Consider the following 57,671-nt stretch of genomic DNA (forward strand, 5'->3'; position numbering starts at 1 on the left):
TTCCGGGATGCAGCGCAGGCAACATGGCCTGAGTTTGCCGATACACCGGAAGCCAAAGCACTGGTCGAAAGCCACATGGCGTACCTGACCCAGCTTGGTCTCGTGTCCGGTAACTAACTAAGCCAAACGACGGGCGACCCTTCCGGGTCGCCTCTCTTCTTTTCACGAAAGTGCGGAGACTCTGATGGTCGAGCATGAGCGTACCGGCTGGGTGGATGCCTTCACCTGGCGGTTTTCCCGACTTGCCATGATCCTTCCGGCCGTGATCGTCGCGATCATGTTCTACGAAGTTCTCATGCGCTACGTGTTTGAGCGTCCGACCTTGTGGGTCAATGAGGCGTCGCTCTGGATGGGGGGCATGGTGTACCTGTTCTCCGGTCTCTACGCGATGCAGCAACGCAGCCACATCCGGATATTCATCCTCTACGATGTCGTGCCTTTGCCGCTGCGCCGTCTTTTCGACATTGTGTCGATGTTCTGCGTGATCATTTTTTGCTTCGCGGTCATCTGGGGCGGATTTGGCGAGGCCTGGGCCAAGATGATGCGGTGGGAGCGGTTCGGAACTGCATGGGATCCACCGATCCCGGCCACGATGAAGCCGCTGATCCTGTTCACCTTGTTCGTCGTGACCGTGCAGGCCGTGTCCAACCTGATCATGGACTGGAACCGACCGCCGGAACATCTCGACATCACGGATGAGGTCGACATCAACATCGAAGAGATCAAGCGCGCGCAGGCCGAGGCCGCAGCCGAAGCGGAAAACCCGCTGAAGAGAATAAAACACTAGACCGCACTGGTCCGGGGACACGGACAGCCGAGGTCATCGAGGGGGACATCATGGATATCGGGACAATCTCACTCGTCCTACTGCTTGGGATGCTGGCGCTGTTGGCGATCGGGATGCCTTTGGGGTTCGCCTCAGGCTTCCTGGCCGTACTGGTCATGGTGATGAAGTTTGAACCGCAGCTTCTCTGGGCGCCGTGGACCTTTGGCGACGGGCTTCTGACCGGCAATTTCGGGACTGGGCCACTGAATATTCTGGCCCAAAGGATGTATGGGCTAACAACAGATTACGTCCTGATCTCTGTTCCGCTTTTTATCCTGATGGCAACACTGCTGGAGCGTTCGGGGATCGCGCGGGACATGTATTCTTCGCTTTCCGTCTGGCTGAACCGCACCCGCGGCGGCATCGCGATTGTGACCTCCCTGATGGCTGTCGTCATGGCTGCCATGTCCGGTATCATCGGCGGCGAGGTCGTGCTGTTGGGCCTCATCGCATTGCCGCAAATGCTGCGACTTGGCTACGATCAGAACCTTGCCATCGGTACGATCTGTGCGTCCGGTTCGCTGGGCACGATGATCCCGCCCTCCATCGTTCTGATCTTCTATGGGCTGATCACGGAGACGTCGATCCACGCGCTCTTCAAGGGGGCATTCGTGCCGGGCTTCATTCTGGCCTCTTGCTACATCACATACATCATCATCCGCACGCAGATTAATCCATCGCTGGCCCCGCTGCCTGAACCGTCCGAAGATGATATGACCGGTTCGCAGAAGCTGACCTACGGCTCCGCTCTTTTGGCGATGATTGCTGTCGTTGTCCTCAGCGTTGGCATCGGACGTACGGTCTTTCTGATTGCGATGGAGCGGGTGACAGAACAGACGTCGATCCTCAGCAGCGGGCAACTGACCACGCGGGGTATTATTGTTGTGGCGCTGTTGGCCTTTCTTTTGCTCTACATCCGTCCGAAGCGGGCAATCGAGGCATGGCATGTGGGCAAAGGTCTTCTGGCGCCGATGCTGGTGGTGGGCGTTGTTCTGGGCTCCATCTATGGCGGGGTTACGGGGATCACCGAAGCCGCCGGGATGGGAACGATTGCCGTTCTGATCATGATCTTGCTGCGGGGCGAATTTTCTCTCACGTTGCTGCGCGAAGCCCTGATGCGCACGTTCAAATCCACCGGCACGATCATCTGGGTAACCTTCGGGGCCACGGCACTTGCGGGAGCGTACACGATTGCGGGTGGGCCGACTTACGTGGCCAATCTGATCGTAGGCTACGATCTCCCGACGCTGGGCGTCCTCTTTGTCATGATGATCATCTTCCTCTTTCTGGGTGCCTTCATGGACTGGGTTGGAATCGTGCTGCTTGTGATGCCTGTCTTCCTGCCCATTGTTCTGAAGCTGCCCATCGAAGAGATCGGGGTGTTCTCGCCACTGGTCGAAGATCCGCGCTTCCTCAGCGTCTGGTTCGGCATTCTGTTCTGTGTGAACATGCAGGTCAGCTTCCTGTCACCACCCTTCGGTCCGGCGGCGTTCTATCTGAAATCCGTAGCCCCGCCGCATATCAGCTTGCCGGATATCTTCCGGGGGTTCCTGCCCTTCATCGCCATCCAACTGTTTGTTCTGATGTTGATCCTCTTCTTCCCGGAACTGACGATGTTCTTCAGATAACCCACACCACATCGGCGATCCCCGGAGTTTTGCCATGAAGGATTCCATCCGCCTTGATCCCGACGACACCGTCGTCACCGCGACCCGCGCGCTGGAGGCGGGGACGTCGGTCGAAGGTGTTGTCACACGCATGTTGATCCCTTCGGGCCATAAGGTCGCGACAGTGGATATCCCGAAAGGCGCGCAGGTGCGCAAATATGCCCAGTTCATCGGGCTGGCATCCGAAGACATTCCGGCTGGTGCCCATGTCCACACCCACAACGTCGATTTTCAGAACACCGACATGGACTATGAATTCGCAACGGATATGCGTCCTGTTGCGCCTGCAACAGGTGACAGTTTCATGGGATACGGCCGCGACAATGGCAGCGTGGGCACGCGCAATTATATCGCCATCGTCACTTCTGTGAATTGCTCTGCCACCGCGGCGCGGCGCATTGCCGATGCCTTTGGGCCGGACGAGCTTGCCGCCTATCCCAATGTCGACGGTGTGGTGGCCTTCGTACATGGTACCGGCTGCGGTATGGCCGACAGCGGTGACGGATTCGAGGCGTTGCAACGTGTGATGTGGGGCTACGCGCGCCACCCCAACCATGCAGGCGTCCTGATGGTGGGGCTGGGTTGCGAGATGAACCAGATCGACTGGTTGCTTGAGGCCTACGGCCTGACGCAGAGCCCGCTCTTTCAGGTGATGAACATCCAGAACGTCGCGGGGCTGCAAAGGACGATAGATATGGGCATCGAAAAGGTTCGCGCGATGTTGCCCTTGGCCAATGAAGCGAAACGCAGCCCCTGTCCGGCCTCGGCCTTGAAGGTCGCGCTCCAATGTGGCGGCTCGGACGCGTGGTCGGGGATCACGGCGAACCCGGCTTTGGGCTATGCCTGTGATCTGCTGGCGGCACAGGGTGGAACAGGTGTCTTGGCCGAAACGCCCGAGATTTACGGCGCCGAGCATCTTCTGACCCGCCGCGCGGTCAGCGCTGACGTTGGCGAAAAGCTGGTCGGCCTGATCCGCTGGTGGGAGGATTACACCGCCCGCAACAAGGGGTCCATGGACAACAATCCTAGCCCCGGCAACAAGAAGGGCGGGCTAACAACGATCCTGGAGAAATCCCTGGGCGCTGCCGCAAAAGGCGGGACGTCGCCCCTGACCGGTGTCTACAAATACGCTGAACCTGTCACGGCTTCCGGGTTCACCTTTATGGACAGTCCCGGCTACGACCCAGCTTCGGTCACGGGGCAGATCGCGGGGGGCTGCAACGTGGTGGTGTTCACGACTGGGCGCGGCTCTGCCTTTGGGTCAAAACCTGCGCCCACGATCAAGGTGGCGACAAATACGGCAATGTACGAACGGATGACCGACGACATGGATGTCAACGCCGGCGACATGCTGTCTGCTGGCGTGTCGTTGGAAGAAAAGGGGCGCGAGATCTACGATATGATCTTGCGCGTGGCTTCGGGCGAGGTCACGAAATCCGAGGCGCAGGGTCTGGGCGATTACGAGTTCGTGCCGTGGCAGATTGGTGCGGTGATGTGATCCGGATCGCGATTGTCGGATATGGCATCATCGGCAAGCGCCACGCAGATATCGTGCGGGCGCATCCCGCTTGCAGCTTGGCGGCTGTGATTGATCCCGTCCCTGATCAGGTCGGTGACATCGCTGAGCCGGTCTTCGCTTCCATCCACACCGTTGATGTTCCGGTGGACGCCGCCATCGTTGCAACGCCGTCTGATCTGCATGCGGATCACGCGGTCGCCTGTGCTGCGCGCGGCTGGCACATGATCGTGGAAAAGCCGGTGGCCCACAGTCTTGAGGCCGGGGCCCAGATCGTGGCCGCCTTCAAGGCCGCGGGCGTTCATACGCTGGTGGGCCATCACCGGCGACACCATAAGAACATGGTTACCCTGAAGAACATTCTGGACAGTGGTGCGATTGGTGCGCCCGTCTCCGCCACGCTGATGTGGCTGATGAAAAAACCCGATCCTTACTTCGATGTGCCGTGGCGGTCTGGCGACGGCGGCTCGCCTGTAACGATGAACCTTGTCCACGACATCGATCTTCTGCGCTACCTTTTGGGAGATGTGATCGATGTCACCGCTCTGCACGGCAAAAGTCTGCGCGGGGCCGACCGTAACGAGAACGGCGTCGTGGCGCTTCGGTTTGACAGCGGCGCCACCGCAACGATTGCCTTTGCTGATGTGACGCCAAGTCCGTGGGGGTTTGAAACCGCAACATCAGAAAGCCCAGCAATCCCCGCGACACGGCAGGACATGCTGTTTATCGCAGGGACGGCGGGGGCGGTGTCTTACCCGTCCCTGACCGTCTGGACGGGGGCGGCCGATTGGACCGAGAAGCCGGACGCAGACCAGCACGGGACGGATGACACAATCCCGTTTCGCGCGCAGCTGGATCACTTTCTTGAACTGCTTGCAGGCAAGGTGCCCCCACGTGTCGATGTCGCCGAAGGCCTTGAAACTCTGCGCGTGACGTTGGAGGCCGAGGCGCTTCTGGCTCGGCACAGGCGCGCGCTATGACAACGCTGAGGGCAGGTCTGATCGGCGCGCATATCAGCAGAACCCGGCTTCCACGTGCGCTTGAACTGATGTGCGATGCCGCCAAGATTTCGCTGGAGTTCGAGTTGATCGACACCGCGAACCGTCCCGATTTCCAGTTTGATGCTTGCGTCGATGCAGTGAGAAATTCGGGCTGGACCGGTGTTACCGTGACCCATCCATTCAAACCACAGGCGGCGTTCTATGCTGGTGCAGGGATGGTGGATGATGTCGCACATCTGAGGTCCGCCAATACGCTGGTTTTTGGCAAGGACATTTGTGGCCATAACACCGACTACACCGGATTTCTGTCCATGTGGCGCGCGATCATGGGGGACGCTGCGCCGGGCAAAGTTGCAATGGCCGGGGCGGGCGGGGTGGCGCAGGCTTTGGGACCGGCGCTGCAAGCTTTGGGGTGCGCGCATCTTTCGATCTGGGATTCCCAACCGGACCGCGCCGCCCAGCTGTGCCAAACCCTGGGTCCCAACTGCAGCATAGCCGAACCTGCGCACGCCACATCCGCCGCAACGGGGCTTGTAAACGCAACGCCGCTTGGCATGGCAGAATATCCGGGCAATGCGTTTTCGTCAGACGGCTTGGGCAGCCAAACATGGGCCTTTGATGCCGTCTATACACCGCCAGAAACGCGGTTTCTCCGCGATGCGACCGCCGCAGGGCTGAAAACAATCAGCGGGTTCGAGCTGTTCAAGCACATGGCCGTGCGCAGTTTCGAGGCCTATACCGACCTGAAGCCGGACGAGGGCATGATCGATCAGCTTGACGCCCTCAGGCCTATGGAGGTCGGTGTATGAAGCCAGCGACGATGACTGTTGCCGTGATCGGGCGTGGGCTGATGGGCTCCGCCGCCGCACGGCATTTGGCCAAGGCGGGGCTTCAGGTGACCGTGCTTGGCCCCCCGGAACCCGAGAACAAGCAGAATCACAGCGGCGTTTTCGGCTCTCACTATGATGAAGGGCGGATCACCCGGAAAAACGCGCTTGACCCATGGTGGGTCAATGTCTCTACCGCCGCCATTGACCGCTACGCGGACATCGAGGCGGAAAGCGGGATCCGGTTTTTCGCGGAAGTTGGCGCGGTGATGGCAGGCAAACCCGACTGGCTGGCCCGCGTTGATGCGGGACGTCTGGCGCATGATGTGCCGTGCGATGTTCTGGATGCCGATGCCTTGCGTGCGCGGTTTCCGTATTTTGCCTTTTCGCCCGACATCCAAGGGTATCATGAGCCTGACCGGGCGGGTCACATCAGTCCCCGGCGCCTTGTTGCCGCTCAGACCGAGGCGGCCCGGCGCGCAGGTGCGCGGCATCTCGATTGCGTGGTCCACGGCGTCGAAATGCGAGGGGCGCAGATTCTCGTCAGCACCGACAAAGAATCTCACACATTCGATCATGTCCTGGTCGCGGGCGGCTATGCGACCGATCATATTCTGGATCGACCCAAGACGTTGGACATCTATGCCCGCACGGTCGCCTTGTTCGAGTTGAGCGATACAGAGGTCGTGCGTCTGCGGGACATGCCGACGCTGGTCTATGACACGCCCGAGGACCCCTACCTGCTGCCGCCGATCAGATACCCCGATGGGAAAAATTATCTGAAACTGGGCGGCGACCCGCACGATGTGCCGCTAAATGACATGGCGGCTGTCAGCGCATGGTTCAGAGCGGGCGGGAGTGCGGATGTGCGCGACCAGTTGGAGGTTATGATCCGGCGCTTGATGCCTGATCTTCAGATCGCATCCGTCAAGATGGATGCCTGCGTCACCTCGTGGACCCATGACAGGCGGCCCGAGATCGGGCATGTGTCGGACCGGATTGCGGTCTGCACCGGCGGGAACGGGGCAGGCGCGAAATGCAGTGATGAACTGGGGCGTCTGGGTGCGGCCCTGATCGCCAAACATGCGGGAGCAACGATATGAACAGAATTGGATTTATTGGCCTCGGACTTATGGGCGGCGCAATGGTGGGACGTCTGCAGGACAAGGACTACTCCCTGACCGTGATTGCCAACCGTGACCGCACTCATGTGGATGCGGCCATCGCGCGCGGCGCTACCGAGGTTGCGACGGCTCGTGAATTGACCGCCGCCAGCGATATCGTGATGCTGTGCATGGGCACGTCAGCGCAGGTGGAAAGCCGGATGCGGGGGCCAGACGGCGTGATCGCTGGCCTGCAGCCGGGTACAGTCGTGATCGATTTCGGAACGTCCCTGCCGGGGTCCACACGGGCCCTTGGGGCAGAGGTTGCGAGTGCGGGCGGGACCTATCTGGATGCACCTCTTGGGCGGACACCGAGCCATGCCAAGGACGGTCTGCTCAACATCATGTGCGCTGGCGACGTCTCGACATTTGAAGCGGTTCGTCCCGTTCTCGGTGATCTCGGCGAGAACATCTTCCACCTAGGCGAGTTGGGCACGGGCCATACGATCAAGCTGATCAACAATTTCTTCGCGATGACCACGGCCAACGCGATGGCCGAAGCCTTTGCCATGGCCGACAAGGTCAATGTCAGCCGCGAGAGCCTGTATGAGGTGATGGCCGCCGGGCCGCTCCATTCCGGCATGATGGATTTTGTCAAAGGCTACGCCATCGACGGCACGCCCGATATGCTGGCCTTTGCCGTCAAGAATGCGAGCAAGGACGTGGGCTACTACGCGCGCATGGCCGAGGAGGTGGGTGCAGAAAGCATCATGTCCGTCTGCGCACGCGCGGCACTAAGCCGGGCAGATCAAGAGGGATGGGGCGACAAAAACGTGCCCGAGATGGTCGATTTTTTCACGTCGAAGTTTCACTGATCCATGAGCCGGGTCGCGATCAAGGCTGTTGAAGATCGGGCCCAGCTTGGCATCGTGATGATGCTGGTCGCATATCTGAGTTTTTCGTTCATCGACACGTCTGTAAAGTGGCTCGTGATTGCGGGCTTGCCGGCATTGCAACTGGCTTTCGTGCGCTATGCAGGGCATTTCCTGATTTCCATCGGGACAATCGCGCGGGGCGGCATCGGCCCAGAGCGGTTCGCGACAGAACATCCGTGGACCGTTCTTCTGCGGGGCGCGCTTTTGGTCAGTTCGACTGCGTTCAACTTTATATCGCTCAACTATCTGCCGCTGACGGTGACCTCCGCCATCATGTTTTCGGCCCCGATCATCGTTTGTGCCCTTTCCATGCCTCTGTTGGGGGAGCGCGTGGGCCCTTGGCGTTGGCTTGCCATTGTCGTGGGGTTCGCGGGTGTTCTTGTCGTCATCCGGCCTGGCGGTGCGGCGTTTCACTGGGCGATGCTTCTGTCGATCTATAATGCGTTCGCGCTGGCGCTCTATTCTATCCTTACGCGCAAGCTTGCAGGCGTGGTCGCAACGGAAACGCTCCAACTGTATGGCTCTGCGCTTGGGACCATCACGCTTTTGCCATTCGCCTGGGCCGTCTGGCAAAATCCGGTCGGTGCGGTGGACTGGTTCATCATGTTTGCGCTCGGCCTGTGGGGCTGGGGTGGCCATGAACTGTTGACCCGCGCCCATGCCTTTGCACCCGCCAGCACGCTGATGCCCTACACCTATTCTTTCATGATTTACCTTACGATTAGCAGCTACCTGATCTTCGATCATGTACCGGATCAAGCCACGGTTCTGGGGGCGTTGATCATCATTGCATCTGGACTTCTGATCTGGGCGCGGGAGCGGCGCGCATGAGCGTCCTGTGCATCGGCGAAGCCATGGTTGAGCTTAGTCTTGAAGGCGACACGGCCAAGATCGGCATCGCGGGTGACACGCTGAACACGGCGATCTACGTGGCACGCGCCGGGCCGAAGGTTAGCTATCTGACGCGTGTGGGGTGTGATAGTTTCTCTGATCGGATGATCCAGTTCATGGCCGAAGAAGGTGCGCGCACCGACTTGATCGAGCGCGACCCGGCGCGCACGGTCGGCATCTATGCCATCGACGTTGATCCTGCAGGGGAACGGTCGTTCAGTTATTGGCGTGGTCAATCGGCGGCGCGGGCCATGTTCGCGCAGGACTTCGATCCCGCTCCGTTGATGAGCTTCGATCTCGTGTACCTGTCGGCCATCACGCTGGCCATCCTGCCGGAAGATGCACGGGAGCGTTTGTCGGCGTTTCTTGACACTTTTCCGGGCTGGGTTGCGTTCGACTCCAACTATCGCCCCGCATTGTGGGAAGATGCGGCAACGGCCAAGCGATGGGTGATGCGTCTGTGGTCGCAGACCGACATCGCTCTGCCCAGCGTCGATGACGAAATGGCGCTATTCGGGGAAGATGGCGCCGAAGCCGTGATCGAGCGGCTCCAAGGCGCAGGTGTTATAAACGGCGCGCTCAAACAAGGTGCCGCCGGACCGGTTTCCCTGGGTGAATCCTGCGAAATTTCATTCGAAGCGGCGCCTTGTGTGGTGGATACGACCGCTGCCGGGGACAGTTTCAACGGCGGGTATCTTGGCGCGTATTTGACCGGGGCGGATCAGGCCGCTGCGCTGCAGGCGGGGCATCGTCAGGCGTGCAAGGTGATCGGCTACAAGGGGGCGATCATTCCCAAGACAGCGTAAGCGCTTCGGGTCCACCAAACAGCGCAGGTGTCACGCCCAGCACGGCGCAAAGACCGCCGATAGGGTCCTCGCTTTCGCACGCCGCCGCAATGGTTCCCGCAGCAGGGTCGTCCAACGCGCGGCCGGCTTCCGTCTCGGATTTAGCAAATGCGATCCAGGCAGCGATCCCTTGCGTCGAGGCGGGCGCATGCCCGTCCAGCTCCTGCGTGGTGGCAACCAGCCGCATGGGCAGTTTCTGTGATCCGTCCATGGCGATCTGACGCAAGGCATGATCAAGCGCGGTGTTTTCCCACCGGGTCAAAAGGCTATCGGCATAGCTGTCCGGATCCATGCCGTCCGGCAGGGTCGTCGCCGCTTCGGCCATCACGCCGATCGCGAGGTCACGCAGGACAGGATCATCCACCGCCTGATGCACGTAGGTGTGGCCCCGCAAGATACCACCATAGGCCATCGCGGAATGGGCGCCGTTCAGCATCCTGAGCTTGCGTTTTTCGAACGGGGCGACGTCGTCCACGATCTGAACGCCGACGCGGTGCCAGTCCGGGCGCGGGCCGGCGAAACTGTCCTCGATCACCCATTCACTAAACGCCTCGGTCGCCACAGGGGCCGCGTCGTTCCAGCTTGTCTCCTGCGCGACGTCTTCGCGCAAGGCATCGGTCGTGGCGGGCGTGATGCGGTCGACCATCGCGTTAGGGAACGTCACTTTCGCGTCCCAGCCCATGTTTGCGGCATCGGCGAAAGCCGTGACCGCGCCACGGAGGCGGGTGCCGTTGTCGGTGAGGTTGTCGCAACACAAGACGGTCAGGGGCGTTGTCCTCTTGGATAGCCCATGGGCGAGAAGCCCGATTGCGGTTTTGGGTGCCGCGGTGCCTACAAGATCAGCCGCAATCGCTGCGGCGTCGACATCAAGACTGCCATCGCCTTTCAGGTGATAGCCCTTCTCGGTGATAGTCAGAGACACGATATGTGTCTCTGGATCCGCGATCAGATCCAGCGCCGCTTGCGCCTCGTCCGGGGCAAAGAGAACCCGGTCGATGCAGGTGATCCGAGCGTAATCCGTCCCGCCAGTGTCTTGCGTGACCAGTGTGTAGTCGCCGTTTTGCGGGTTCAAGGCATCCGGGACAGCGCGGCTGCGCATCGCAACGCCGGTAATGGTCCAACCGCCCGCGCGGTCCGTGTACCATGCCTGATGGGCGCGATGAAAATTCCCGCAACCTAGATGTAGAATACGCGGCATCACACGCCCCCCAGATTATAGGCGTCCCGCGCCAGATCAGTCGCCAACAGATCCGCCAACCGAAGCGCATCGTCGCGCCCGAAGAAGCCACGCTCGATTTGTGTGTTCAAGTGCAGCGCAACCGCGCGCCGCCAGATATCATGGCGGGCCGGGATCGACATGAACGCGCGTGTGTCATCGTTGAAACCGGCCAAATTGGCGTAGCCTGCGGTTTCTACAACTTGATCGAAATACCGCAGGATGCCGGCGACGCTGTCATGAAACCACCACGGTGGTCCCAGCCTAAGGCACGGCCAGTGCCCCGCCATGGGCCCAAGCTCCCGCGCATAGGTGCTTTCGTCGAGGGTGAAGGCGATCAGGCGGAAGGACGGCGCGTGACCAACGCGGTTGAGAAGCGGTTCCAGCCCGCGCACCCAGTCCGTCCGAACGGGGATATCCGCCCCCATATCACGTCCGAAATGTTCGTAAAGTGCCGTGTTCGTATTGCGCCGACTTCCCGCGTGGATCTGCATCACCAAGCCGTCCTCGGCGGACATTTGGGCCATCTCCGTCAGCATATGCGCGTAGAAGATCTGCGCCTCATCGCTGCTGATTGTGCCGGATCTGGCCTTTGCAAACAGCTCGTCCAACTTGGTCCTGTCCAGCCAAGCGGTCTGCAGGGTTTCGATGGCATGGTCCGTCGCGGTCGCACCCATAGCGGCGAACACGGCACGTTGTTTCCGCAGAGCACCGAGGAACGCCCCGAAGGATTGGATCGCGGTATCTGTGGCGCGTTCGAGCGAAGCGAGTTCGGCGTCAAACCGTGGATCAGAGGGGTCTAAAACCGCATCGGGGCGGAAGGTCGGGATCACGCGTCCGCCCCAGTCGCTGTCCTGGATGCGGGCGTGATGGCTCAACGGATCGGTTGCGGGATCAGTCGTTGCCAAGATCTCGATGTTGAACCGGTCAAACAGCGCGCGGGGTCGAAAGGCGGGATCGGACAGGCAGGCTTCAATCCGATCATAGATTGCCTCTGCCGTCTCGGGGGAGAGGGTCTCGCGGATATCGAAAACCGTGCGAAACGTATGATCCAGCCAAAGCCGAGACGGGGTGCCCAGAAACAGGTGCCACTGCGCGGCAAAAAGACGGAAGATCGCGCGGTTGTCATGCTGTTCCGCACTCTGGCCCAAGCCAATCTCGCTCAGACGAATGCCTTGCGAATGCAGCATTCGGAACAGATAGTGATCCGGCCGCAGGATCAGGTCGACCGGGTTCTGGAAAGGTGTATCTTCGGCAAACCAGCGCGGATCGCAGTGCCCGTGGGGGGAGACAATTGGCGCGTCGCGAACGGTCTCGTAGATCTCCGCCGCGCCGCTGGGCAAGGTGATTTCCGATTGCATGTGTGTCCCCTCCGTCCCTGACAGCGAAAACTAGGCAAGCTTTTGCGCGGTGGCCAGAAAATACTCTGTTCAACGGGGGCATAGCTTCTAAAGTGCGCGGGGCAGGGGGGCGATATGAAAGTAGCTTTGATCGGCGTCGGGATGGTGGCAGAAACCCACGCTGCCGCGCTGCGTGCCAGTGAGACCGTGACGCTGCATGGTGTTCTGGGTCGTGATTCCGCGCGCGCCAAAGCGTTCGCCAATGTTCAGGGCGCCAAACTCTACAGCAGCATTCAGGCCGTGGCCGACGATCCCTCGATTGACTTTGCCATTCTGGCAACCCCGCCCAACGCGCGGCTGGATCTCGTCCGCACCCTGATCGCAGGCCGCAAGCCTATTCTGATGGAGAAACCGTTGGAGCGTAGTTTGATAGCAGCGCGTCATGTGGTTGATGTCTGTGCCCGGGCGCATGTGCCCCTCGGCATCGTCTTTCAGCACCGGGTCCGCGACAGCGCGCAGCGGCTCAAGCAGATGGTTGATGCGGGCGCATTGGGCCAGATCGCGGCGGTAGATATTCACGTACCGTGGTGGCGCCCCCAAAGCTACTATGACGCGCCCGGACGGGGAACTTTGGATCAGGACGGTGGGGGCGTTCTGATCACACAGGCAATCCACACGCTCGATCTGGCGCTGCATCTTGCGGGACCGGTTACAAAGGTTCAGGCCTTTGCCCGCACGACATCCCTGCACAAGACCGAGGTCGAGGATTTCGTGAGCGCCGGGTTCGACTTTGCGTCCGGCGCTGTCGGTGCTTTGACCGCAACAACCGCAAATTATCCCGGCGGGACCGAGCGGATCGTCCTCCACGGCACGGAGGGGTCTGCGTGCCTCGAAGGGCCAAAGCTTAACGTTGATTGGCGCGACGGACGGCAAGACAGCTTTGGCGCCGATGAGGGGTCTGGCGGTGGCGCGGATCCGATGGCTTTCACCCATGAGTGGCACCAGAGCGTTATCGAGGACTTCGCAGCCAGCTTGAAAGATCAACGCGCCCCAATGGCCCCGGGGCGCGATGCGCTGAAAGTGCATACATTGATCGACGCGATGATCCGCTCGTCAGATCAGGGGCGGATGGTCGAAATCGCAGATGCCTGACGCCCCCTTGCGGATGGCCGCCGTTGGTCTGGACCACCGGCATATCTATGGACAGGCAGGGCATATGATCGCCGCCGGTGCGGAGCTTGTCTGCTATTGGACCGAAGGGCAGCCTGAAACACTTCCGGGCTTCAAGAAACGCTTCCCTGATGTCCCGTTCCAACCTTTGGACGACATCTTCGCGCGGGCTGACATTGACCTGATCCTGATTGCCGCAATTCCTGCGGACAGGGCGGCGCTCGCGATCCAAGCGATGGAGGCTGGAAAAGACGTGATGGTCGACAAGCCGGGCTGTACGGATATGGACCAATTGCACGCCATCAAAGACTGCGTTGCCCGCACGGGTCGGATCTGGTCTGTCAATTTTTCCGAACGGTTCGAGGTGCCCTCCGTCACGAAGGCCAGCGCCCTTGTCGCCGAAGGGGCCATCGGGCGGGTTGCTCAGACCGTGGGTCTTGGCCCGCACCGTCTGAATCGCGGGACGCGGCCCGACTGGTTTTTCGACCGCAAACAGTATGGGGGAATCCTCGCGGATATCGCGTCCCATCAGATCGACCAGTTTTTGCATTTCACCGGATCGACAGACGCTGAGATCACGCTGGCCCGCGCTGGAAATTATGCAAACCCGGATGACCCGGGGTTGCAGGACTTTGGTCAGATCGTCCTCCAGCACGGCGATTGCCACGGATTTATTCGCGTCGATTGGTACACGCCGGACGCCTTGCCTACATGGGGCGACGGGCGGCTGACCATTCTTGGCACCGAGGGCACGATCGAGTTGCGCAAATACGTCGACATCGCGGGACGCCCTGGCACGGATCATCTGTTTCTGGTGAATGGGACAAAGTGCGAGCACATGGCCTGCAGAGACGTTGGCTTGCCGTACTTCCCCGCCCTCATCGCAGATATCCGCGATCGGACCGAAACCGCGATGGCGCAGTCCCATGCATTCAAAGTGATGGAGTTGGCCCTGCTTGCACAGCGCCTTGCGGAGGACTAATCGCTAACGTGCGCTTCACTCTTTCATAGCGGCGCGGATGAACTTGGCAGCAGACCTGAAATGGCTCGCGCCGGCGGCTTCTGCCCATCGCCCGGCTGTCCAATCGTTCTTTGCACCGCGCATCGGGCCACCATAAAGGTCTTCGTTCGTTTTGCTTTCCAGAAACTCGGTCAGACGGACGGCGCGGTCATCAAGGAGCGTGTTGACCTGATTCCAACTGAGATCCGCCTGCTCTTTACGCAAATCTGCGTTGTAGCGGTTGAGTTCGTTCCACTTGTACCCTTCGGCCGGAAAGGCCACCTCACGCCCTGCTTGCCCGTCGTCGTACCACCCCAGAAAGAGATCGATCCAACGGGCGCGGTGTCCGATGATATCTTTGACCGACACCCCGTCGAGAGTGCGTTTCGCCTCCTCCGGGCCAAGCGGTGCGATCAGTTTCAGAAGCTTCGCATATTCCTTGGCCGTCACTTCAAGAAGTTCGGATTTCTTTTGTGCTGGCATCTCTGGTCTCAGGTATCAAGCGATCAGTGAGCCAGAAGAACCGGAAGGTCCGTCTGTTCCATCATCGTTTTTGTGGTCCCGCCGAAAACGGCTTCGATCATGCGTGCGTGGCCATAAGCCCCCATCACGACCAGACCGACACCAGCCTCCTTCGCACGGTCAATTATGCTGTCGCCAATCTCGCGTCCACCGCTCGGGTATTGAGACACCATGACCTTGCACCCGTGGTGGCTGAGCCACGCCGCCACGTCCGTACCGGGGTCAGCGCCGTCGTTACCGGGCGTCATGACCGGATCGAAACACCCTATGATGACGTCGTCGGCCTCCTTCAGGTATGGCATGGCCGCATGTATGGATCTTGACGCAGCTTTGCTGCTGTCCCAAGCGACAAAAACCCGTTTTGCAGGCGACGCTGGCGATCCGTTGAGCAACAAGCCCACCGGGGCGTTGAAGAGTATGCCATGGGCAGCTTCCCGAAGCATCTCTGGGGCGTCCCGAACATTCGACGCGATATGGGCGATGTCGCAAACGCGGGCCCGATGGGCGACCAACTGTTTTATGTCTCTGGTCGGGCACATTACGGATTGGACGTCGCCGGACACGCCGCTCGTTGATAGCAACCCTTCGATTTCTTGAACCCTGTCGCGCTGTGTCTGATGCGCCTGATCCACGAGATCCTGCCAGTTGTCAGGGATGTTCATGCCACCATAAGGCGGGACGCCGTAAGCGTAGGTCGGCAGTTCCGGCGCTGATCCCAGAAGAAAACAGGCCAGATGAATCTGACGTGCAGCGCAAGAGTGCGCCAGATCAGAAATCGCGTCATTGGATGTCTTCTGGTTGATCACAAAGAGAATGGTTGAATGGTCCATATCCGATCTCCGTCAGGGGCCGCCAGACTTCTGGCTGCAAGCAAAATGGCAGATGCGGACTTAAATCGGCTGATATGAATCAATCGCCACTGTCAAAATGTGATACCGTCAGGGGATCGTATGTCTTTGGAACCTCGGTACATGGAATACAAAGATTACTACAAGACACTGGGCGTCACCCGGGATGCGAGCCCGGAAGAGATAAAGCGCGCCTTCCGTAAGAACGCGCGCAAATACCATCCCGATGTCAACACCGGGCCGGAAGCGGACGCGAAGTTCAAGGACGTCAACGAGGCCTATGAAGTCCTGAAAGACCCGGAGCGTCGCGCGGCCTATGACCAACTGGGGCAAGCACCCCATTCAGATGGAGCGCAGTATCGGCCCCCACCGGATTGGGACAGCGGATTTCAATTCTCAGGTGGCGGTGCGGATAGCAGCGGCACGTTCAGTGATTTCTTCGAAACGCTGTTTCGACGCGGACAACATCCCATGGGTGGCAGGGCGTCGGGCGGAGGATCCGACAGCCATGCCAAGATCCATATCGAGATTGAAGATGCCTACGCCGGCACAACCCGCGTTCTGAGCCTGCGGACACCCGTGGTGGACCAGAACGGCTCGGTGAATTTGCAGGATCGAAACATATCGGTCCGGATCCCCAAAGGGGTGACCCAAGGCCAACACATCCGCTTGTCGGGGCAAGGCGCGCCGTCCTTCGATGCAGGTCCGTCGGGCGATCTTTTTCTCGAGGTCGCCTTTGCGCCGCATCCTGTATACCGCGCGGATGGAAAGGACCTTCATCTCGACCTGCCGATTGCCCCATGGGAGGCAGCGTTGGGCGGGCACGTTGTCATGCCCACACCGGGCGGCAAGGTGGATCTGCGGATCCCCAAGAACGCCCGCACCGGTCAGAAGTTGCGACTGAAGGGGAAGGGTCTGCCCGGCGCGATCGCAGGCGATATCTACGCCACGCTCAAGATCGTGAACCCGAAAGTCTCAACGGAGGAAGCGCGTAAACTGTTCGAGCAAATGGCAGAGGCGATGCCATTTGATCCTCGCGCGCATCTAGGAGGATAGCGATATGAAGAAAGCAAAACGACGCAGCGTCTTGGTGGACGCGCTCTCGCTGCAGGATCTTTGCCGGTTTTGCGAAGCGGATGAGGCGTGGGTTATTGAACTGGTTGAGCACGGTGTTCTCGAACCGAACGGAGCATCCTCCGAGACGTGGCGATTTCGCGGCGTGAACATCCTGCGCGCAAAAAAGGCGCGGCGCCTGAACCGCGATCTGGGCATCAATATTGCAGGCATTGCGATGGTGCTTGAATTGCTGGAGGAGCGCGACGCGATCTCCCGCAGATTGGCGCAGTACGAGGCGGTCTGAGGCGTAAAGAAGCATCAGCGCAGCGATGCATCGCTTTCGGAATTGATCCGCGTTCCTGCCCGGCCGTCGATCAACTCGGCCGCGTCAGACAGCCGACCAATGGCCGCAAATCCGCCGGTGTCCCTGACAAAGTCGCAGGCCGCCTCGATTTTTGGGCCCATGGAGCCCGCCGGAAAGGACATGTTGCTGAGATCGTCAGGTGACGTGTGTGTAATCAGCGATTGCTCGGCCGTTCCCCAGTTTGCAAAGACGCCCTTCACATCGGTCAGCATCAGAAATGCATCGGCAGCCAACGCCCGAGCCAGAAGGCTGCTGGCGTGATCCTTGTCGATCACCGCTTCAACCCCGATCAGTGTACCGTCATCCTTCTGAACAACCGGGATGCCGCCGCCGCCCGCGCAGATGACGACCACATTCTGCTCCAAGAGCAGCCGGATCACACCCAGCTCCAGAATACGCTTTGGTCGGGGTGAGGGTACCGTGCGGCGGGCGTGTGGTCCGTCCTGACCGATTGTCCATCCGCGCTCGGCGCTCAGTCGTGCGGCGTCCTCCGGGGTGTAAACCGGGCCGATGAACTTCGTCGGGTGGTGGAAGGCCGGATCACAGGGATCGACCTCGATCTGCGTCAGCAGCGTCGCGTACTGGATTTCGGGCGCGTAGGCGTTGTCGAGTTCCTGCTGCAGGACGTAGCCGATCATACCATCCGTTTCGGCCCCCAGCAAATCCAGGGGAAAGGCCGTTCCTTGCAGCGCGAGGTATCCTACCTGCGGCCCGTTCCCGTGGGTGATCACGACCTCATGCCCGGCCTCCAACACGCGGGCCAGTGCTGTAGCTGCGACGCGAATGCTGGCGCGCTGGCTGTTGGCGGTCAGGGGTGTGCCGCGCTTTGACAAGGCGTTTCCGCCCAGAGCAATCACAACGCGCATTCAGGGCCCCAATGTCGCGACAAGCACGGCCTTGATCGTGTGCATGCGGTTTTCAGCCTGATCGAACACCACCGACGCAGGGCTTTCGAACACGTCTTCAGTGACCTCCATCGCGTTGAGGCCGAAGGTCTTCTGGATCTTCGCGCCGATCTCGGTCTCGGTGTTGTGAAACGCAGGCAGGCAATGCATGAACTTGGTATGTGGATTACCGGTCATGGCCATGACCTTGGCATCGATCTGATAAGGCATCAGGCGCTTGATCCTTTCGGCCCAAACGCTTTCCGGTTCCCCCATCGACACCCAAACATCGGTGTAAAGCACATCGCATTCACTCACACCCTGTTGCAGGTCTTCAGTCAGCAAGATCCGCGCGCCACTTTCTGTTGCATCCTTCAATGCCGCATCGACGATCGCTTTGTCGGGCCAGAGCGTCTTCGGACCGCACAGACGCACATCCATGCCCAGCTTCGCGGCGCCCACAAGAAGGCTGTCGCCCATGTTGTTGCCGACATCTCCCAGAAAGCAGAAGGCGATCTGACCAAGCGGTTTGTCGACATGCTCGGTCATTGTCAGCACATCGGCCAGAATCTGGGTAGGGTGAAATTCGTCCGTCAATCCATTGTAGACCGGGACGCCCGACCACTCTGCGAGGGTTTCTACGATCGTTTGACCAAACCCCCGATACTCGATGGCATCGTAGACACGTCCCAGCACACGGGCCGTGTCCTTGATGCTTTCCTTTTTGCCGATGTGGCTTCCAGAGGGCCCCAGATAAGTGACATGGGCTCCCTGATCATGGGCCGCAACCTCGAAACCGATCCGCGTTCGGGTCGAGTTCTTCTCGAAAATCAACGCGATTTCCCGGCCCTTAAGCACCGGCCGCTCGGTGCCTGCGTATTTCGCGGCCTTCAGATCGGCGGCCAGTTTCAGGAGGTATTTAATCTCCGCACCCGTGAAGTCCTTGAGGCTGAGGAAAGATCGGTTTCTGAGATTGTAGGCCATATATTTACTCCACCGGATCGCGCGAGATTGGGCAGGTCATGCAATGGCCACCACCGCGCCCGCGCCCCAACTCGGCGCCGGGAATGGTGATGACCTCAACGCCCGCTTTGCGCAGCAATGTGTTGGTGCGCACGTTGCGGTCGTATGCCATCACCACGCCCGGCTCCAACGCCACGACGTTGTTGCCGTCGTCCCATTGCTCCCGCGCCTGTTCAAAGTGATCGCCGCCGGTCGCGATCACCCGCAAAGACGATAAGTCCAACGCCCGCGCGACCCGGTCAAAGAGGGTGCCCGGGTCTTCCCTGACGCTGAGCCCAGTCGTGGCGTCTGGTCGGAGCGTGTAGCATTTGATGGTGTCAGCGACCTGCGTGAAACTGGTCACGAGATCCCTGTCACAGAACGAAAAAACAGTGTCCAGATGCATCGCCGCACGCGACGGGGGCATCTGACAGGCGATGACGGTTTCGGCTGCGCCCTGTTCGAACAGGGCGATGGCCAGCTGACCCACGGCCTGTGGTGTCGTGCGTTCCCCCATACCGACAAGCACGCATCCATTTCCGATGGGCATGACGTCCCCGCCCTCAAGCGTGGCGGGGCCAGACCCCCGATCGGGGTTGCCCCACCACATTTCGGTCCTACCGGCAAAGTGGGGGTGAAACTCATAGATCGCAGCCGCAATCAGGGTTTCGCGCTGACGTGCTGGCCAGTGCATCGGGTTCAACGTCACGCCGCCATAGATCCAGCTGCTGGTGTCGCGGGTAAAGATCAGGTTAGGCAGCGGTGGCAGAACAAAACCGTCTGGCCCCAGAAACCGACCAAACATGCTGTTGGAGCTAAACGGCAGATCCTGCACGGTAATGCCGCCCATGAGAAAGCGCGTCAGGTCCGCTGCGGGGAGTTCATCGAGCCACCCGCGCAGGTCTGCAATCATGCCGACGCCGATATGGTCCTGCGTGATCATGCGATCCAACAGCCATTCGCGCGCATCCGGGCCTTTCAACACGTCCGTTAGAAGGTCGTTTTGATCCAGAACCTCAACGCCCCGGTCCCGCATCTTGTCACAAAAGGTGAAGTGATCCTTGCGCGCCTCATCGACCCAGAACACATCATCGAACAAAAGCGCGTCGCAATTGCCGGGCGTCAGCCGCTCGTGGGCCAATCCGGGACGGGAGACCATCACAGTGCGCAGCTTCCCCACTTCCGAATGAACGCCGAGCGGCGCCGTCACAGCATCACCGCAAGGCTGAGAAGACCCATGGACAAAAGCGACAGGATCAAAAGCAGCGGCCAGATAAACCGCAACCATCTGTTGTAAGGCACGCGGCCAATCGCCAGGCCGCCCACAACGACGGCGTAGGTCGGCGCAACCAGATTGGTGATGCCAATCGCGGTTTGAAATGCAGTGACGGCAAGATCGCGACTGACGCCCGCGAAATCTGAGAGGGGCGCCATGATCGGCATTGACAGTACGGCAAGGCCGGAGGTTGAGGGGACAAGAAAGCTCATCAATGCCTCGATCCCGAAGAGCGCGTTGATGAAGGCAACTTCCGACATCCCGCTGATCCAGCCTTCGAACGTATACAGAATGGTATCTGTGATCCGCCCCTGATCCATGATGATGACAATGCCGCGGGCCAACCCGATCACCAGCGCGACACCCAGAAGATCCCGGGCGCCATTTACAAATGCCGTGGTGAATGCCTTTTCGCCCAGCCAAGCAAGGGTCCCGATCAGGATCGAGGCCCCAAGAAACAGCGCCGACATCTCTGCCATCCACCAGCCTTGGGAAGACACGCCCCAGACCATCACGCCGAACGTCGCCGCGAACAGCAGCAGGATCACGATTTGCAGTCCGCTCAGATACTCCGATGTCAGGGCATCTCGGCCTTGCAGGAAATGGGCTTCGTTCGCCTCTTTCATATCCGCAACAAGCGAACGGGATGGATCGCGCCGAACCTGTTCCGCGTAGCGCATCACAAAAGCCACTGCCGCGATCCACGAGAGACCCAGAATGACAAACCGCAGGACCATGCCTTGCGTGAACGGGATTCCTGCTGCATCCGATGCAATGGCCGTCGAGAACGGATTGATGGTGGAACCGATCACGCCAACACCCGCGCCCAGCATGATGATCGCGACGCCGGTCAGCGCGTCATATCCCGCCGCTATCATGATAGGTATCAGCAGAACATAGAACGCCAGCGTTTCCTCTGCCATGCCGTAGGTTGTTCCGCCCGCAGCAAAAAGTGCCATCATGATGGGGATCATCCATTTCTCGCGCCCCTCAAGCCGCCGCATGGCCTGAGCGATGCCGGTGTTGATCGCACCGGTGGCGGTTACCACACCCAGAAAACCGCCGACGATCAGCACGAAGAGCGACACGTCGATGGCGTTGGCCTCGTAGGACGCCGGATCGTAGAAGCCTGCGATTGGGGCGATCAGAACGTCGATCAGTGTTTGCGGGGCCGCGTCCACCGGCTGATAGCTTCCGGGCACGGGGACATCTTTGCCCAGCGTCTCATTCGCGACGCGCTCGTATTCGCCCGCTGGGATAATCCAAGTGAGCACGGCCATGACCACAATCAGTCCAAAAAGGATCGTGTAGGCCGTTGGAAATCGACCCGGCGCCGATGCGCCAGAGGTCGAACTGCTGTCCGAGGCGACTGCCATATTGATCCCTCCCGCAAGGATTTTTTCCCTTGGGTCGGATCATGGCGCGGCACACAGTCCGGCGATTGAGATTGATCAATCGCGCCCGGCGCACAGCTCTACTTTTTCAGACGGTTCTTTGACTTCTGGTAGAGACGCCTGTTGAGATGGATGAATTCGCTCAGGCTCCGGCCGAGTAAACCGGCAGAATTCCGGATCAGATAGAGATATCCGGTGATGCTGGCGATCAGACCTCCGACGGCATTGATCATCAAATCCCCCATCGTGTCATAGAGGCCGGACTTTTGCATATTCAGGCCGAAGGTTTGGTCCATCAGAAACTCGAAGATCTCCCACACCGCGCCCATCATCATCGCCACGCAGAAGGTGATGAACGCCACGGCAGAAGGTGGAGCAGCGAACCGGTCACCTTCGAAGAGCATGAAGACAAAGAGAAACCCGGTCAGCCCGAACCCTATGGCTGAAAATCCATGCAGGGCCAGATCCCACCACCAGAGGCGCTCGTAGAAATCAAACGCTTCGCCCAGAAAGATCGACGCGAAGAAAAAGAGCGTGGTTGCGACAAGAAACGGAAGGGGCAGGGTCAGTGACCATCGAAAGGCCAGAAGCGGCGGCAACAGGGACAGAGCAAGTGTCGAGAGGCTGACGAAGGCTAAGGACCAGCGGGCCAGGCCAAGCGCCGCCAAACCTGCCAGCAAAAGCAAGGCCCAGATCGCAAGGATGAGGCTGTTGCGCTTCTTGATCAATTGCATGGCGTGGACGTGCCTACGTTAAATTCCCGCTGTTCAACCTTATATTAGAGCGATGGCAGCATCTTTGATACGCATCGCAAGCTACAACATCCGTAAGGCGCGGGGGCTGGATCAAAAACGGCAGCCCCGACGCACGCTGGAAGTTATTAACCGACTAAATGCTGATATTGTCGTTTTACAAGAAGCAGATAAACGGATCAGGCCGCGAAACCCGGCGATCCCGCGAAATCTGATCGAAACGGACACCGATTTTCATCTGGTGGAGGTTTCAAAGAACGGCGTCAGTCTGGGGTGGCACGGGAATGCAATTCTGATCCGTGATCCGGCGCATGTGACGCAGATCACATGTCTGGATCTACCGGGTTTGGAGCCTCGCGGTGCAATCCGCATGGACCTTGGGATCGGAGGTGGCCTTAGTATTGTGGCCGCGCATCTTGGACTGCGCCGCCGGGATCGGAGAGCCCAGCTGGCCGCGCTGTGTGATGCGACCGCTGACAGTCGTCATGCGGTCATCGCCGGCGATTTCAACGAATGGTCCCACCGCAAGGGGTTAGAGCCGCTGGCAGGGCGTTTTGAAACCCATGTGCCCGGCCGCAGCTATCACACCCGGCGTCCTCTGGCTGCATTGGACCGGTTCGCGCTGAGCCAAGGTCTGACCGTAAAGAATGCGGGTGTTGAGCAGGGTGATCTGGCACGCCGGGCCTCGGATCACCTGCCGGTCTGGTCCGACATCGCGATCCCCTCTGCCGCTACTTGCTGAACATTACAGGCAACTGCGCGTCCCGCAAAAGCGCGTATGTTGTGGCCCCGATTACAAAGTCATAAGCTTTGGAATGCCCGAACGCGCCGGTGACGATCAAATCCGCGCCCTTCTCAAAGGCGACCTTGTTCAGGACCTCCGCCACCCCTGCGGTGTCGGTTTCGCGATGCTCCAGCGTGGGCTTCACACCGTGTCGGGACAACATCTCTGCAAGATCGATCCCGTCGGAATCCTTCAGGGCATCTTTGACGGGTGACCCCACGCGCAACACCGTCAGCGCTGCGCCATCGTCGGCAACGCTCAGCAGATCATGGGCGGCGCGGGTGGCCTCTCTGGTATCGCTCCACCCGAGCAGAATGTTTTCACCTATCACAGGTCCGTCATAGCCAAGCGGCACAACAATCACCGGACGCCCGCTTTCTCGGATCATCTGAACCTGCGCCTGCCTCTGGTCATAGCGGTCCGCATTTTGGTCTTCATGCGCCATGATCACCAGATCCGCCGCCCGGGCGCTTTCAACCATCCGATCATTAGCGGACACGCCTTCGGCACGGACAAGACGAAACTCGCTCTGAAAATCCTCGGAGGATGTGTAGCGCTGGAAGATTGCTTTGATTTTTTCGGCCTCTTCCGTCTGACTTTCGTTGAACGCGGCAAAGGCAGGGGCCGGGATGTGCATGGCGATGCCGGGATAGACCAACAACGCCTCGACTGTGTGCAAGCCGGTCAGATGGGCACCGTGCTTGCGCGCCAAGGGCACCGCCAGTTTCATCAGAATTTCGGCATGGTCTGCCGTGGTGAGACAAACCAGAACTGTTTTGAGCCCCATCGTGTCGCTCCTTCGTATGCGGGCGGACAGGGGCGCGGCGATGCGCCCCGGGCCGGTCAGCTTTTTGTGATGTCGATCTTCTGGACCTCTGCTTTCGCTTCGGCGGGTTTTGCAATGCGCAGCTTCAGTATGCCGTCCGCAAAGGCGCTCTCCACGGCCCCCGCATCAGGTGAAAAGCCAAGCGGGATCTGGCGACGGAAATTACCATAGCGGCGTTCCGTAAGATGATAGTTGTCATCCCGCTCCTCCCGGTCCGAGCTTTTCTCACCTTTGAGTGTCAGGAGGTTTCCGGTGATCGAAGCGTGAAGGTCTTCGGCCTTCACCCCGGGCACCTCGGCGGTGATTTCTATGGCATCGTCCGTTTCAACGACGTCAATGGCTGGAAAGATTGAACCCGCGACCATGGCGCGCGCTGACATATCGGGCAAGGGCACACCGGATCGGAACTGGTCCAGAAGACGGTTCATTTCTTTTTGAAAGGACGGGAAAAACGCGGGTCCGTCCGCATCGGTGTTCAGGTCAGGCAGGGTATGACGTGACATCTGTAGATCTCCTTTCTGCAGGGGGACACGGGTGGCGTGTCGCTCCATGGACTAGCAAACCTGTCGCCAATCCGATTGATCCCGATCAATCCATTTCGACGCTGCTGGGGTAGCTCAAGGACAACCGATCCAGGTGCTAAAGGAGCGTTTCATATGTTTTTCCGGCAGAGTATTTTCACCATCTTGGCCTGTCTTGGGGTCAGTACCGGGGCTTTTGCGGACAGCACATCCGTTCGGATCGGGGGGGACACGTTCTTCGCCGGGTCCGCCGTCAGTGAAACGGTTAACACCGGGGGCGATACGTTTATTGCGGCGCGTTCCGCCGTCGCGCGCGGATCTACCCAAGGGGATATGCACGTTGCCGGGTTCGACATCTCGGTGGATGCGGATACCGCGCAGGACCTTTATGCAGCGGGGGCCACCGTTGTTGTGCGGGGCAGCACGGCGCAGGATTTGACCGTTGCCGGTTTTTCCGTGCGGACGGAAGAGACCGCCGAAACTGGCGGCAACGCGCGTCTGTTCGGCAATACGCTCACCATAGACGGTCCCATCAATGGTGCGCTGCTCGCGACGGCCAGTGACGTCATCTTGAACGCACCAATCGGGGGCGACGTCCGGATTGTTGCGCGGACCATCAGCTTCGGGCCGGATGCGGTCGTCGATGGGCTTCTGACTTACAGCACCGAGGACCGCATATCGGTGCCTGACCGCGTTGCCCCTCAAGGGCGCGTCGTCTTTCAGCAGTACAGCGGATCGGAGGCGTGGGACGATTGGGATGAATTTCGCGAGGACATGCCAGTACTGCCGACGCTTGCGTCGATGATGTTCGGGTTCGTGATCTCACTGCTGTTCTTCCTGGTGCTTGGTGCGCTGATGCTGGGCTTCATGCCCAGACGTCTCAGAGCGCTCCGTCGAAGCATCGCCGCGGCGCCCGGGCAGTCCATGCTTTTGGGTGTCATCGGCCTGTCGGTGCTCTTTGGCATGGCGCCAATCACCGCTCTGACCATCGTGGGTTTGCCGTTTGTGCCCATCGCCCTTCTGCTCATCGTGGTCGCTTGGATCCTTGGTTACGCGCTTGGGGCCTACAGCGTGGCCATGCGCATCTGGAGCGGTTTTGGTGGGGCAGAAAATCCAAGCAACGTCGCCCGTCTTGCAATCTTTGCGGCGGCCATCACCTTCATCGCGCTTCTGAACTTCATTCCCTTCGTGGGCTGGGTCGCCAATTACACGCTGATCCTGCTGGGCATCGGCGCCATGACGCGAGCCTTGTTTCACTACCTGATCGGCAATTCGGGCGAGGCGTTCGACATCGATATGAAGCCAATCGACGACTGATCCCGTAGACACAAGAGGAGGACCCGCCATGTCTGCCCAAGGTCTTGAAGCCATCGATCATACGGTTCACGTGACACACGAGTGGATCAACGAGCTGACCGCTCGGCTGGACTGGGGGTCAAAGCGCAGCGCGTTGCGCCTGCTCAGATGCACGTTGCATCGGGTGCGAGACCACCTTCTAACCGACGAGTTGGCCCAGTTCTCAGCCCAATTACCGCTGCTCATCCGTGGCATGTTCTTCGAAGGCTGGATGCCAAAGCGCACCCCGATCAAGGAGCGGCACGCCGAGGACTTCACCGATGCAATAGGGGACCAGATGCGTGAGGCGGATGATTACAGGGGGCCGCAGGATATCCGACACGTTTTCGATCTGCTGAATAACCGCCTGAGCGAGGGCGAGATCAGGGACATCCGGGCCTGCCTGCCGGAACCCATCCGCGCCCTGTGGCCTGACCCGATGTAACCCTGTGTTGGACGAGCTTGATACGGCTCGGGTTAGCCTAAAAGCGGAACGCGCTGATTGATGCTGCAGGTCTGCTTTGGAGCCCGTTTTGACCGATGCTGCACGTCGTATAGATGACCAGAAACCGCGCGAACCTGCCGTTTGTTAATCGCGGGTAGAAAGCAGATCATTAATGGCGGCGCGATCAATTTTACGATTTTCAAATGTACGTACATTGTCAGTGAGTGTTACGAATATCGTCACCGGGCGGTCTTCCTGATCGAAATTCAACCCCGCTTCAACCTTCAAAATAGCATCGCACATCGGAGAAAGATTTTTCATATCAAACGCATCGCTTTGATCAATACCCACAAATTCGACCGGCGTGCAGGCGGCTTTGGCATTCTTTAAAACGACCTGTCCATCGTCAATGACCCACGTAAAAGACGCGCCACGTCCAAAGGAAGTTTCTTCAAAATGCGAATAAGGGCCAAAGGCCGCGACAAGGTTACGTTCAATCGCCCCAAGATTCAGGCGCGTGTCCTCTTCCACGAAGTTGTATACGATATTGGTTTGCTCAAGCGCAGCACCAGACGCCAACTGTGAAAACCGCATTGCGACGCGGGCTTCCACTGCATCATCAAATCCCCTTGGTGTGGCCATTCCAACCATAACCATAGACTTAATAGCTTCCCAAGCGGCCGCATCACCCATGCGGAACTTATGCGCATCAAATCCGCCGATACCAAAATCCACTAAGGTATCGCAGGCTTGTTGTGGGGTCATTCCCCTTGAAACATCCTCCAGCAGACGCATCGTATCGGGAATATCCGCACCGGCTGAAGTTTGCATAAATTCAGGCCATTCCCCTACCGGACTGGGCAAGACACAATCGGTGTCTTCTTCGCGACAACCGGTAAATAGAACTACGGATAAAATGAGAAAATAGCGCATGACCCTTAGTATAATGTTCAATTCAGAATGCAATTCTGACTTACACCTCCACCCAAACTACAATCATGAACCGAACGTGATCGAACCGCCAAATCCAGTCATTGGCGCAAGCGCAGCGAAAGTACGCTTAGTCCCGCGTCTTACCAGTTCGTGCACCGCGCCGGTCACTGGCGTTGTTTCCCGCGCCGGTCACTCATGACCAGCGCAGCGAAGGTGTCAGGAGAGACCGAACTGCACGCAAGTTGCATTGCAGCGAAGGTCAGCTTTAACATCCCGGAATGCACTTCGCAGATCATATCCAGACAGAACGTCTGTCGCTCAGCCCGATGAAAAAACGGGATATTTGGTTCTTTTGTAGGCTCGTCGGCAATTCAAATGTAAGGCGATACCTCGGCGGTCCTGTTCATTGGAAGCAACGCCTTCCGCGCTTCAAACGATATTTGAACGCTCCATCCCATGTTGGCGTCTGGGTCGCTAGGTTGACGAGGTTCAACCAACCAATTGGTCTGGTAGAACTTGGTCTACACAAAAATGAAAGAGACTACGAAGTCTCTTACCAGTTTGACCCATCTTACTGGGGCGGCGGCCTTGCAAGCGAAGCCGTTCACGCAGTTATCGCGCATGCTCTGGATGAAGCCGGTTTGGAGCGTATCATTTCGGAAACTCAGAGCGCTAACTCTGCGTCTTGTCGTTTGTTGAAATCACAGGGAATGGTTGAGATTGAGAGGCTCCATAGATTCGGGGCAGAGCAGACCATTTTTGCAACTAAATGAAAGCCGACGTTGGCGCAGTCGCAGCGAAAGCTCACTTTGTCCCGCACTTCTGTCATCTCCAAGAGTTTTGGCTCCGCTGCATCGCCGCAGGTCCGCTTTGAGCCCATACCTACCGATGCTGAGCTGCGCATGAATGGCAGCTTTAGCGACCGCTGTTACTCACTGTCGTTCTTCAGGTTGAGCTACCCTGAACGTGCTCTCGCGCGTTGGCTAACTCCAATTTTGCATAGAGCTTCTGAGCTTTGCTCGGGTTGACCTGTTCGACCCAACCGATCTGCCCCAAGATCTTTTCAAATTCTGCCGGATCGTTTTTCCACGCCTTTTGGTGAATAATTGCCTTTAGCCGATCGAATTCCTTTCGAGAGATATTGATTGTCTCATTGACTACAATTCCCAAGACCATCTGCCTTCGATAGCAGGGCATAATCCTCGTTTTGCCGGTTCTTATTCTAAAGCCTTCCTCCTCTACGATCTCGGGTACGGTGGTGAGAACCGCGTCGCGTACTCCACTATCTCCTGAAAAAGTAAGATCGTCGGCATACCTCGTATAGTTTGCTCCAAGCGACCGCGCCAAACCTGCCAAACGCCGATCCAATCGATACGTCAGCAGGTTCGCGAGCGCCGGTGAACTTGGTGCACCCTGAGGCAGATGAGGCTCCATCAATGTTTGGCGTTGTTCATACGGCATACGTTGTCGAATACGGCTTGGCGTAACGATGGTGCAGATGCCGCTGAGGCCGTGCGCTACAGAAACTGGATATCCGAGGTGGCGAAAGAAGGCATAGACGCGCCCATAGCGAAGACTACTAAAATAATTCTTCAGATCGAGGCCGATGACGACTTCTTCGCCAGCATGCCGTTGTGCTGCACCAATGCAATTTCGTCCGCGAACAAACCCAAAACTATCCGGGTGTGTTGGCACCTTGGCAAGAATTCGATGATTTATCAGGCGCTGAAGTGACTTCAGTCGGGGTTTGGGTGCCTCAATGAGCCTCAAGCCACCACTGGACTTTGGGCTCATACGATAGAAATAATTGTTCACGCCCGGCATCGGATGTGTTTCTCGCCACCCGTTCCTGTCCACGAATGCGTCAAGCTGCTCAGGCGTTAGGAGGAGCCAATCGGCAAGATCAATGGCTGTGTGCAACGTGGGAAGCACCAACGCATCAAACGGCGCGACGGGTAGCATCCTGGGTGGTTCAAGCGGAAGCGACGGCCATACATCGGCTTTGTTGCAATGCTTGAAGAGCCGCCGCACTACTAGTTGCTTGGATAGCATTTCAGCTATTCGGTTCGCATCAGGGGCGTAGCGTTGAGGGAATTCGACGATCAAACTATTCGTCAACAACTTTGCGTCACTTTGAAAAGCCGGAGGTAAACAATGGCGAAGAAGGCGGGTGACATCGTCTTGGGACCACCGGCACCCCTCCAATCGAGTGGCCAGGGTTGATACAAGAAGTTCACTTCGCGAAGCTGGCAACGACGACCTCTGCTATTCTGTGCTTTGGATATCCCGTCCTGAGTGAAACTCAGTGGCGGATATCCACAGTGTGTCGGAGCAATGTCATCAGACGGGGATACCCCGCCCCAGGCTCACCAAAAGGTGCACCAATCCAAAGGCCGCCGTTATGAATATCTTGCCGACCAATGATGACTATTTCAAGGAACGCGGACTTGGAAAACAGAAGTGCAAACTAATCCATCACAAGATAGAAAGCAGCCATTCGTACCAGAAATCGCGAGGTCCGCTTCGTCCCGCTTTGCTGACCTTAGCGTTTGTGTAGTCACACTGCATCTTCACGAAGCCGTTTATGACCGACAGCTCCGCCAAATACGTCCGGTGACGGTCAACAGGTAGCCATCGAAAGTATCGGTCGCTCAGTTGCGGTCGCCCAAGGACAGGGTCAGCAGCGTGTCGGGGCGCAGGACGACGATTGTATGGATGTTGTTGATCGCGATGATCCCGCTCTTGCGGAGTTGGGTGAACGTGCGGCTGATGGTTTCCGTCGTCAGTCCCAGAAAATCAGCGATATCAGCCCGGCTCATCGGCAGATTGACCTGCGTATGCTCCCCTAGATCTTCGCCCACGCGGTCCGAGAGCACACAGAGAAACGACGCGACTTTCTCAACGGCTGACTTGCGACCGAGCATCATGAAATGGTCCTGCATTGCGCTGATTTCGCAAAGGGCTGCTTGCAGCAGTGCATGATGCAGCTTTGGATCGCCCTCGCCGTTTTCCAGAACCGAGCGGCGATAGGGCTGCAGACGCGCGTCGACAAGGGCGTCGCAATCGGTGTGATGCAAGCCAGCGGACGGAAAGCCGACGATGTCGCCCGGGTACCCAAATGCGATCACCTGCCTGCGCCCGTCCTCTAGCAGTCGCGTCAGCCGCAGGACGCCCGATGTCACCTGATACAACCAGTCCACCTGATCACCTTCGAAATAGAGGTAGTGGCCGGCCTTCAGCCGCGCCTCTGCGGTTTTCGCGCCTGAACTCGCGAGTGTCCTGACGGGCATTTTTGCAAGGTATTCAGCGGGATTCGTGACATACATGGCGGCAGACCTCCGGGGTTGCGATGAGGTCAAACTGGGTACGCTGTGTAATTTGGATTGGTCTCTGCCGGTGAGGTTTTGTATCATTTTGTAACAGATCTGATAAGCCGTTGAATCCGCACTTAGATCTGTTCTGAAGGGGACTTGTGGGACTATTGCCGGGAACGCCTGATATGAACTGTCAGACCATTCTTGTGATTGAAGATGAAGCCAGAATCAGGGCGCTGCTGCGCAATGTGATGGAGGATGAGGGATATGCCGTTCTCGAGGCGGAAAACGCCAGGCAAGCCATTGATATCATTAAGACCTCCGAGGTCAGTCTGATAACGCTTGATATCCATCTGGGGCCGGATGACGGGCTGGAACTGGCGAAGGACATTCAGCGCATTTCCGAGGCACCGATCATCATGGTGACAGGCAAGGATGACATTATTGACCGGGTCGTCGGGCTTGAGCTTGGGGCGGACGACTATATCACCAAACCGTTTCATCTCAGGGAGGTGCTCGCCCGGATCAGGACCGTTTTGAGGCGCGCCGAAGGCCGTGTGCCGGGGTATTCCGAAGCGCCACCCGATCCGATGCCAGATCAAGCGGACAACAGCGCACAATACAGTTTTGACGGGTTAAAAGCCGTGCCGGATCGGTTGGAGCTTCTGGATCGGACCGGTGCCGAGTGCGATTTGACCAGCGGCGATTTCAAGCTTCTGTCGGTCTTTCTGGCGCGGCCAAAGCGCGTCTTGTCCCGGGATCAGCTGATGGATCTGACGGGGGGCCACGAATGGAGTCCGCTGGACCGGACCATCGACAATCAGATTGCTCGCCTGCGCAAGAAGATCGAGCGCGATCCGTCCGATCCGAAGCTGATCAAGACGGTGCGCGGTGTAGGCTATACCTTCACATGCGATGTCCGGCGGGTTCAGTCGTCCGCGTCGTCCGTCAAAAGCGCCTGAAGCCGGACCGCCAGATCGGACTGCCGGTACGGTTTGTGAAGAATGTCATAAGTCTGATCCCGCGCCATCGAGCCGGTGACCACGTCGCTGGCATATCCCGACGTCAGCAACACCCTCATATGCGGGAACTCAGCCGCGACCTTGGCGGCCAGATCGTAGCCATTGAGGTCGCCGGGCATCACCAGATCGGAAAACAAAATGTCCGCATGAACGCCCGACTGCAGCATCCGATAGGCCGCGTCACCATTGCTGGCGTCTTCCGTCTTGAACCCCAGATCGCGGATGCGCTCGACGGAGAGCCTGCGAACCTTCGGGTTATCCTCAACGATCAGCACAGTCTCGCCGCGCCCTTGTGGGACCCCTGGGTGGGCGATGGTTTGGGGTGGCACGCGCTCGGCGCCGTCATCTGATCCGGTGACCGCAGGGAAATAGAGCCCAAAGCTCGTACCATGGCCCAGCTCGCTGTAGAGCGTGATATGACCGCCAGACTGCCGGACAAAACCATACACCATCGCCAATCCAAGCCCCGTGCCGCCGCTCTCGGTCTTGGTGGTGAAAAACGGCTCAAACGCTCTTTGCTGCGCTTCGGTGCTCATGCCTGCCCCATCGTCGCTAACCGAAAGCCTGACATAGTGCCCCGGCTGTATGTCCGTCTCTTGGGCCATGTAGCTGTCATCAATCGTCACATTGGCAATCGAGACCAGAAACTCGCCCCTGCCGCCCATCGCGTCACGGGCGTTCAGCGCAAGGTTCATCAACGCAGATTGTAGTTGCGAAGGATCGATCATCACCTGATCGACCTCAGCCGCGAAGTCCGTCTTGATCAGATAGGTGCTGCCGAGCGTGCGTTTGAGGATCGCAAGCGTGTCTTCGCACAATTCGCGCAGGTCGGTCTTGATCGGCTTTAGATTGCTCTTGCGTGCAAAGACCATCAACCGCTCGGTCAGGTCGGCCCCCAGTTCAGCCGAGGCCAGAGCGTCGCGGATCAGTGACAACTGCCGCTCACTCGCACCGCGCATTTCCAGCAGTTCCAGATTGCCGATGATAACCGTCAGTAGATTGTTAAAATCATGGGCAATCCCGCCGGTCATCTGGCCGATCGCATCCAGACGCTGGGATCGCGCAAGGGTCAATTGCGTAGCCCTACGTTGCGTCAGATCGTGCAGAATCGCCACAAACATTCGCGTGCCGTTTATCCGGGCCTCATTCACTGACAGATGAAGGTGAAAGACAGAGCCATCCTTTCGCTGTCCCTCAACCTCGCGCCCGGTGCCGATAATACGCTTTTCCCCGGTCTCCATGTAATGCGCCATAAACCCGTCGTGTCGGGCCGCCATGGCGCGGGGCATCAAACGGTTCACGCTCTCGCTTATGATGTCTTCACAGTCGTATTGAAACAGACGGCATGCGGCAGCATTGGCGCGAATGATCCGGCCCCGGTTATCCGAAATGATCATGCCGTCGACGGCCGCCTCCAGTATGGCGTGCAAAATCGCGCTGTCCTGAGCCGTGTTGTCCATATCCACCTATCGCTTTCCGGCCAGCCTGCCGAATGGTTATCCATGAGCGCAAGCAGGAATTGATATTCATCAAGGCGACGGCGGCCCGGTCTGTGGGACATTGGACCATCTGTCGGGGCCGTCAAAGGCGTTTCGCTCTGGTCAGGTATTCGACTGAACCAAGGGAGAGTGGAACATGTTCAAGAAGATCATCGTCGGTCTCGACGGGTCCGAGAAAGCGGAAACAGCAACGCGTATCGCGTGCGATCTGGCGCAGAAGTACGGCAGCGAGGTCACGCTGATGCATGTCCCCCACGCTGAAACCGCGGCTTTCGTGGTAGGGGCCGTGCCCGGATATCACGCCGCAATCACCAAACCCAGCTTTGCCGAGATCGAAAAGGCAGGGCAAAAGGTGCTGGACCACGCGCGGGAAATCGCCGCCGATGCAGGGTGCAAAACGGTAAAGACCCATATGCCTCACGGCGATGCGGCGACCGAGATCCTTGCCCACGCCGAAGACATCGGCGCCGATCTGATCGTAACGGGACGGCGCGGTCTCAACAGCATCTCGAGTTTGGTTCTGGGCAGCACCACCCAACGGATCAACCATCTGGCAAAATGCGCCTGCCTTTCGGTGGCGTAGGCGCTTTGCACTTTTACCCCGCCCGGTTGCCAAGCTGTCGGGCGGTTTTCAGAAACCTTGCCTGCGCCCGCCCGCTGGGGTCGTCAGCGTTGCCGAAAATACTCCACCGCACAGGCCAGATGCCGCAGAATTTCAGGATGTTGCGGTCGAGGCTGCGCAGGGAGTGTGCAAGGAAGAACCACCGATAGGCGAGACCGGGCATCCCCATTGTGACGATTACTCGGGCGGACTTGCCCGTGAGCGCTCCGCGCCAGCGACGGCTGTTTGTCTCGAACGCAAATCCGCTGCGAAACACCTGTTCGATCCACGCTTTCAAAAGCGCCGGAACATCTCCCATCCAGAGGGGATAAATCATCACGATATGATCGGCGGCCCGCAACGCCCCCTGACCTTCATGGGCCACGTCCGGCATCTCGTCGCCATCCCATTCTGCCTTGGATCTCAGATAGGGGATGTCATGATCCGCGATGTTGATCACCGCGACCGTGTGACCGCTCTTTTCAGCGGCTTCCCGGTAGGCATCGCCGATTGCATGGCACAAGTGGGTCCGTGCGTGATCGGGATGGCCCTGAATGATGAGTATTCGTGTCACGACGTGTCGTCCTTTCAGGGGTGGTGCAGCAAATGAGCCATCTGCAGATAACGCGTCAGATCGGCGAGCGAGATCACACCCGCCAAATGATGGCCCGACACGACAAGAAACTTGCGTTGCTTTGTTTTCATGATGCGCGCCAGCAGGTCCTGAATGGGCAGATCGGGGGGAACGGTGATCTGCGGGTCAAGGCTTGCAAACACATCGCCCACCCGGGTACTGGCCCAATTCTCGCGATCCATCCCCGACAGCACCGCCTGATCGATATGGCCCAGTAGGACGCCACCCTCGGCAACCGGCACGAAGCTCACATTGTGATAGAGCATGACCCTGTTCACGAACTCGGACAGGGTCATATCCGGCCCGACCGTGATCGGGTTACGCTTCATCAGGGAACTGACGGTCTTGTCGCCAAAGGCCGTGCGCGCCAGTTGGCTCTGATAGCTTGCCCGCGCAGCCATCAGGACAAACCCGCCAATCATGATTTGCCAGAACCCGGTGATCAAGGCCCCCTGAAACAGGGCCAGGACCCCTAGCGTCATCAGCGCGTAGGCAAAGACGGTGCCTGATTTTGCGGCCGTCTCGGTCGCCTTCAGAACGTCCCCGCTGCGATGCCACAGATAGGCCCTGAGCACGCGGCCACCATCCAGTGGAAACGCAGGGACCAGATTGAAAAGCGCGAGGATCAGGTTGATCATCGCAAGATACGACAAGACCTCTGTCAGCGCGCCCGTGGCAAACAGGAACGCAGTCGCTTGCGCGAGGACCCAGAACCCGAACGCCAGACAGAAGCTCATGGCCGGGCCAGCCAAGGCCACCCAGAACTCGACGCCCGCCGATTGTGGCTCTGCTTCAAGCTCGGCCACACCACCAAAGAGAAAGAGCGTGATGCCCTTGATCGGGACGCCGTATCGGCGGGCAACCACAGAATGGGCCAGTTCGTGCAGCAGAAGCGAAGCGAAAAAGCAAAGCATCGCGATCACCGCCATGCCGACATAGGTCTGCGGGGTCTGGTCGGGGTACACGAAAGGGAAATACCGCTGTGACAGGCTCCACGTGATGAGGGCGGCGATCAGCGCCCAACTGGGGTCGAGCTTTATGTCAAAGCCGTTGAGCGTGAACAGTTTAACAGCGTTTGAGAACATGGGGCGGCCTCATTTTTGAGGCAAGCCTAGTCCCGGTTTCCATCGGTTCCTTGATTTTGCTCAATGGGCGCGATCACGGATGAAACAGCCCGCCGACACCGTAGGCCAAAAGTGCGGCAATCGCCCCGATCGTCAGGGTCTCCGCGCCGGACCACCACCATTTGGCCAGCGACCAGCGGCTTTTGCCCGTGCCGATCAGAAAGAAGGTCAGAAGCGTTGCAAAGACCGAGATCTGGAACGCGGCGGGCACTCCGAAAACGAACGGGATCAACGGCACCGACCCCGCCACCATGAATGCACCAAAGGTCGAAAGCGCGGCCCGCACCGGATTTGGCGGATCCCGAGGTAGACCGTATTCGTCTGTCAGCATCAGATTGATCCATTTGTCTTTGCTGCGTGAAATGGCGTCCGTCGCTTTGGTCAGTACGTCGCCGGTCAACCCGCGCAATTCGAGGATCTGGCGCAGTTCCTCCAGTTCGCCGTCCCGGTGGTGTTTGATGTGGCGCTCTTCGATCTTGATGATCCGCTTACGATCATCAAGTTCAGCCTTCGTGCCGGAATAGTTGCTCGCTGCCATCGAAAACCCGTCGGCAATGATGTTCGCAAGGCCAAGCGCCACGATGATGCTGTGGGACAGGCCCGCGCCTTTGACGCCTGCAACAATTGCAAACGTGGTGACGGCCCCATCGATGCCGCCGTAAATCATGTCCTTCAGGTAGCTGTTTTGCTGGCTGGACGATAAACGGGCGGCGACGTCTTGCGGGCTATGGCCGTGGTCTTCGGACATTCCTGTGTCATAGCGCTGCGCTGGTCCGGCAACATTGAGGCATGTCAAACCTGCCGCCCGCGCGCCGGCTAAGGGACGGTATGGACATTCCGGCGACATCCTTGTCTCAAAGCGTAGTTCTGTTCGCTCTCTGCGCGAGCGTTGTTTGGGTCGCGGGGGCGCGGCTGGCCTATCTTGCGGACAGTCTGGCGGATCGGTTCAAGCTTGCGAAATCGCTGGTTGGTCTGCTGATCCTGTCGCTGGCGACATCTTTGCCGGAGGTCGCGACAACGCTCAGCGCCGCCGTCCAGCAATCCCGCGATCTGGTGTTGAACAATCTTTTTGGCGGCATAGCGCTGCAGACGGCCATTCTGGCGATGTCCGATTTCTGGTCGAAGGGGGCGATCACCAACTATCCCCGCAAGGCAAACCACGCTCTTGAGGCGACGCTTCTGGTGTTTCTGCTCTCTCTCGCGCTGATCACCACCAACCTTAGCGAAACCTTCGTTCTGGCCGGTATCGGCCTCGGCAGTGTGTTCATCGCCTTGGCCTACGGGGGCGCGATCTGGCTGTTGCGGCGCTATGACGGGTCCAGCGACTGGGTTCCCGTTGACCTACCTGATCCAGAGCCGTTGCCCTTTCCCGCGCCCTCCGGTCTGGCAGTGACGGGCAGTTCCGCCCTGATCTGGCAGGCCATTGCGGCCTGCGGGGCCATTCTGGTGTTCGGTATTCTGATCGTTTTCTTGGCGGACCGCATTGCCGATCAGTCTGGCTTGGGCTCCGGCTTCGTCGGTGTGACGCTATTGGCGGCGGCCACATCCCTGCCGGAACTGACCACCAGCATCGCCGCCGTGCGCATCGGCGCCTACACGATGGCGATTTCCAACATTTTCGGCAGCAACCTGATCATGCTGGTGCTGGTGTTTCCGGCGGACATTCTGTTTCGCGCGGGTCCAATCCTGCAAAACACCTCCGCGACAGTTGGTCTTGCGCTGTCCTTCGGCATTTGCGTGACGGCTATTTATCTGATCGGTCTTCTTGTGCGCCGCAAGCCAAAGGTCGGCACGGTGGGACTCGACTCGATCCTTGTGCTGATCACCTTTCTGGCCAGTCTCGTGGCCTATTATCTGGCCCGTTGAGCGATTGGCCGCAGGGTTTTCAGAAGCTCAGGCACCACAAGGATCGGCAACGCAAAGAGCGCGATCCATTGCCACTCCGCCGCGCCGAGGGGAACTGTACGCAGAAGCGTTTGCAACGGCGGCCAGTAGACCGCGAGGACCTGCGCCCCAAGGGTCACGGTGAGCGCTGCCAGCAGAAGCGGATTGCTCAGCCAGCCAATGCGCCAGCCCGGCAGACGCAGAGACCGGAACGCGAAGACACTGACTTTCTCGAACACCACCATCGCCGTAAACGCTGTGGTGCGCGCCAGCTCCACCCCTTGATCCAGAAGATGGAAGAAAATCCAAAGGCTCGAAAGGCCAGTGTAGAGCCCAAGTAGAATGATCGTCACCACCCCCCCAAGCCCCAGAATTGGGGTGTTCTTCTTGCGGGGGCGATGCTGCATTTGATCGGGCTCGGACTTCTCTAGGCCTAGAGCTACGGCAGTTACGCCGTCGGTAACCAAGTTCATCCAGAGGATCTGCGTGGCCAGAAAGATCAGCGGGCCGCCAACGGCGATGTTGACCACCAACGCGACGACCTCGCCTGCGTTGGACGACAAAAGGTAGCGCACGAATTTCTGAACATTGGCGAACTGGCGGCGCCCTTCGCCAATCGCCCGCACGATGGTCGCGAAATTGTCGTCAAGCAGCACCAGATCGGAGGCGTCCCGTGCCACATCGGTGCCGCGTATGCCCATCGAGACGCCGATATCGGCCTGTTTCAGGGCAGGGGCGTCGTTCACGCCGTCCCCGGTCATGGCCACGATCTGCGCTTGCGACTGAAGCGCCGCGACAATCCTCATTTTCTGCTCGGGCTTGGTGCGCGCAAAAAGCACTTCGCCTGCCAGAACCTCCTCCAAGGCTGCGTCGTCTAGCGCATCCAACTCGGTGCCGGTCAAATGGCGCGTCACCTTCAGCGACAGCTGCTCGGCGATCGCGCCTGCGGTGATCGGGCTGTCGCCGGTGATCATGATAATCCGAATACCGGCCGCCTTGGCCGAGGCGATGGCATCCCGGACCTCTGCGCGGGGCGGGTCGATCAGGCCTGTAAGGCCGAGAAAAGTAAGACTATCTTCGACAATATCGGAACCTGTGTGTGGCCGCTGCGCCAGACCGATGACCCGCAACCCTTGCGCGGCCATTTGGGTATAGGCCTCGGTCACCCGAATGCGGTCTCGCGCCGTCATCTCGCGGCTGCCGTTCTGATCCATGATCCCGGTGCACAGTTCCAGAATTTGCTCGGGCGCACCTTTTGTGAGGATCACAGGCCCGCCGGGCGCGGCGTAGAGCACACTCATCCGCTTGCGCTCGCTGCTGAAGGGAAGTTCAGCCAGGAGATTGCGTTGTTCGGGAAGCGTACACCAGCCTTTGTAGGCCAGCGTGACCAGCGCGCCTTCGGTCGGTTCCCCCATCATCGTCCAAGTCGTGCCGTCCTGGGACAGATGGGCGTGGTTGCAATATAGCGCTGTCTGCAAAAGCGCGGCCAGAACTGGGTCATCCCCGACCCGCAACCTGGCACCATCGGTTTCGATATGTCCGGCGGGGTCGTATCCGGTCCCGGTCACGGCATAGGTCCGGTCAACGGTCCAGATCTGCGTTGCCGTCATCTTGTTTTCGGTCAGCGTGCCGGTCTTGTCGGTGCAGATGACCGAGGCCGCGCCGAGGGTTTCGACCGCCTGCAACCGACGGGCCAAGGCCTTTTGCCGGACCATGGCGGTCGCACCCAAGGCCAGTGTGATCGTCACCACGGCAGGTAGGCCCTCGGGCACCATCGCCACGGACAGGGACAGACCTGTCATCGCCATTTCGCCCAGATCCCGGCCCATGATGACGCCAAGCCCCGCAACGCCTGCCGCGACCAGAACCGCGGCCACACCCAATTGCCGCGCCAGTTGGCCAAGCTTGTTCTGAAGGTTTGTGGTTTTGGGGCCCATGGATCCGGTCAGGTGAGCGATTTTGCCGAACTCCGTGCCGGACCCGGTTGCCGTCACCCGCGCCTCTGCCCGTCCTTTCGTGACCGAAGTTCCTGCATAGACGGTGTCCGCACCGCGTTTCGCCACTGGCAATGACTCGCCCGTCAGCACACTTTCATCGACGCTCAGGTCCGATGCCTGAAAAACCGCCGCGTCAGCGGCCACCTTCGCGCCGGGGGACAGGACAAGGATGTCGCCTGGCACGATGTCGCGCGCAGGGATCAGGCGTTCCTGACCGTCACGTACAACCATGGCCTGCGGCGACAGAAGTTTCTTCAGCGATGCCAGTGCCGTTTCCGCGCGCCATTCCTGAACAAAGCCCAAAATTGCATTCAGAAGTACGACAAGGCCGATGGCAGCGGCATCAATCCGCTCGCCCAGGGCCAGCGCCACCCCTGCAGCCACGATAAGGATGGCGACCAGAAAACTGGAGAATTGCCGCAGGAACACCCGAACCGGCCCGATCCGCGCGGCCTGCGGTAACTCGTTCCACCCGGACACGGTTCGCGCGGCCAAGACCTGTGCCTGCGTCAGTCCGGTGTCTCGCCCTGTCTCCACGCCGCAGCCCTCCTGATCCGATGCTGTCGGCTCTCCATATCCAGTCGGGACGGGTGCCTGACTTGAGCAATATCAAAGAATCAGGCGATCTCTTGCGGTAATCTAGGCACATCCACCGAAAACCGGTGGACCAACCGGGAGTATGAGACATGGTAAATAAACCTGAAACCCAAAAGCCAGCGAAAAGCGATGCGCCGCTGAGTGCGCTTGCGCAACTTCAGGAGGCTGGGTTCGGGAACATGCTGGGGCTGAGCACCGCGTGGATGGAAGCGCTGAATGATATGGGTGCCGAGATGGCAACCTTCGTTGCAGAGCGGATCCGGGAAGACGTCAAAACTCAGCACGAAATATTGCATTGCAAGAACGTTGCCGAACTTCAGCACATTCAGGCGCAATTCGTCCAGAAGGCGATGGACCAGTATCAGGCCGAAACCGGCAAGCTGGTCGAGATGAGCACGCAAGCCTTCGCGAAGAACCGTGCGGATACCAGTACCTGAGGTTACCCAAAGACATAGCGACCCGGTGCAATGTCGAGGGGATTAACGAGTGAAGAGCGGCGGTCTGCGGGCGCGCCGCTCAGGTTTTTCAGCCATCCACCCCAATGAGGCCACCATGACCCGGCGCGTGGCATCTGCAGGTCGAACCAGTCCTCAGCTGTGACATGCCCGTCGCCCTCGGTCTTGTGGCCACACCGGAAATAGCGGCCGGGGTGACCCGGCTCTGACAGGATGCCGCCATTGTGCCCGCCATTTGTCAAAACGAACGTCACATCCGTGTCAGTGAGCAGCGAGAGACGGTAGACCGACCGCCAGGGCGAGACATGATCCGTCTCGGTGCCCACGCAATAGATGGGACAACGAATATCTGTGAGCGCGACGGATGATCCATCGACTTTGAACCGGCCCTTCGCCAGATCGTTTTTCAGAAACAGACGCCGCAGGTACTCTGAATGCATCTGCGCAGGCATCCTTGTTGCATCCGCGTTCCACGCCATCAACGGGTTGTCATGGGTGCGCTCGCCCAGCAGATAGTGCCGGATCACGCGGCTCCAGACCAGATCGTTGGAGCGCAGAAGTTGGAAGGCACCCGCCATCTGATCCGCTTTCAGATAGCCCCGCGTGGCCATCATATCTTCCAGAAAAGCCACTTGGCTTTCATTGATGAAAAGGCCCAATTCACCGGGTTCAGAGAAATCGACCTGCGAGGCAAGCAGGCTGATCGTGCGAAGCGTATCATCACCGTCCCGCGCCATGGCCGCAGCGGCAATCGCCAGCAACGTGCCCCCCAGACAATAGCCGACCGCATGCAATCGTTCCGCGCCTCCGGCCTTGATCTTGGTGATCGCCGCGCGGATACCCAAATCGATGTAGTCCTGCATCGACAGGTTTGCGTCCGTATCATCCGGGTTCTTCCATGACAGGATGAAGACTTCGAACCCCTGATCGCGCAAAAACGCCACCAGAGAGCGTTGCGCCGTCAAATCCAGAATATAGTATTTCATGATCCACGCAGGCACGATCAGGATCGGCTCAGGATGCAACTTATCGGTGGTAGGGCGATACCGGATCAACTCGATCAGGTCATTGCGCAAAATGACATCGCCCGGGGTCGTCGCCAGATCCTCACCTACCCGATAGGCGCTCGGCCGACGCGGGCAGTTTGACAGCAACCGATTGAAATCTTCGAGCCAGTAGCGCGCGCCCCGGATCAGGTTCTGGCCAAGCTCTTCTCGAGTCCGCTCATGCACCTGCGGGTTCGTGACCGCAAAATTGGCAGGCGACAGCATATCCAGCCATTGCCGCGCAGCGAAGTTCACGATCGCTGCGTGCTTCGGATCGACGCCGGGCATGTTCGTCGTGGCCGCGTCCCACCAGTTCTGCGTGGCGATGAACCCTTGCGCGAGGGCCTTGTAAGGGAAGGAAGCCCAAGTCGGATGGGCAAACCGCGGATCGGAGGAAATCTCCGGGGCGGGTTGGTGCGGCAAAGCCAGTTTGCGCAACTCAAGCATCTTGTCTGGGGATCCTGCCAGATGAAGCGCCCAATCCACATAGGCCGTTGCCAAAGCCGCAGGGGACAGCCCGCCTGTCATCTGACCCAAAGCCGCGTGCCATGCGGGGTCGATCCGTAGGGGTTCGCGCTCAGTCACAACTCTGACCTCTCAACCAGATTGACACCGTCAGAAATTGCATCACTGGGATGGGTCACGACACGCTCGCCCAGCTCGAGGCCCGCCTCGACCTCGGTCCTCTGGCTGTTGCGGCGACCCAATGTGACAGAGCGAAGGGTGGCAACACCATCATCCGCCACAAAGACCGCCCAGCTTTCGCCGTCGCGAAACACGGCGCTGAGCGGCACCTGCATGACATCCTCAGCGCGCCACTCCACAATCCTGAGAAACACGGAGAACCCGTCGCCCAGATGGGGGCGCTCTTCCTGTGGGCTGGTCAGGGTGAAGTATGCGTCTACGCGTTGCTCTTCGATCCCCAAGGCCGACACCTTCGTGCGGGCCTTGGGGTCGATCCGATCAAGCTCGGCCTGCAGAACATCAGGCCCGCCCCACCGTTCCACATAGGCCAGCGCACCCGGATTGAGGCGGACCGCATCGTTTGACAGGATGTCGGCCACAAGCTCCAGATCCTCGGGGTCGCCAATGCTGACGAGCGGCGCCCCGATGGCGACCGGGCGCTGGCTCATCGCGGACACCGACAGGATGACCCCGTCGGCAGGCGAAGTCAGTTCTATACAGCATTGCGCCGGCGTCGCGTCTGTTTCGGCCGGATCGATCAGACTTGCCCGCGCCCGCTCAATGGCGCCATCGGACATCTCAATCCGCGCAAGCGCAGCCTCTACCGCTGCCGTGGCCACCGCAAGTTTCTGGGTGTCGTCTTCCAGCCGCGTGACCGAAGCCACCCCGCGCGTCACCAAAGCCTTGGTCCGGTCCAGTTGCGTCTTCGCAAAGCTCGCTGTTTCTTCGGCTTGACGCAGATCCGCCTGCGCCACGTGACGGGCGGCCAGAGCTTCCTGCAGATCAGCCTCGGCCTGAAGGCGGGATCGCGCGTCCAGAAGGGCAGAAGACGAGGGCTGCACGACAGCCACGACCGTCTCGTGGGCGCGCACAGGATCGCCTTCTTCTACCGGCGATCGCAGGGCCGTTCCCGCAATCGGTGCTGCGACCTCATAAAGGTCACGCACCTGCGTTTCCCCTTCGGCGTTGATCGTAACTTCGAGCGGCCCGCGCGTGACCTCGACCAGATCGACCGGAACGGGGTCATCGCGGAAGCTGACATAGGCCAGGCCCGCGACCAGCGCGCCACCAAGCCCCATCAAAACAAGCGTACGTGTCGAATAAGCCATACCATTATTCCCTTGTTTTCATCACTGCGATCAGATCCAGCCGATCCAACCGGCGGCGCACGACCATGGCGGACGCGAAGGCCGCGCACAGGACGACAAGACTGCCAACTGTGAAGGTTGCGGGTTTCAACACCAGTGGGATCGCATAAAGGTCGCTGGTGAACGCGTTGGTCATCGCCTGGGCAATCCACGCGCCGATCAGCCACCCGACAGGCTGCGCGATCACCGCAATCAGCATCATTTCCCCCACCAGAATGTAGGACACCTCCCCACGCCCGAACCCAAGGATCCGGAGGCTGGCCAGTTCTCTCGCACGCTCCGACAACTGGATGCGGGCGGCGTTGTAGGTCACGCCCACCGTGATCAGAACGGCAATCACGATATACATCGTGTTCATGACGACCACGTTCTGCTCGACCGTGTCTTGAAATGCGCGCCTGTTGTCGTTCATCTCGATGATCCCGCTCAGCTTGGGCAGATCTTTGATCGCGCGGTGCAGTGCGTCCATTTGGTGGTCATCCAGCGTCACGTTGGCCACCGACAGCTGCGGAATTTGCCGGAAGAGCGTGTTCATGAACTCCAGATCCATATAGGCGCCAAGGCCCAGATGCTGTTCCACAAGCCCTGTGACCGACAGCGCATAGGTTTCGCGCCGCCCGCTCAGGAATTCGGCTTCAAGTACGTCACCGCTTTCCACGTCCAACTGACGGGCCAGACGCACGGAGAGAACGATGCCGCCGGGAGGCACGATAAGCGGTTTGCCGTCCGCATCCAGAACCCGACTCAGGTCTGTGTCGGGTGGGCGCGCCTCTATCGCGACCCGCTTGGACAGATGGCCGTGATGCAGGATAGCCGTATGGTATTGCTGGCTTTCCGCCTGAAGCACTCCGGGCAGATTGCGGACATCTTCCAGCGCGGTCTCGGGGATGTCATCGGAGAAAAGCAGCATCGCATCCTGCCGGTTGGTCTGGTAGAACGCCAGATCGACAATTTCGTCCAGCGCATCGTTGATGAAGATCGACGCGATCACCGAAGAGACGGCCAGCGCCAGCCCCAGAGACGTCATCGCGCTGCGAATGGGCCAGCGCAAAAGGCTGCGCAGGATCATGATCGTCGGTTGCGACAGCTTCAGATGCGCCATCGCTTCATCCACGAAAGACCGCTTGAACCGGGGCGGGGCCGGGGGTTGCATCGCGATCGCGGGCGCTAGCCGCGCAGCTTTCAGGGCACTTTGCGCAGCCCCAAGGCTGGTGGTGGCCAACCCGGCCAGACCGGCCGCCGCGTAAACCCAGTAGGACACGCGGAAAATCACAAAGGGAAAGTTGAAGAACTGCGCGTATTGCGCCGCCGTGCTGCGCGCCAGAACCGTCCCGGCACCCCAGCCCAGAAGGACGCCCACAATCGCAATCAACCCCGCAAGCATCAGATAATGCAGGCAAATCTCGGTATTCGAATAGCCAATGGCCTTCAGCAGGCCGATCTCGCTGCGCTCTAGCGCAATGATCCGGCCCATGACCATGCTGACCAGAAAGCCGGAAATGCCAAAGAAGATCGGCGGCAGGATTGCGGCCATACCCCGCAACTGGCTGATCTCCGCGTCCAGAAAGGCGTCCGATTGGTGCGTTGTGCGGTCGTAGGCGCCAAGACCGCCGAAAGGCTTCAGCAGATCATCCAGCGCGTCGATGACCGGCTCCGGCGACATGCCCGAGGCAATCGCTACCGAAATCTCATTGAATGCGCCTGTCATGTCAAAAGCGGCCGCGGCGGCGCGCTCTGACATCCAGATGATCCCGAACGACGAATTGTCAGGCATCAGCGCGCCTGGACCGATGGTGTAGACAAACTCAGGCGACAGAGCGGTGCCGACGATGGTCAGTTCGCGCTTTTGGCCCTTCAGGTTAGCGCTGAAGCTGTCACCCGGTCGAAACCCGTTCTCGGCGGCAAAGGGTGCATTTACGACGACCTCGTCCGTGTGAACCGGGTTTGGAAAGCGCCCCTCAACCAGCAGTGGCACATTCAGCACTGGTGCCGTGTCTTCGGGATAGGACAAGATACGCCCCACGGCGGGTTTGATCCGGTCCGGGAGATCCAGAATTGCGTCGCCTGCGATACGCGCCTCGACGCTCAGGACGCCGTCGATCTGTGCGATCTCGGGCACCAGTGACAGCGGCGCGCGGGTGGTGTGCACAAACACGTCCGCAAACCGGTTCCGCTCGTAATACGCCGCCCGTGTCTCGGACAGGGCCGTGTACATGCCCACCGAAGTCAGCAGGATCGCAACGCCGCAGGCCAAGACCAATGCGATGGCAATCGCCTGGATCCAGAGGCGCTTGAAATCCCGCAACAGCTTTCTGTCAATCGCTTGCATGCCCGCTCACCACACGATCTCGGACGGGGCAAGGCGGTCGCGGTTGACCCGCGTCTCGCTGATCTTTCCGTCCTGAAAGAATAGCACCCTGTGGGCCATCCGCTGAATTTCAGCGTTGTGAGTTATGACAACGGTGGTCGTACCGAACCGCTCGTTTATGTCGCGCAAGACCTCCAGCACCTGCACGCCCGTCGTACTGTCCAGCGCGCCCGTGGGTTCGTCACACAAAAGGATCTGGGGCCGCTTTGCAATGGCGCGCGCGATAGCCACCCGCTGTTGTTCGCCACCCGACATCTCGGACGGAAAATGATCCATCCGCTTGCCGAGCCCGACCAGATCAAGGGCCTCGGCGGCGGGCATCGGGTTCGGGGCCACGTCCGTGACAAGCTGCACATTTTCCCGTGCGGTCAGGCTGGGGACGAGGTTGTAGAACTGAAAGACAAAGCCCACGTGATCGCGCCGGTATCGCGTCAGATCGCGGTCGGACATATCGGTCAGTTCCGTGTCCTCAAACCAGACCTGACCGTCAGTGGCGTGATCGAGGCCCCCCAGAATGTTCAGAAGTGTGGATTTCCCGCTGCCGGACGGTCCCAGCAGCACGGTCAACTCGCCCTTGTACAGCTCCAGATCGACGCCGGCCAATGCATAGACTTTCACCTCACCGGTGTCGTAGACCTTCGTGATGCCTTGGGTTCTGAAGATAATCTCTGACACCATTGCCTCCTGTCCGGTGAGGCGTACAGCGCAGCGGCGCGTCCGGAATTGATCGACCTCAATTTGCGATCATTGACCTTTCGGCATTCCCCAAATCGTTAATGAACCGCTCGAGGATCCGATGCTCGGTCTCGGTGCCCTCGAACTCGTTTGGGAAGGAGGCGACCGCACTGAACGCACGACCCAGATCGGCGGTCCCTGCATCGACCGCCGCCTGGAAATGGGAATGACCGCCACTTGTCAGGCACAGCGCGACAGCATCCGGCAAGCTCGGATCAGACCGCAGCAGCGCGCGCAGAGGTGTGGCGGGATAGGACGTCCAGACCGGACCACACAGGATTACACGGTCATAGTCGGATAGGGGCGTGAAAGTCTGCGGTGGCAATTTGCAGACCTGCCGCACGCTGTCAAAACCTGCGTGCAGATACCCCAGAATAGGGCGCTTATAGGCCGGAGCGTCGATTTCGATCAACGTTCCGTTCAGCATGTCTGCCAGCCGCTGGGCGACGCGCTTTGAATAGCCAGAGCGCGAATAGAAAACGATCCCGGTTTTCGCATGCCTTGTCCGTGCGTGAGTGTCCATCTGGCCCATTCCCGTTGCGATTTCAGCAAATCTGGCAGAGCGCGCGGCCTCATTTGTTGATAAATATCAAACCAAGCGGGACCGTCGCGGTGTACCCCAAAGACAAATTGGATGAGGTTCAATGCTCACAAAACCATCATGGCGCGCCGCGTTTCCGGGTCTGGCTGATATTTCAGGTCAGGTCTCCGCGCAGTTGGACCGGACGGCGCGGTCTGTCCAACTCAAGCGCGGCGCGCAGATTTTTGGCCCCGGCAAGCCTGCGGAAAACCTGTTCCTGCTGGTCTCCGGCACGGTCCGGGTGCAGCAAGTGTCCGAAGGCGGGCGCGAGATTGTGCTCTACCGCGTCCATTCGGGCGAAAGCTGCGTTCTGACGACGGCCTGTCTGCTTGCGTTCGAGGACTACACGGCAGAAGGCATCGCCGAGACCGATATCGAGGCCATCTTGATCCCACGCGACGATTTCGATGCTCTCATGGCCATCTCGAAAGCGTTCCGCGCTTTCGTGTTCGAGGCCTATTCCAAACGGATCACGGATCTTTTTCTGGTGATCGAAGAGATTGCGTTCAAACGGATGGACATACGCCTTGCCCAGAAACTGCTGGACCTTAAGGATGCTGAACACACCCTGCATCTGACCCATCAACAGCTTGCGGTTGAGCTTGGCACCGCGCGCGAGGTAATCTCGCGCCAACTCAAGGAGTTCGAGCGGCGCGGCTGGCTCAGTCTCAGCCGGGGTGCGATCGAACTGCACGATATGCCCGCAATGCAACGGCTTGCCCGGACGTTTTGAACAGACGTGTGTGACAAACTCACAGACCCGCGTTCGCTGGTCGTCCATGTACCGAGTACGACCATAACCCGAAGGAGGATACCCAAATGACCGCCAATCTTGGAAACGTAGATCGCCTTGTCAGAATTCTGGTCGGTTTGGCGCTGATCGTAGCGCCTCTGCTCAACACGCCGCCCATCTGGTCTAGTGCCGTTCTGGCCTATGCCGTGATGGCCGTCGGTTTGATCCTCGCGGCGACGGCCGTGTTCAGCTTCTGCCCGCTCTACCGCATCCTCGGCATCTCGACCTGTAAGATCTGACCGGTGGAGACCTCATTCACACCCTACGCCTCATTGGCCGGTGGCTGTCTGATCGGCCTCGCGGCCGTTTTGCTCATGTTGGTGCGTGGCCGCATATTTGGCGCGACTGGCATCCTTGCAGGGGCACTCCGGCCCGCCAGCTTCTACGACTGGACATGGCGGATGATGCTCCTTCTGGGCATGGTCAGCGGACCGTGGGTCTACTTTGCAGGGGCAGGGCAGTTGCCCGCGATTCAGGTGCCAACCTCGCCCGCGTTTTTGGCCATTGGCGGCGTTCTCGTCGGCATCGGTGTGACGCTGGGAAGCGGCTGCACATCTGGCCATGGCGTCTGCGGCATGGCACGTCTGTCCCCCCGTTCCATCGCCGCGACGGCGGTGTTCATGCTGACCACCGGGATCACCGTCTACATAATTCGTCACGTGGCAGGGGTCTAAACCATGCGCAATGTCCTGACCCTAATTATTGGTGTAATCTTCGGGACCGGCATCGCCCTGTCCGGTATGGCGAACCCGGCCAAGGTCGTGAACTTCTTCGACGTGGCGGGCACGTGGGACCCAAGTCTGGCATTCGTGATGGGCGGCGCACTCTGCGTAACCTTTATCGGCTATCGCTTCGTCCTGAAGCGCCCTGCACCGGTCTACGACCCGACCTTTGACATACCCACGGCCCGGTCGCTGGACGCGCGGCTTCTGTCGGGCGCCGCGATCTTCGGGATCGGGTGGGGGATCGCCGGGTTCTGTCCGGGTGGGGCCTTGCCCGCCTTGGGAACACTGAACCCGAACGTGATCCTTTTTGTCGTGGCTTTGATTGTCGGGATGCTGGGAACACGCTTCGCCTTGACCAGAGCGCAAAGTGTTGACCCAACAGGCAACCCAAGAGCTCAGCACTAAAACGCCAAAAAACACCGGCAAAAGCCAAGGTCGCATATTTCCGCGCTTGACGCCCAATGGCCTATAAAATAGAGCGTTAAAGCTCTGAGCGGGTATGGTGAAATGGTATCATAAGAGCCTTCCAAGCTTAAGGTGCGGGTTCGATTCCCGCTACCCGCTCCAGATCACCACACCTCATTGACCTGTGACACGCTTGCGCTTGCGAGCGGCGGCTGGCTTGGGTAGGAAAGTCCCGTTGCGGAGGGCTTCATGGCACAAATCCAAGGCGGTGAGGCCGAACGGGAAAAATCGAAACGCATCGGCGCGCTGAAGGCGCTGTGGCCGTTTGTCAAACCTTACAGTCATCTGATGTTTGCCGCCCTCGCGGCCCTGACGGTCACCGCGGCCGTGTCACTGGTGCTGCCCATGGCCGTCCGGCGGGTGGTCGATGGCTTCGGCACGGATCAGGCCGCACTGCTCGATGAATACTTCGGGGCCGCCCTAGGGGTCGCGGCACTTCTGGCCGTAGGTACCGGGCTGCGATACTATCTTGTGACGCGGTTGGGTGAACGGGTTGTGGCCGACATTCGCAAGGCGGTGTTCGACCGAACCATCGGCATGAGCCCCGCGTTTTTCGAGCGCATTATGACCGGCGAGGTCCTCAGCCGGATCACCACCGACACCACGCTTTTGCTGTCGGTCATAGGCTCCTCCGTGTCCGTGGCGCTGCGCAATGTTCTGATCTTTGTGGGCGGGCTGATCCTGATGCTGCTGACCTCGGCCAAGCTGACCGCAATGGTGCTTTTGGTCGTGCCTGCAGTGATCGTGCCGATCATCGTTCTGGGCCGTCGCTTGCGCGTGCTCAGCCGGGAAAATCAGGACCAGATTGCTGCCAGTTCCGGCAACGCGTCCGAGGCCTTGTTGTCGGTCCAGACCGTGCAGGCCTTCACCCACGAGACACCGAGCCGCCGTAACTTCGCTGATTTCACCGAAGCCGCCTTCGTCGCGGCCCGTAAGCGCATCGGCACGCGCGCCATCATGACGGTCATCGTGATCTTCCTGACCTTCTCCGGCATCGTCGGTGTGCTCTGGGTCGGTGCGCGCGACGTGCGGGCCGATGTGATGACCGCGGGCGAACTGGTGCAGTTCCTGATCTATGCCATCATGGTGGCGGGCGGCGTCGCGGCCCTGTCCGAGATCTGGGGCGAGCTGCAGCGCGCGGCGGGTGCCACCGAACGTCTGGTCGAGCTTTTGACTGCAGATGACACCGTTATCGAACCGGATGCACCCCAGCCCGTGGGGCGTTTGACCGGCGAGGTGACATTCGAGGATGTGACCTTCCACTACCCCGCACGTCCCAGCATCGCTGCGCTGGACGGCGTATCACTCCATGTCAAACCGGGTGAGACCGTGGCGCTGGTGGGGCCGTCGGGTGCGGGCAAGACAACGATCATCCAACTTCTCTTGCGCTTCTACGACCCCGATGCAGGCCAGATCTGCCTTGATGGAACGCCGATTCAGACCATGCTGCGGCAGGACTTCCGACAATCCATCGCGCTGGTCCCGCAGGACCCTGTGATCTTCGCCGCCTCCGCCCGCGAAAACATCCGCTTCGGACGTCCTGACGCCACAGATGCCGAGGTCGAACAGGCCGCAATCGCCGCCGCCGCGCATGCGTTCCTGACGGCCTTGCCGGATGGCTATGACACATATGTGGGCGAACGCGGTGTGATGCTGTCGGGTGGCCAGAAGCAGCGCATCGCCATTGCCCGCGCGATCTTGCGCGATGCACCGATCCTGCTTTTGGACGAGGCCACAAGCGCCCTGGACGCTGAAAGCGAAGCGGCCGTCCAACAGGCGGTGGAAAGCCTGTCAGAAGGGCGCACCACGCTGGTCGTGGCCCACAGGCTGGCCACGGTGAAGAAGGCCGACCGGATCATTGTCTTTGATCAGGGCCGGATCGTTGCCGAAGGCACACATGATGCGCTGGTCGCGCAGGAAGGGCTGTATGCACGACTGGCCCGCCTGCAGTTCACCGCGGGGCTGGCGGCGGAATAAGTCCGCAAAATTAGTCCCTTGCCTTTACCGGACGCGCGCGCAATCGTGATCGTGAACCGCAACTTTGGGAAGGAGAGGCACCATGGGCCTTTGGAGTTTCGTGAAAGACGCAGGCAAATCATTGTTCGGCGCGGCTGAGGCGGCCGAACCTGATGCCGATACCTTGAAAAAGGAAGTACAGGATCTGGGCCTCGATGCCTCTGGTCTCGACATCTCCGTGGACGGCGACAAGGTCAAGGTGACCGGCGACGCGGTCAGCCAGGAGGTTAAGGAAAAGATCATTCTGGCCGTGGGCAATGTCGAAGGCGTGGCTGCCGTCGAGGACGAGGTCACCGGCGGCGATCCCGTGTTCCACACGGTGGAAAAGGGCGACACGCTCTGGGCGATCGCCTCCAAGACACTCGGAAACGGCAGCCGCTACACCGACATTTTCGAGGCCAACAAACCCATGCTCAGCGACCCGGACAAGATCTATCCAGGGCAGGTTTTGCGCATTCCGCAGGACTGATGCGTGAGGGGCCATCTGGCCCCTCACTTGTTTTTGCGTAGCGTCAACCTTGCGCGGTCAGTCGATCTGCCCCATTTTTTGCGCTAGGGAGAACGAAGAGCCGCGCGGCGGCCTAAGGGAGGATATTTAATGGGAACCTATGCCGGGCTCGCAGATCGGAATGCTATAGAGGCAGAGATGCCTTGGACAGATCGGGAGCTTCCCGTAACGCTGCATCAAATGATGGCCGATGTGGCCGGACGGTTTCCAGATCGCCCCGCATTTTCCTACCAACTGACCTCCGGCCCGACGGACGCCAAGGAAACGCTGACATGGCAGCAGATGCACGAGCAATCGACGCAGGCCGCCAACATGTTCCGCGCTTTGGGTATCGGCGAAAAAGATGTGGTCGCTTTCGTCCTGCCCAACGCGACCGAGACCATGTTGACCCTCTTGGGCGGCGCTGTCGCGGGCATCGTCAACCCGATCAACCCGCTTCTGGACCACGAACAGATTTCCGCAATCCTGCGCGAGACGAACGCCAAGGTGGTCGTGACACTGAAGGCCTTTCCGAAAACCGATCTGGCCCAGAAGGTCAATGACGCGCTGGCTGATGCGCCCGGCGTGACCACCGTGCTTGAGGTCGATCTGCTGCGTTACCTCACAGGCCTGAAGAAATTCATCGTTCCGCTGATCCGCCCGAAGAACCCGGTCAAGCACAGCGCCCGCGTGCTCGATTTCATGACCGAAGTGAAAAAGCACAACACCACGCTCGATTTCACGGACAGCGGCGAAGATCGCGTGGCGGCCTATTTCCACACTGGCGGGACCACGGGGATGCCCAAGGTCGCCCAGCACAAGTACTCCGGGATGGTCTACAACGGCTGGCTCGGCCATCAACTGCTCTTTGACGAGACGGATGTGGTCATGTGCCCGCTGCCGCTCTTCCATGTGTTCGCGGTCCACGTGATCGTCATGGCGATGATCCGCTCCGGTGCGCATGTGGTCTTCCCGACCCCGCAGGGCTATCGCGGTGACGGCGTGTTCGACAATTTCTGGAAGCTGATCGAACGCTACAAGGTCACGTTTATCATCACGGTGCCGACGGCGATCTCCGCCCTGATGCAACGCAAGGTGGACGCTGACGTATCGTCTGTGAAAACGGCGTTCTCGGGCTCCTCGCCGCTGCCGGTCGAGTTGTTCAACCGCTTTGTGAAAGCCACCGGCGTGAACATCGTAGAGGGCTACGGTCTGACCGAGGCCACATGCCTTGTGTCGATCAACCCCATCGACGGCGAAAAGAAAATCGGCTCCATCGGGATCCCATTCCCCTATTGTGATGTCACCATCCGGGACGCCAAAACCGGGGACGAGATGCCTACGGACGAGATCGGCGAGATCTGCGTGTCGAACCCCGGCGTCTTCGCAGGCCACACCTATACCGAAGACGACAAGAACAAGGACCTGTTCTACGAGAACAAGTATCTGCGCACGGGCGATCTGGGACGTCTGGATGAGGACGGTTATCTCTGGATCACCGGACGGGCCAAGGACCTGATCATTCGGGGCGGTCACAACATCGACCCGGCCGAGATCGAAGAGGCGCTCGCAGGACATGACGATGTGGCCTTTGCCGGTGCCATCGGCCAGCCTGACGCCCATTCCGGCGAATTGCCCTGCGTGTACGTGGAGCTTGTCTCGGGCGCCACATCGACCGTGGATGACCTGATGGAATACGCCAAAGAGCATGTGCACGAACGGGCCGCCCATCCGAAATATATCGAGATCATGGACGAGCTTCCGAAAACCGCTGTCGGCAAGATCTTCAAGCCCGACCTGCGGCGCGCCGCGATCACACGGATCTATAACAAGGCGCTGTCTGATGCGGGCATTGCCGCCGAAGTCAGCAGCGTGACCGAAGACAAAAAACGCGGCCTCGTCGCGCAACTGTCCAAGAAGGGCGAAGTCTCCGAGGAAAAAGTCAGCCATGTTCTGGGCGAATACACCCGCCCATGGGAATGGGCGGCTTAAGCCAGCCCAGAAGGCAAACCGCGCGACCCCTCAACTTGTCGCTTCGGCGGCACGCAGGGGACGCACGGCAGAGACCGGCCGCACCCTGTCGGCGGGCGCCATGTTGCGCGTGGATCTGACACGGGCGGTGCTTGGTCAAACCGAGCTGATTGTGATCGACAACACCCGGTTGAGTGTCGACCTCGCCGCCGCATCTCTGATACAAAAACTGCGCAGACTCACCCACCCAATGGTGCTGATCTCCGGGCCGCTAATTTGCCCTGATCTGGCAGACGGATGTATCACTGTGGCGGACAAAACTGGCCGCGACGTGCACCGCTTGGAACCCGCGCAGACCCAAGGGACCTGATGCCATGAAGATCATCAATCTCGTCAACCTCTTTGCTGTCCTGATGCTGACGCTTGCCCTTGGCGGTGTCGCGCTGTCGTTTTGGACAACAAATCAGGCGGAACGCTACAACGCCCGCATCGCGCTGGCCCATGAATCCTACGAGCGTCATCTGCATCTAACCATAAACACCTACACGCTGTTCAAACAGTTTGGTGACGCCATGCTGATCGGTGACCAGGATCAGGGCGCGGGCGAAGCGGAATTGATCGCCCGGATCCGGGCTGATGTGGCAGAAATCCGTCGCATCATCGGGACCGAGATCGAACTGGTCGGCGAAGAAGAGATTGAAGAGCTTGAGCTTCTGGCCGAAATCGAACGTCTCATCGAAGACCTGATCGTCCGCTTTGAGGTGTTCAAGCAAGCGGATCAGTCCAGCGAAATGCGCCGCGACTGGGAAAGTCTCTCCAATATTCTGACCGATGAGATCGACCGCGATTTTCAGGTGCTGATCGACGAAGCCCTGGCCGAAGAGGAGGAGGAGCTGCGCGAAACCAATGCCGCCGCCGCAGCGCATGCTAAGCTGACCAACCAAATCGCTTGGGGCTTTGCAACTCTCTCTGTGTTGGTCACCTTGTTGGCGCTCTTGACCTACCGCAGACAAATCTCCACCCCGTTTCAACGTCTGATCGCCGCCGCCCGCGCCTTTGAGGGCGGATACTTTTCAACACGCGTGCGAGCGGATGGAAACAGCGAGATTTCTGAAGTCGGCAAGGCGCTGGACGACATGGCCGAAAAGGTAGAGATGCGCACCCGCGCGCTTCAAAAGCAAAACGACGTTCTTGAAGACGCCGTGGCCGCTCGCACTGCGGATCTTGAGCGTCTGTTGAATGAGGCCGAGGTAAGCGAGGCCAATCGCCGCCAGCTTCTGGCTGATGTCAGCCACGAATTGCGCACGCCGCTGACCATCATACAGGGTGAGACCGACATGGCCTTGCGCGGTGACATCAAATCCACAGCCGAGTACCAAGAGGCGTTGCGCCGCGCCCGCGATACCGCAAGGCACACCACCCGCCTTGTGGATGATCTGCTGTTCATGTCCCGACAAGAGGCAGGCGAGGTGCGGCTGGAACTTAAAACGACCGATCTGGTGGGGCTTCTGCGTGAAACCCTCGCGACGTTCGATCAGGGAGTGCCACTCACGACGCCTCTGGATATGTCCCCGCAGCAGATCGACCCGTTGCGGGTGCGCCAATCAGTTCTGGCCCTGTTGCAAAACGCCCGCCGCCACGGGGGCTCCGACATGTCCGTGCACCTCGAAAACACGCCGGACGGTGTCGGGATCACGGTTCTCGACAATGGCCCGGGTATGCCTGATGCGGAAAAGAAACTGGCTTTTGATCGGTTCTTCCGCGGCTCGAATGGGTCGGAGAGCTATTCTGAGGGCACGGGGCTGGGTCTGCCCTTGGTGCGATCCATCGCACGCGCCCATGGGGGCACGGCCGTTCTGGCGGACAGACCCGGCGGCGGGTTAGCGGCGTCCATTGAGTTGCCTGCAAAACCTGCGCTCAGGGCCGTGTCGTAACATAAGCTCAGGCCTAGCCTGAGTTCGCTTCCGTGGGCCGCCGAATGAGCGACACTTGCTTAGACCTCTAAGAAGTAGCTCCAGACCGCTAATTAGTTGACCTTTGCGACCGGAATTTCTGTCGATAGGGACGCAGCGCCCTCTACTGGGTTGCCCGGGGGATCTCTGCGCAGCGAGACCGATGGCTGTGAGATCAACCTATCTGCAAAGGAACGCGATCGGATCGCGGTTGTGCGCGGGGTTAGGTACCGCCATGGCTGATCGCTGCCTCTTGTGATCCCCGTGGGTTTGTCCAAGACTGCAGTCGGACACCACGCGCAGGGGTAGGGCATCAGGAATGGGACTTCGGTTTTTCGCTAACACATCGCGTCCCGTCCACCTTGGACCTTACCCACTGGAAAAGTTGAAGCGCATTGCAGGGCAGCCGGGTATAGCTGCGCCACCGCTGCGCGATCTCAGCTTCCACCGGCCCGAACACCCCGAGAGCATCGTCAACGCGATGGGCGAATTTCAGGCTATGCTCGATGCCATCCGGGACGGGCTGGTCAACCCGGCCGTGTCCGACATGACCGACGACCCTACCGAGCGTGCGAACCATCTGAAGGCCTTCGGATACTTCTCCGACGCCACGATGGTGGGGGTTGGACCGCTGTTGCCGGACGCCATGCTGCCGCAACCCCGGCGCAACCCTGATATCGACCGGCTGGCCGAGGCCCTGAAGACCCGCCAGACCAAAACCCTTGCCGCCGGCATTGACGTGATCATGGCCGACCTGAAGGACTCGATGGAGGCCGCGCCGCGCGGCATCGACGGACACACCCACGCCATCGTCTTTCTCTATGAACACCATCGCGACCCCCGCAAGGGTGAGCCGGGCAGCGACTGGATCCTCGATGCGCAGCACCACCGGGCCTGCTTGCGCGGAGCCGAAACCGCCGTGGTCATCGCCAACTACATCCGTCTTCTGGGCTATGACGCCCGCGCGCACACTGGCACCTCGACCGATGTGAACCTGAACGCGCTGGCCGCCGCCGCGGGCCTTGCCACCGTCGAAAACGGCACGCTTCTGGCCCCATGGGTCGGACCGCGCTTCGGGTTGGCGGCGATAACCACCACGCTTGATCTGGCCCACGATGGCGCTCTTGCACCGCTGGACCAGCAACCATGGTCGCACATGAAAGGTCCCGCGTGGTGGCTGGGTGCGGCCTCTGCCAAGAACGCCTTCAACCGCGACCCTTACGCCAATCGCGACTATGTGCTGGGCGCGCACCCGTTCGAGACGCTCAAGCGTGTCGACACGCCGACCACCTATATCGATGCGCCAAACGTTGCCCGCGTGCCCAAGCGCGCCGACATGTTCGCCCGCGCTCAGTTCGGCGACATGGGCAAGACCCTTCAAGACAATGCCAAGGGCGGCTACTACGCCCGCAAAGCCGCCCCCAGCTTTGCCCAACGTCGCGCTCTTGGGGCATTCGTCTTGCTGCAGGACGGTGCCTCAACCGACGTCCCGAAGCCCACGGACGCCCAACGCAACGGCGCGAACCTGAAGGCGGCCAGCTACTTTCTGGGCGTTGACGCCGTGGGCCTGTCCTCCTGCCCCGATTGGACGTGGTATTCCCATGACGCCACGGGCACGCCCATCGACCCGCCCCATGATCAGGCCGTCAGCATGATCGTCGATCAAGGCTACGAGACGATGGAGGGTGCCTCGGGCGATGACTGGATCAGCGTCGCCCAATCCATGCGCGCCTATCTGCGTTTTTCGCTTCTGGGCGGTGTCATCGGCCAGCAGATCCGCAATCTTGGCTACAAGGCGAAGGCGCACACCGTCATGGATGGCGAGGTCCTGCAACCGCCCTTGCTGCTCCTCAGCGGGCTGGGCGAGGTCAGCCGCATCGGCGAGGTCATCCTGAACCCTTATCTTGGTCCCCGCCTGAAATCCGGGGTCGTCACGACCGACATGCCTATGGACCACGACAAGCCCATCGATTTTGGCCTGCAGCGCTTCTGCGAGAGCTGCAACAAATGTGCGCGCGAATGTCCCTCGGGAGCGATAACAGCCGGGCCGAAACTGATGTTCAACGGCTACGAAATCTGGAAATCCGACAGCCAGAAATGCGCCACATACCGGATCACCACGGAGGGTGGCGCCATGTGCGGGCGCTGCATGAAGACCTGTCCGTGGAACCTGGAGGGGCTCTTTGCGGAAAAGCCGTTTCGCTGGGCTGCGATGAACATCCCCGCGGCGGCGCCTGTGCTGGCCAAACTGGATGACGCTGCAGGGCGGGGCGGTCTGAACCCCGCCAAAAAATG

56 protein-coding genes and 1 tRNA gene (2 of these 57 running past the window's edge) are annotated in these 57,671 nt (G+C 59.6%); 33 read left to right on the forward strand and 24 right to left on the reverse strand.

Translation table 11 applies throughout. From position 1 onward, the window contains the following. The 10 genes from KIN_RS12615 to KIN_RS12660 form a co-directional block, all read left to right on the forward strand. A protein-coding gene (locus tag KIN_RS12615; RefSeq protein WP_159807438.1) for a TRAP transporter substrate-binding protein crosses the window boundary here: on the forward strand, positions 1-117 show its 3' portion. The gene continues 915 nt to the left of window position 1, outside the view; the window shows 117 of its 1,032 coding nt (coding positions 916-1,032); the start codon falls outside the window, past its left edge; its stop codon occupies positions 115-117. A gap of 67 nt (positions 118-184) precedes the next feature. Continuing rightward, the gene (locus tag KIN_RS12620; RefSeq protein ID WP_159807440.1) at positions 185-787 is read left to right on the forward strand and encodes a TRAP transporter small permease subunit; all 603 of its coding nucleotides are present in this window, start codon (positions 185-187) and stop codon (positions 785-787) included. Between the two features lie 50 nt (positions 788-837). Further along, on the forward strand, positions 838-2,454 hold the full coding sequence (locus tag KIN_RS12625) for a TRAP transporter large permease (RefSeq protein WP_159807442.1): 1,617 nt from the start codon (positions 838-840) through the stop codon (positions 2,452-2,454). Positions 2,455-2,488: 34 nt separating this feature from the next. After that, positions 2,489-3,991, forward strand: coding sequence for a UxaA family hydrolase (locus KIN_RS12630; RefSeq protein ID WP_159807444.1), 1,503 nt, complete (start codon positions 2,489-2,491; stop codon positions 3,989-3,991). After that, the gene (locus KIN_RS12635) at positions 3,967-4,989 is read left to right on the forward strand and encodes a Gfo/Idh/MocA family protein (protein WP_159807446.1); all 1,023 of its coding nucleotides are present in this window, start codon (positions 3,967-3,969) and stop codon (positions 4,987-4,989) included. The genes KIN_RS12630 and KIN_RS12635 overlap by 25 nt, the downstream gene beginning before the upstream one ends. Then, on the forward strand, positions 4,986-5,819 hold the full coding sequence (locus KIN_RS12640; protein ID WP_159807448.1) for a shikimate dehydrogenase family protein: 834 nt from the start codon (positions 4,986-4,988) through the stop codon (positions 5,817-5,819). The genes KIN_RS12635 and KIN_RS12640 overlap by 4 nt, the downstream gene beginning before the upstream one ends. After that, complete coding sequence (locus KIN_RS12645) at positions 5,816-6,940, forward strand: NAD(P)/FAD-dependent oxidoreductase (protein ID WP_243144915.1); 1,125 nt, start codon at positions 5,816-5,818, stop codon at positions 6,938-6,940. The genes KIN_RS12640 and KIN_RS12645 overlap by 4 nt, the downstream gene beginning before the upstream one ends. Further along, entirely contained in the window at positions 6,937-7,815 is an 879-nt protein-coding gene (locus KIN_RS12650; RefSeq protein WP_159807450.1) for an NAD(P)-dependent oxidoreductase, read from the forward strand. The genes KIN_RS12645 and KIN_RS12650 overlap by 4 nt, the downstream gene beginning before the upstream one ends. A 3-nt stretch (positions 7,816-7,818) precedes the next feature. Next, positions 7,819-8,706: a DMT family transporter gene (locus KIN_RS12655; RefSeq protein WP_159807452.1), complete on the forward strand. Its 888-nt coding sequence runs from the start codon at positions 7,819-7,821 to the stop codon at positions 8,704-8,706. Further along, positions 8,703-9,572 carry a sugar kinase gene (locus tag KIN_RS12660; protein ID WP_159807454.1) on the forward strand — a complete coding sequence of 290 codons (870 nt, stop codon included), beginning with the start codon at positions 8,703-8,705 and terminating at the stop codon, positions 9,570-9,572. Before KIN_RS12655 ends, KIN_RS12660 begins: the two co-directional genes overlap by 4 nt. On the opposite strand, the gene KIN_RS12665 is transcribed toward KIN_RS12660, so the two are convergent. Together KIN_RS12665 and uxaC are read right to left on the reverse strand one after the other, a co-directional pair. Further along, a complete protein-coding gene (locus tag KIN_RS12665) occupies positions 9,553-10,809 on the reverse strand; it encodes a mannitol dehydrogenase family protein (RefSeq protein ID WP_159807456.1) in 1,257 nt (418 codons plus the stop codon). The two genes, KIN_RS12660 and KIN_RS12665, sit on opposite strands and share 20 nt — an antisense overlap. Further along, complete coding sequence (gene uxaC, locus KIN_RS12670; RefSeq protein WP_159807458.1) at positions 10,809-12,188, reverse strand: glucuronate isomerase; 1,380 nt, start codon at positions 12,186-12,188, stop codon at positions 10,809-10,811. Before uxaC ends, KIN_RS12665 begins: the two co-directional genes overlap by 1 nt. A gap of 114 nt (positions 12,189-12,302) precedes the next feature. Between uxaC and KIN_RS12675 the strand changes: the two genes are divergently transcribed. Beyond that, on the forward strand, positions 12,303-13,319 hold the full coding sequence (locus KIN_RS12675; protein ID WP_159807460.1) for a Gfo/Idh/MocA family protein: 1,017 nt from the start codon (positions 12,303-12,305) through the stop codon (positions 13,317-13,319). Then, the gene (locus KIN_RS12680) at positions 13,312-14,319 is read left to right on the forward strand and encodes a Gfo/Idh/MocA family protein (protein ID WP_159807462.1); all 1,008 of its coding nucleotides are present in this window, start codon (positions 13,312-13,314) and stop codon (positions 14,317-14,319) included. The genes KIN_RS12675 and KIN_RS12680 overlap by 8 nt, the downstream gene beginning before the upstream one ends. A gap of 15 nt (positions 14,320-14,334) precedes the next feature. On the opposite strand, the gene KIN_RS12685 is transcribed toward KIN_RS12680, so the two are convergent. Both KIN_RS12685 and KIN_RS12690 read right to left on the reverse strand, forming a co-directional pair. Beyond that, entirely contained in the window at positions 14,335-14,820 is a 486-nt protein-coding gene (locus tag KIN_RS12685; RefSeq protein ID WP_159807464.1) for a ClbS/DfsB family four-helix bundle protein, read from the reverse strand. 23 nt (positions 14,821-14,843) lie between these two features. Then, positions 14,844-15,689, reverse strand: a complete 846-nt coding sequence (locus KIN_RS12690; RefSeq protein WP_159807466.1) for a universal stress protein — start codon at positions 15,687-15,689, stop codon at positions 14,844-14,846. Positions 15,690-15,809: 120 nt separating this feature from the next. Between KIN_RS12690 and KIN_RS12695 the strand changes: the two genes are divergently transcribed. Both KIN_RS12695 and KIN_RS12700 read left to right on the forward strand, forming a co-directional pair. Then, positions 15,810-16,763, forward strand: coding sequence for a DnaJ C-terminal domain-containing protein (locus KIN_RS12695; RefSeq protein WP_243144916.1), 954 nt, complete (start codon positions 15,810-15,812; stop codon positions 16,761-16,763). Positions 16,764-16,767: 4 nt separating this feature from the next. Beyond that, a complete protein-coding gene (locus KIN_RS12700; protein ID WP_159807468.1) occupies positions 16,768-17,067 on the forward strand; it encodes a chaperone modulator CbpM in 300 nt (99 codons plus the stop codon). A 14-nt stretch (positions 17,068-17,081) separates the two neighbouring features. On the opposite strand, the gene KIN_RS12705 is transcribed toward KIN_RS12700, so the two are convergent. The 5 genes from KIN_RS12705 to KIN_RS12725 form a co-directional block, all read right to left on the reverse strand. Next, the gene (locus KIN_RS12705) at positions 17,082-17,993 is read right to left on the reverse strand and encodes a carbamate kinase (protein WP_159807470.1); all 912 of its coding nucleotides are present in this window, start codon (positions 17,991-17,993) and stop codon (positions 17,082-17,084) included. Next, a complete protein-coding gene (gene argF, locus KIN_RS12710; RefSeq protein WP_159807472.1) occupies positions 17,994-18,995 on the reverse strand; it encodes an ornithine carbamoyltransferase in 1,002 nt (333 codons plus the stop codon). A 4-nt stretch (positions 18,996-18,999) separates the two neighbouring features. Beyond that, entirely contained in the window at positions 19,000-20,223 is a 1,224-nt protein-coding gene (locus KIN_RS12715; protein WP_207710131.1) for an arginine deiminase, read from the reverse strand. Continuing rightward, positions 20,220-21,665: a YfcC family protein gene (locus tag KIN_RS12720; RefSeq protein WP_159807476.1), complete on the reverse strand. Its 1,446-nt coding sequence runs from the start codon at positions 21,663-21,665 to the stop codon at positions 20,220-20,222. The genes KIN_RS12715 and KIN_RS12720 overlap by 4 nt, the downstream gene beginning before the upstream one ends. 98 nt (positions 21,666-21,763) lie before the next feature. Next, positions 21,764-22,417 (reverse strand): DUF2238 domain-containing protein, encoded by a 654-nt coding sequence (locus KIN_RS12725; protein ID WP_159807478.1) that lies wholly within the window; start codon positions 22,415-22,417, stop codon positions 21,764-21,766. Positions 22,418-22,481: 64 nt separating this feature from the next. On the opposite strand from KIN_RS12725, the gene KIN_RS12730 reads away from it, so the two are divergent. Then, positions 22,482-23,177, forward strand: coding sequence for an endonuclease/exonuclease/phosphatase family protein (locus KIN_RS12730; RefSeq protein WP_306439005.1), 696 nt, complete (start codon positions 22,482-22,484; stop codon positions 23,175-23,177). Here KIN_RS12730 and KIN_RS12735 read toward each other — a convergent pair. Continuing rightward, on the reverse strand, positions 23,167-24,006 hold the full coding sequence (locus KIN_RS12735) for a universal stress protein (RefSeq protein ID WP_159807482.1): 840 nt from the start codon (positions 24,004-24,006) through the stop codon (positions 23,167-23,169). The genes KIN_RS12730 and KIN_RS12735 overlap by 11 nt on opposite strands. Before the next feature lie 56 nt (positions 24,007-24,062). Beyond that, entirely contained in the window at positions 24,063-24,548 is a 486-nt protein-coding gene (locus KIN_RS12740) for an Hsp20/alpha crystallin family protein (protein WP_159807484.1), read from the reverse strand. Between the two features lie 153 nt (positions 24,549-24,701). Between KIN_RS12740 and KIN_RS12745 the strand changes: the two genes are divergently transcribed. Continuing rightward, positions 24,702-25,883, forward strand: coding sequence for a DUF8173 domain-containing protein (locus KIN_RS12745; RefSeq protein WP_159807486.1), 1,182 nt, complete (start codon positions 24,702-24,704; stop codon positions 25,881-25,883). 28 nt (positions 25,884-25,911) lie between these two features. Next, a complete protein-coding gene (locus KIN_RS12750; RefSeq protein WP_159807488.1) occupies positions 25,912-26,346 on the forward strand; it encodes a DUF2267 domain-containing protein in 435 nt (144 codons plus the stop codon). A 144-nt stretch (positions 26,347-26,490) separates the two neighbouring features. On the opposite strand, the gene KIN_RS12755 is transcribed toward KIN_RS12750, so the two are convergent. After that, positions 26,491-27,279, reverse strand: coding sequence for a hypothetical protein (locus tag KIN_RS12755; RefSeq protein ID WP_159807489.1), 789 nt, complete (start codon positions 27,277-27,279; stop codon positions 26,491-26,493). A gap of 278 nt (positions 27,280-27,557) precedes the next feature. Between KIN_RS12755 and KIN_RS12760 the strand changes: the two genes are divergently transcribed. Then, positions 27,558-28,052 (forward strand): GNAT family N-acetyltransferase, encoded by a 495-nt coding sequence (locus KIN_RS12760; protein ID WP_159807491.1) that lies wholly within the window; start codon positions 27,558-27,560, stop codon positions 28,050-28,052. Positions 28,053-28,224: 172 nt separating this feature from the next. Here the strand turns inward: KIN_RS12760 and KIN_RS12765 are convergent, their stop codons facing one another. Further along, positions 28,225-29,385 carry a reverse transcriptase family protein gene (locus KIN_RS12765; RefSeq protein ID WP_159807493.1) on the reverse strand — a complete coding sequence of 387 codons (1,161 nt, stop codon included), beginning with the start codon at positions 29,383-29,385 and terminating at the stop codon, positions 28,225-28,227. Positions 29,386-29,930: 545 nt separating this feature from the next. Beyond that, a complete protein-coding gene (locus tag KIN_RS12770) occupies positions 29,931-30,605 on the reverse strand; it encodes a helix-turn-helix domain-containing protein (protein WP_159807495.1) in 675 nt (224 codons plus the stop codon). Between the two features lie 173 nt (positions 30,606-30,778). Here KIN_RS12770 and KIN_RS12775 point away from each other — a divergent pair, with 173 nt between their 5' ends. Next, complete coding sequence (locus KIN_RS12775) at positions 30,779-31,555, forward strand: response regulator (protein WP_159807497.1); 777 nt, start codon at positions 30,779-30,781, stop codon at positions 31,553-31,555. On the opposite strand, the gene KIN_RS12780 is transcribed toward KIN_RS12775, so the two are convergent. After that, complete coding sequence (locus KIN_RS12780; protein ID WP_159808057.1) at positions 31,522-33,075, reverse strand: PAS domain S-box protein; 1,554 nt, start codon at positions 33,073-33,075, stop codon at positions 31,522-31,524. The genes KIN_RS12775 and KIN_RS12780 overlap by 34 nt on opposite strands. 175 nt (positions 33,076-33,250) lie before the next feature. On the opposite strand from KIN_RS12780, the gene KIN_RS12785 reads away from it, so the two are divergent. Continuing rightward, entirely contained in the window at positions 33,251-33,697 is a 447-nt protein-coding gene (locus KIN_RS12785; protein ID WP_159807499.1) for a universal stress protein, read from the forward strand. A 13-nt stretch (positions 33,698-33,710) separates the two neighbouring features. On the opposite strand, the gene KIN_RS12790 is transcribed toward KIN_RS12785, so the two are convergent. From KIN_RS12790 to KIN_RS12800, 3 genes are all read right to left on the reverse strand, one after another. Continuing rightward, positions 33,711-34,289, reverse strand: a complete 579-nt coding sequence (locus tag KIN_RS12790) for an NAD(P)H-dependent oxidoreductase (protein WP_159807501.1) — start codon at positions 34,287-34,289, stop codon at positions 33,711-33,713. Positions 34,290-34,303: 14 nt separating this feature from the next. Further along, entirely contained in the window at positions 34,304-35,434 is a 1,131-nt protein-coding gene (locus KIN_RS12795) for a site-2 protease family protein (RefSeq protein WP_159807503.1), read from the reverse strand. A 73-nt stretch (positions 35,435-35,507) separates the two neighbouring features. Then, on the reverse strand, positions 35,508-36,221 hold the full coding sequence (locus KIN_RS12800) for a VIT1/CCC1 transporter family protein (RefSeq protein ID WP_174239118.1): 714 nt from the start codon (positions 36,219-36,221) through the stop codon (positions 35,508-35,510). Between the two features lie 80 nt (positions 36,222-36,301). Between KIN_RS12800 and KIN_RS12805 the strand changes: the two genes are divergently transcribed. Continuing rightward, positions 36,302-37,339 (forward strand): sodium:calcium antiporter, encoded by a 1,038-nt coding sequence (locus KIN_RS12805; RefSeq protein ID WP_159807505.1) that lies wholly within the window; start codon positions 36,302-36,304, stop codon positions 37,337-37,339. Here KIN_RS12805 and KIN_RS12810 read toward each other — a convergent pair. Then, entirely contained in the window at positions 37,324-39,891 is a 2,568-nt protein-coding gene (locus KIN_RS12810) for a cation-translocating P-type ATPase (protein WP_159807507.1), read from the reverse strand. The two genes, KIN_RS12805 and KIN_RS12810, sit on opposite strands and share 16 nt — an antisense overlap. A 149-nt stretch (positions 39,892-40,040) precedes the next feature. On the opposite strand from KIN_RS12810, the gene KIN_RS12815 reads away from it, so the two are divergent. Next, positions 40,041-40,388, forward strand: a complete 348-nt coding sequence (locus KIN_RS12815; protein WP_159807509.1) for a phasin family protein — start codon at positions 40,041-40,043, stop codon at positions 40,386-40,388. Between the two features lie 2 nt (positions 40,389-40,390). Here the strand turns inward: KIN_RS12815 and KIN_RS12820 are convergent, their stop codons facing one another. From KIN_RS12820 to KIN_RS12840, 5 genes are read right to left on the reverse strand one after another with little or no spacing between them, the layout of a single operon-like run. Beyond that, on the reverse strand, positions 40,391-42,037 hold the full coding sequence (locus KIN_RS12820) for a PHA/PHB synthase family protein (RefSeq protein ID WP_243144917.1): 1,647 nt from the start codon (positions 42,035-42,037) through the stop codon (positions 40,391-40,393). Then, positions 42,034-43,245 (reverse strand): efflux RND transporter periplasmic adaptor subunit, encoded by a 1,212-nt coding sequence (locus tag KIN_RS12825; protein WP_159807511.1) that lies wholly within the window; start codon positions 43,243-43,245, stop codon positions 42,034-42,036. The genes KIN_RS12820 and KIN_RS12825 overlap by 4 nt, the downstream gene beginning before the upstream one ends. Before the next feature lie 4 nt (positions 43,246-43,249). After that, a complete protein-coding gene (locus KIN_RS12830; protein WP_159807513.1) occupies positions 43,250-45,613 on the reverse strand; it encodes an ABC transporter permease in 2,364 nt (787 codons plus the stop codon). 6 nt (positions 45,614-45,619) lie between these two features. Beyond that, a complete protein-coding gene (locus KIN_RS12835) occupies positions 45,620-46,327 on the reverse strand; it encodes an ABC transporter ATP-binding protein (protein WP_159807515.1) in 708 nt (235 codons plus the stop codon). Between the two features lie 58 nt (positions 46,328-46,385). After that, the gene (locus KIN_RS12840; RefSeq protein WP_159807517.1) at positions 46,386-46,910 is read right to left on the reverse strand and encodes a flavodoxin family protein; all 525 of its coding nucleotides are present in this window, start codon (positions 46,908-46,910) and stop codon (positions 46,386-46,388) included. Between the two features lie 121 nt (positions 46,911-47,031). Here KIN_RS12840 and KIN_RS12845 point away from each other — a divergent pair, with 121 nt between their 5' ends. From KIN_RS12845 to KIN_RS12895, 11 genes are all read left to right on the forward strand, one after another. Next, positions 47,032-47,700 carry a Crp/Fnr family transcriptional regulator gene (locus KIN_RS12845; protein WP_159807519.1) on the forward strand — a complete coding sequence of 223 codons (669 nt, stop codon included), beginning with the start codon at positions 47,032-47,034 and terminating at the stop codon, positions 47,698-47,700. An 86-nt stretch (positions 47,701-47,786) separates the two neighbouring features. Next, positions 47,787-47,999 carry a YgaP family membrane protein gene (locus tag KIN_RS12850; RefSeq protein WP_159807521.1) on the forward strand — a complete coding sequence of 71 codons (213 nt, stop codon included), beginning with the start codon at positions 47,787-47,789 and terminating at the stop codon, positions 47,997-47,999. A 3-nt stretch (positions 48,000-48,002) separates the two neighbouring features. After that, complete coding sequence (locus KIN_RS12855) at positions 48,003-48,434, forward strand: YeeE/YedE family protein (RefSeq protein ID WP_159807523.1); 432 nt, start codon at positions 48,003-48,005, stop codon at positions 48,432-48,434. Between the two features lie 3 nt (positions 48,435-48,437). Continuing rightward, a complete protein-coding gene (locus tag KIN_RS12860) occupies positions 48,438-48,890 on the forward strand; it encodes a YeeE/YedE family protein (RefSeq protein ID WP_159807525.1) in 453 nt (150 codons plus the stop codon). Between the two features lie 88 nt (positions 48,891-48,978). Then, positions 48,979-49,052, forward strand: a tRNA-Gly gene (locus tag KIN_RS12865). Positions 49,053-49,139: 87 nt separating this feature from the next. Then, complete coding sequence (locus KIN_RS12870; protein ID WP_159807527.1) at positions 49,140-50,927, forward strand: ABC transporter transmembrane domain-containing protein; 1,788 nt, start codon at positions 49,140-49,142, stop codon at positions 50,925-50,927. An 82-nt stretch (positions 50,928-51,009) separates the two neighbouring features. Continuing rightward, positions 51,010-51,435, forward strand: coding sequence for a peptidoglycan-binding protein LysM (gene lysM, locus KIN_RS12875; RefSeq protein WP_159807529.1), 426 nt, complete (start codon positions 51,010-51,012; stop codon positions 51,433-51,435). Positions 51,436-51,564: 129 nt separating this feature from the next. Further along, on the forward strand, positions 51,565-53,445 hold the full coding sequence (locus KIN_RS12880) for an acyl-CoA synthetase (RefSeq protein WP_159807531.1): 1,881 nt from the start codon (positions 51,565-51,567) through the stop codon (positions 53,443-53,445). After that, positions 53,402-53,794, forward strand: a complete 393-nt coding sequence (locus KIN_RS12885) for a hypothetical protein (protein WP_159807533.1) — start codon at positions 53,402-53,404, stop codon at positions 53,792-53,794. The genes KIN_RS12880 and KIN_RS12885 overlap by 44 nt, the downstream gene beginning before the upstream one ends. 4 nt (positions 53,795-53,798) lie before the next feature. Continuing rightward, positions 53,799-55,358 (forward strand): sensor histidine kinase, encoded by a 1,560-nt coding sequence (locus KIN_RS12890; RefSeq protein WP_159807535.1) that lies wholly within the window; start codon positions 53,799-53,801, stop codon positions 55,356-55,358. Between the two features lie 337 nt (positions 55,359-55,695). After that, a protein-coding gene (locus KIN_RS12895) for a reductive dehalogenase (protein WP_159807537.1) crosses the window boundary here: on the forward strand, positions 55,696-57,671 show its 5' portion. The gene runs 1,234 nt beyond the window's last position; only the first 1,976 of its 3,210 coding nucleotides appear in the window; its start codon is at positions 55,696-55,698; the stop codon falls past the right edge of the window.

Source organism: Litoreibacter roseus (assembly GCF_009811795.1).
Lineage (GTDB): Bacteria > Pseudomonadota > Alphaproteobacteria > Rhodobacterales > Rhodobacteraceae > Litoreibacter > Litoreibacter roseus.

Coding starts and splice junctions, on each gene's coding strand:
- KIN_RS12695 (WP_243144916.1), top strand. CDS start 15,810: ATGTCTTTGGAACCTCGGTACATGGAATACAAAGATTACTACAAGACA.
- KIN_RS12800 (WP_174239118.1), bottom strand. CDS start 36,221: ATGTCCGAAGACCACGGCCATAGCCCGCAAGACGTCGCCGCCCGTTTA.
- KIN_RS12640 (WP_159807448.1), top strand. CDS start 4,986: ATGACAACGCTGAGGGCAGGTCTGATCGGCGCGCATATCAGCAGAACC.
- KIN_RS12705 (WP_159807470.1), bottom strand. CDS start 17,993: ATGCGCGTTGTGATTGCTCTGGGCGGAAACGCCTTGTCAAAGCGCGGC.
- KIN_RS12685 (WP_159807464.1), bottom strand. CDS start 14,820: ATGCCAGCACAAAAGAAATCCGAACTTCTTGAAGTGACGGCCAAGGAA.
- KIN_RS12620 (WP_159807440.1), top strand. CDS start 185: ATGGTCGAGCATGAGCGTACCGGCTGGGTGGATGCCTTCACCTGGCGG.
- KIN_RS12795 (WP_159807503.1), bottom strand. CDS start 35,434: ATGTTCTCAAACGCTGTTAAACTGTTCACGCTCAACGGCTTTGACATA.
- KIN_RS12750 (WP_159807488.1), top strand. CDS start 25,912: ATGTCTGCCCAAGGTCTTGAAGCCATCGATCATACGGTTCACGTGACA.
- KIN_RS12680 (WP_159807462.1), top strand. CDS start 13,312: ATGCCTGACGCCCCCTTGCGGATGGCCGCCGTTGGTCTGGACCACCGG.
- KIN_RS12775 (WP_159807497.1), top strand. CDS start 30,779: ATGAACTGTCAGACCATTCTTGTGATTGAAGATGAAGCCAGAATCAGG.
- KIN_RS12785 (WP_159807499.1), top strand. CDS start 33,251: ATGTTCAAGAAGATCATCGTCGGTCTCGACGGGTCCGAGAAAGCGGAA.
- KIN_RS12660 (WP_159807454.1), top strand. CDS start 8,703: ATGAGCGTCCTGTGCATCGGCGAAGCCATGGTTGAGCTTAGTCTTGAA.
- KIN_RS12740 (WP_159807484.1), bottom strand. CDS start 24,548: ATGTCACGTCATACCCTGCCTGACCTGAACACCGATGCGGACGGACCC.
- KIN_RS12720 (WP_159807476.1), bottom strand. CDS start 21,665: ATGGCAGTCGCCTCGGACAGCAGTTCGACCTCTGGCGCATCGGCGCCG.
- KIN_RS12890 (WP_159807535.1), top strand. CDS start 53,799: ATGAAGATCATCAATCTCGTCAACCTCTTTGCTGTCCTGATGCTGACG.
- KIN_RS12725 (WP_159807478.1), bottom strand. CDS start 22,417: ATGCAATTGATCAAGAAGCGCAACAGCCTCATCCTTGCGATCTGGGCC.
- KIN_RS12880 (WP_159807531.1), top strand. CDS start 51,565: ATGGGAACCTATGCCGGGCTCGCAGATCGGAATGCTATAGAGGCAGAG.
- KIN_RS12870 (WP_159807527.1), top strand. CDS start 49,140: ATGGCACAAATCCAAGGCGGTGAGGCCGAACGGGAAAAATCGAAACGC.
- KIN_RS12690 (WP_159807466.1), bottom strand. CDS start 15,689: ATGGACCATTCAACCATTCTCTTTGTGATCAACCAGAAGACATCCAAT.
- KIN_RS12850 (WP_159807521.1), top strand. CDS start 47,787: ATGACCGCCAATCTTGGAAACGTAGATCGCCTTGTCAGAATTCTGGTC.
- KIN_RS12825 (WP_159807511.1), bottom strand. CDS start 43,245: ATGGCTTATTCGACACGTACGCTTGTTTTGATGGGGCTTGGTGGCGCG.
- KIN_RS12650 (WP_159807450.1), top strand. CDS start 6,937: ATGAACAGAATTGGATTTATTGGCCTCGGACTTATGGGCGGCGCAATG.
- KIN_RS12755 (WP_159807489.1), bottom strand. CDS start 27,279: ATGCGCTATTTTCTCATTTTATCCGTAGTTCTATTTACCGGTTGTCGC.
- argF (WP_159807472.1), bottom strand. CDS start 18,995: ATGGCCTACAATCTCAGAAACCGATCTTTCCTCAGCCTCAAGGACTTC.
- KIN_RS12830 (WP_159807513.1), bottom strand. CDS start 45,613: ATGCAAGCGATTGACAGAAAGCTGTTGCGGGATTTCAAGCGCCTCTGG.
- KIN_RS12745 (WP_159807486.1), top strand. CDS start 24,702: ATGTTTTTCCGGCAGAGTATTTTCACCATCTTGGCCTGTCTTGGGGTC.
- KIN_RS12665 (WP_159807456.1), bottom strand. CDS start 10,809: ATGCCGCGTATTCTACATCTAGGTTGCGGGAATTTTCATCGCGCCCAT.
- KIN_RS12630 (WP_159807444.1), top strand. CDS start 2,489: ATGAAGGATTCCATCCGCCTTGATCCCGACGACACCGTCGTCACCGCG.
- KIN_RS12760 (WP_159807491.1), top strand. CDS start 27,558: ATGCACTTCGCAGATCATATCCAGACAGAACGTCTGTCGCTCAGCCCG.
- KIN_RS12655 (WP_159807452.1), top strand. CDS start 7,819: ATGAGCCGGGTCGCGATCAAGGCTGTTGAAGATCGGGCCCAGCTTGGC.
- uxaC (WP_159807458.1), bottom strand. CDS start 12,188: ATGCAATCGGAAATCACCTTGCCCAGCGGCGCGGCGGAGATCTACGAG.
- KIN_RS12885 (WP_159807533.1), top strand. CDS start 53,402: ATGTTCTGGGCGAATACACCCGCCCATGGGAATGGGCGGCTTAAGCCA.
- KIN_RS12645 (WP_243144915.1), top strand. CDS start 5,816: ATGAAGCCAGCGACGATGACTGTTGCCGTGATCGGGCGTGGGCTGATG.
- KIN_RS12840 (WP_159807517.1), bottom strand. CDS start 46,910: ATGGACACTCACGCACGGACAAGGCATGCGAAAACCGGGATCGTTTTC.
- KIN_RS12735 (WP_159807482.1), bottom strand. CDS start 24,006: ATGGGGCTCAAAACAGTTCTGGTTTGTCTCACCACGGCAGACCATGCC.
- KIN_RS12700 (WP_159807468.1), top strand. CDS start 16,768: ATGAAGAAAGCAAAACGACGCAGCGTCTTGGTGGACGCGCTCTCGCTG.
- KIN_RS12860 (WP_159807525.1), top strand. CDS start 48,438: ATGCGCAATGTCCTGACCCTAATTATTGGTGTAATCTTCGGGACCGGC.
- KIN_RS12780 (WP_159808057.1), bottom strand. CDS start 33,075: ATGGACAACACGGCTCAGGACAGCGCGATTTTGCACGCCATACTGGAG.
- KIN_RS12770 (WP_159807495.1), bottom strand. CDS start 30,605: ATGTATGTCACGAATCCCGCTGAATACCTTGCAAAAATGCCCGTCAGG.
- KIN_RS12625 (WP_159807442.1), top strand. CDS start 838: ATGGATATCGGGACAATCTCACTCGTCCTACTGCTTGGGATGCTGGCG.
- KIN_RS12815 (WP_159807509.1), top strand. CDS start 40,041: ATGGTAAATAAACCTGAAACCCAAAAGCCAGCGAAAAGCGATGCGCCG.
- KIN_RS12845 (WP_159807519.1), top strand. CDS start 47,032: ATGCTCACAAAACCATCATGGCGCGCCGCGTTTCCGGGTCTGGCTGAT.
- lysM (WP_159807529.1), top strand. CDS start 51,010: ATGGGCCTTTGGAGTTTCGTGAAAGACGCAGGCAAATCATTGTTCGGC.
- KIN_RS12805 (WP_159807505.1), top strand. CDS start 36,302: ATGGACATTCCGGCGACATCCTTGTCTCAAAGCGTAGTTCTGTTCGCT.
- KIN_RS12675 (WP_159807460.1), top strand. CDS start 12,303: ATGAAAGTAGCTTTGATCGGCGTCGGGATGGTGGCAGAAACCCACGCT.